Origin of the sequence: Methanolobus bombayensis, assembly GCF_017873415.1 — an archaeon.
GTDB classification, from domain to species: domain Archaea; phylum Halobacteriota; class Methanosarcinia; order Methanosarcinales; family Methanosarcinaceae; genus Methanolobus; species Methanolobus bombayensis.
This window is the reverse complement of the sequence record NZ_JAGGKD010000004.1, coordinates 57,672-115,342: the sequence shown is the minus strand read 5'-3', so window position 1 is coordinate 115,342 and position 57,671 is coordinate 57,672. Positions and strand designations below refer to the sequence as shown.

General features: G+C 41.5%; 52 protein-coding genes (2 of these 52 cut by a window edge). 11 read left to right on the top strand and 41 right to left on the bottom strand.

Translation table 11 applies throughout. The annotated features are described in order from the left end of the window. The 20 genes from artB to mbhE form a co-directional block, all read right to left on the bottom strand. Positions 1-473, bottom strand: the 5' portion of a protein-coding gene (gene artB / locus J2746_RS06185) for an archaeosortase B (RefSeq protein WP_209617844.1). 121 nt of this gene lie to the left of the window's left edge; 473 of the gene's 594 nt are visible here — the first part of the coding sequence; its start codon is at positions 471-473; its stop codon lies beyond the left edge, outside the window. 37 nt (positions 474-510) lie between these two features. Beyond that, a complete protein-coding gene (locus tag J2746_RS06180) occupies positions 511-2,049 on the bottom strand; it encodes a DUF7507 domain-containing protein (RefSeq protein ID WP_209617840.1) in 1,539 nt (512 codons plus the stop codon). A gap of 261 nt (positions 2,050-2,310) precedes the next feature. Further along, a complete protein-coding gene (locus J2746_RS06175; protein ID WP_209617837.1) occupies positions 2,311-8,997 on the bottom strand; it encodes a DUF11 domain-containing protein in 6,687 nt (2,228 codons plus the stop codon). A 199-nt stretch (positions 8,998-9,196) separates the two neighbouring features. After that, positions 9,197-9,817, bottom strand: a complete 621-nt coding sequence (locus J2746_RS06170) for a hypothetical protein (protein WP_245250018.1) — start codon at positions 9,815-9,817, stop codon at positions 9,197-9,199. A gap of 286 nt (positions 9,818-10,103) precedes the next feature. Then, positions 10,104-10,847 (bottom strand): hypothetical protein, encoded by a 744-nt coding sequence (locus J2746_RS06165; RefSeq protein ID WP_209617834.1) that lies wholly within the window; start codon positions 10,845-10,847, stop codon positions 10,104-10,106. A gap of 301 nt (positions 10,848-11,148) precedes the next feature. After that, the gene (gene sso10a / locus J2746_RS06160) at positions 11,149-11,373 is read right to left on the bottom strand and encodes an Sso10a family chromatin protein (RefSeq protein ID WP_209618356.1); all 225 of its coding nucleotides are present in this window, start codon (positions 11,371-11,373) and stop codon (positions 11,149-11,151) included. A 106-nt stretch (positions 11,374-11,479) separates the two neighbouring features. Beyond that, the gene (locus J2746_RS06155; RefSeq protein WP_209617832.1) at positions 11,480-12,160 is read right to left on the bottom strand and encodes a hypothetical protein; all 681 of its coding nucleotides are present in this window, start codon (positions 12,158-12,160) and stop codon (positions 11,480-11,482) included. 71 nt (positions 12,161-12,231) lie between these two features. Then, entirely contained in the window at positions 12,232-14,472 is a 2,241-nt protein-coding gene (locus tag J2746_RS06150) for a cohesin domain-containing protein (RefSeq protein ID WP_209617828.1), read from the bottom strand. Between the two features lie 23 nt (positions 14,473-14,495). Further along, complete coding sequence (locus tag J2746_RS06145) at positions 14,496-18,020, bottom strand: hypothetical protein (RefSeq protein ID WP_209617825.1); 3,525 nt, start codon at positions 18,018-18,020, stop codon at positions 14,496-14,498. A 329-nt stretch (positions 18,021-18,349) separates the two neighbouring features. Next, on the bottom strand, positions 18,350-18,760 hold the full coding sequence (locus J2746_RS06140) for a hypothetical protein (protein ID WP_209617823.1): 411 nt from the start codon (positions 18,758-18,760) through the stop codon (positions 18,350-18,352). Positions 18,761-18,785: 25 nt separating this feature from the next. After that, positions 18,786-20,321, bottom strand: a complete 1,536-nt coding sequence (locus J2746_RS06135) for a cohesin domain-containing protein (protein ID WP_209617820.1) — start codon at positions 20,319-20,321, stop codon at positions 18,786-18,788. Positions 20,322-21,214: 893 nt separating this feature from the next. Beyond that, positions 21,215-21,448 (bottom strand): hypothetical protein, encoded by a 234-nt coding sequence (locus tag J2746_RS06130; RefSeq protein WP_209617817.1) that lies wholly within the window; start codon positions 21,446-21,448, stop codon positions 21,215-21,217. 4 nt (positions 21,449-21,452) lie between these two features. Beyond that, positions 21,453-22,505 (bottom strand): L-threonylcarbamoyladenylate synthase, encoded by a 1,053-nt coding sequence (locus J2746_RS06125; protein WP_209617814.1) that lies wholly within the window; start codon positions 22,503-22,505, stop codon positions 21,453-21,455. 533 nt (positions 22,506-23,038) lie between these two features. After that, the gene (mnhG, locus tag J2746_RS06120) at positions 23,039-23,395 is read right to left on the bottom strand and encodes a monovalent cation/H(+) antiporter subunit G (RefSeq protein ID WP_209618354.1); all 357 of its coding nucleotides are present in this window, start codon (positions 23,393-23,395) and stop codon (positions 23,039-23,041) included. 11 nt (positions 23,396-23,406) lie between these two features. Beyond that, positions 23,407-23,667: a cation:proton antiporter gene (locus J2746_RS06115; RefSeq protein ID WP_209617810.1), complete on the bottom strand. Its 261-nt coding sequence runs from the start codon at positions 23,665-23,667 to the stop codon at positions 23,407-23,409. Further along, positions 23,664-24,158 (bottom strand): Na+/H+ antiporter subunit E, encoded by a 495-nt coding sequence (locus J2746_RS06110; protein ID WP_209617807.1) that lies wholly within the window; start codon positions 24,156-24,158, stop codon positions 23,664-23,666. The genes J2746_RS06115 and J2746_RS06110 overlap by 4 nt, the downstream gene beginning before the upstream one ends. Beyond that, positions 24,155-25,693 (bottom strand): NADH-quinone oxidoreductase subunit M, encoded by a 1,539-nt coding sequence (locus J2746_RS06105; protein ID WP_209617804.1) that lies wholly within the window; start codon positions 25,691-25,693, stop codon positions 24,155-24,157. The genes J2746_RS06110 and J2746_RS06105 overlap by 4 nt, the downstream gene beginning before the upstream one ends. Next, positions 25,690-26,118, bottom strand: coding sequence for an NADH-quinone oxidoreductase subunit K (locus tag J2746_RS06100; RefSeq protein WP_209617801.1), 429 nt, complete (start codon positions 26,116-26,118; stop codon positions 25,690-25,692). The genes J2746_RS06105 and J2746_RS06100 overlap by 4 nt, the downstream gene beginning before the upstream one ends. Beyond that, complete coding sequence (locus J2746_RS06095) at positions 26,115-26,531, bottom strand: monovalent cation/H+ antiporter subunit B (RefSeq protein ID WP_209617798.1); 417 nt, start codon at positions 26,529-26,531, stop codon at positions 26,115-26,117. Before J2746_RS06095 ends, J2746_RS06100 begins: the two co-directional genes overlap by 4 nt. Further along, on the bottom strand, positions 26,528-28,897 hold the full coding sequence (gene mbhE / locus J2746_RS06090) for a hydrogen gas-evolving membrane-bound hydrogenase subunit E (RefSeq protein ID WP_209617795.1): 2,370 nt from the start codon (positions 28,895-28,897) through the stop codon (positions 26,528-26,530). Before mbhE ends, J2746_RS06095 begins: the two co-directional genes overlap by 4 nt. Before the next feature lie 336 nt (positions 28,898-29,233). Between mbhE and J2746_RS06085 the strand changes: the two genes are divergently transcribed. Beyond that, positions 29,234-30,142, top strand: a complete 909-nt coding sequence (locus J2746_RS06085; protein ID WP_209617793.1) for a hypothetical protein — start codon at positions 29,234-29,236, stop codon at positions 30,140-30,142. Here the strand turns inward: J2746_RS06085 and J2746_RS06080 are convergent. Then, positions 30,139-30,312: a hypothetical protein gene (locus tag J2746_RS06080; protein ID WP_245250016.1), complete on the bottom strand. Its 174-nt coding sequence runs from the start codon at positions 30,310-30,312 to the stop codon at positions 30,139-30,141. The two genes, J2746_RS06085 and J2746_RS06080, sit on opposite strands and share 4 nt — an antisense overlap. Positions 30,313-30,442: 130 nt before the next feature. Between J2746_RS06080 and J2746_RS06075 the strand changes: the two genes are divergently transcribed. Continuing rightward, positions 30,443-31,099, top strand: coding sequence for an HAD family hydrolase (locus tag J2746_RS06075; protein WP_209617787.1), 657 nt, complete (start codon positions 30,443-30,445; stop codon positions 31,097-31,099). Between the two features lie 21 nt (positions 31,100-31,120). On the opposite strand, the gene J2746_RS06070 is transcribed toward J2746_RS06075, so the two are convergent. The 7 genes from J2746_RS06070 to J2746_RS06040 all read right to left on the bottom strand — a co-directional run bounded on the left by J2746_RS06070 (position 31,121) and on the right by J2746_RS06040 (position 38,425). Continuing rightward, a complete protein-coding gene (locus tag J2746_RS06070) occupies positions 31,121-33,031 on the bottom strand; it encodes a beta-CASP ribonuclease aCPSF1 (protein ID WP_209617785.1) in 1,911 nt (636 codons plus the stop codon). A 101-nt stretch (positions 33,032-33,132) separates the two neighbouring features. Next, positions 33,133-33,762 (bottom strand): archaeal proteasome endopeptidase complex subunit beta, encoded by a 630-nt coding sequence (gene psmB / locus J2746_RS06065; RefSeq protein ID WP_209617782.1) that lies wholly within the window; start codon positions 33,760-33,762, stop codon positions 33,133-33,135. Between the two features lie 117 nt (positions 33,763-33,879). Then, the gene (locus tag J2746_RS06060) at positions 33,880-34,386 is read right to left on the bottom strand and encodes an HDIG domain-containing metalloprotein (protein ID WP_209617779.1); all 507 of its coding nucleotides are present in this window, start codon (positions 34,384-34,386) and stop codon (positions 33,880-33,882) included. Then, the gene (locus J2746_RS06055; RefSeq protein WP_209617776.1) at positions 34,383-34,880 is read right to left on the bottom strand and encodes a transcription factor; all 498 of its coding nucleotides are present in this window, start codon (positions 34,878-34,880) and stop codon (positions 34,383-34,385) included. Before J2746_RS06055 ends, J2746_RS06060 begins: the two co-directional genes overlap by 4 nt. Before the next feature lie 108 nt (positions 34,881-34,988). Continuing rightward, positions 34,989-36,254 (bottom strand): ATP-grasp domain-containing protein, encoded by a 1,266-nt coding sequence (locus J2746_RS06050; RefSeq protein ID WP_245250015.1) that lies wholly within the window; start codon positions 36,252-36,254, stop codon positions 34,989-34,991. Next, complete coding sequence (locus tag J2746_RS06045; protein WP_245250014.1) at positions 36,208-37,272, bottom strand: 60S ribosomal export protein NMD3; 1,065 nt, start codon at positions 37,270-37,272, stop codon at positions 36,208-36,210. Before J2746_RS06045 ends, J2746_RS06050 begins: the two co-directional genes overlap by 47 nt. Before the next feature lie 91 nt (positions 37,273-37,363). Next, positions 37,364-38,425 carry a DUF362 domain-containing protein gene (locus J2746_RS06040; RefSeq protein WP_209617773.1) on the bottom strand — a complete coding sequence of 354 codons (1,062 nt, stop codon included), beginning with the start codon at positions 38,423-38,425 and terminating at the stop codon, positions 37,364-37,366. A 328-nt stretch (positions 38,426-38,753) separates the two neighbouring features. Between J2746_RS06040 and J2746_RS06035 the strand changes: the two genes are divergently transcribed. The 3 genes from J2746_RS06035 to J2746_RS06025 are packed head-to-tail and all read left to right on the top strand — an operon-like array spanning position 38,754 to position 39,284. Further along, entirely contained in the window at positions 38,754-38,915 is a 162-nt protein-coding gene (locus J2746_RS06035; protein ID WP_209617770.1) for a hypothetical protein, read from the top strand. 31 nt (positions 38,916-38,946) lie between these two features. Then, positions 38,947-39,114 carry a hypothetical protein gene (locus J2746_RS06030; protein WP_209617767.1) on the top strand — a complete coding sequence of 56 codons (168 nt, stop codon included), beginning with the start codon at positions 38,947-38,949 and terminating at the stop codon, positions 39,112-39,114. Beyond that, positions 39,105-39,284 (top strand): hypothetical protein, encoded by a 180-nt coding sequence (locus J2746_RS06025; protein ID WP_209617764.1) that lies wholly within the window; start codon positions 39,105-39,107, stop codon positions 39,282-39,284. The genes J2746_RS06030 and J2746_RS06025 overlap by 10 nt, the downstream gene beginning before the upstream one ends. Before the next feature lie 26 nt (positions 39,285-39,310). Here J2746_RS06025 and J2746_RS06020 read toward each other — a convergent pair whose 3' ends face one another. The 7 genes from J2746_RS06020 to cdhA all read right to left on the bottom strand — a co-directional run bounded on the left by J2746_RS06020 (position 39,311) and on the right by cdhA (position 47,708). Then, positions 39,311-39,658 (bottom strand): hypothetical protein, encoded by a 348-nt coding sequence (locus tag J2746_RS06020; protein WP_209617760.1) that lies wholly within the window; start codon positions 39,656-39,658, stop codon positions 39,311-39,313. 148 nt (positions 39,659-39,806) lie between these two features. Further along, on the bottom strand, positions 39,807-41,216 hold the full coding sequence (acsC, locus tag J2746_RS06015) for an acetyl-CoA decarbonylase/synthase complex subunit gamma (protein WP_209617757.1): 1,410 nt from the start codon (positions 41,214-41,216) through the stop codon (positions 39,807-39,809). 3 nt (positions 41,217-41,219) lie between these two features. Then, positions 41,220-42,545, bottom strand: a complete 1,326-nt coding sequence (cdhD, locus tag J2746_RS06010; protein WP_209617753.1) for a CO dehydrogenase/acetyl-CoA synthase subunit delta — start codon at positions 42,543-42,545, stop codon at positions 41,220-41,222. Between the two features lie 26 nt (positions 42,546-42,571). Continuing rightward, a complete protein-coding gene (locus J2746_RS06005; RefSeq protein WP_209617750.1) occupies positions 42,572-43,324 on the bottom strand; it encodes an ATP-binding protein in 753 nt (250 codons plus the stop codon). A gap of 12 nt (positions 43,325-43,336) precedes the next feature. Further along, positions 43,337-44,749 (bottom strand): CO dehydrogenase/CO-methylating acetyl-CoA synthase complex subunit beta, encoded by a 1,413-nt coding sequence (cdhC, locus tag J2746_RS06000; RefSeq protein ID WP_209617747.1) that lies wholly within the window; start codon positions 44,747-44,749, stop codon positions 43,337-43,339. A 34-nt stretch (positions 44,750-44,783) separates the two neighbouring features. Next, the gene (gene cdhB, locus J2746_RS05995) at positions 44,784-45,296 is read right to left on the bottom strand and encodes a CO dehydrogenase/acetyl-CoA synthase complex subunit epsilon (RefSeq protein ID WP_209617743.1); all 513 of its coding nucleotides are present in this window, start codon (positions 45,294-45,296) and stop codon (positions 44,784-44,786) included. Continuing rightward, positions 45,297-47,708, bottom strand: a complete 2,412-nt coding sequence (gene cdhA, locus J2746_RS05990) for a CO dehydrogenase/acetyl-CoA synthase complex subunit alpha (RefSeq protein WP_209617741.1) — start codon at positions 47,706-47,708, stop codon at positions 45,297-45,299. It lies immediately after the preceding gene. Between the two features lie 382 nt (positions 47,709-48,090). On the opposite strand from cdhA, the gene J2746_RS05985 reads away from it, so the two are divergent. From J2746_RS05985 to J2746_RS05975, 3 genes are all read left to right on the top strand, one after another. Continuing rightward, positions 48,091-48,954: a rhomboid family intramembrane serine protease gene (locus tag J2746_RS05985; RefSeq protein ID WP_342451807.1), complete on the top strand. Its 864-nt coding sequence runs from the start codon at positions 48,091-48,093 to the stop codon at positions 48,952-48,954. Continuing rightward, positions 48,951-49,373 (top strand): hypothetical protein, encoded by a 423-nt coding sequence (locus tag J2746_RS05980; protein ID WP_342451806.1) that lies wholly within the window; start codon positions 48,951-48,953, stop codon positions 49,371-49,373. Before J2746_RS05985 ends, J2746_RS05980 begins: the two co-directional genes overlap by 4 nt. A gap of 231 nt (positions 49,374-49,604) precedes the next feature. Next, a complete protein-coding gene (locus J2746_RS05975) occupies positions 49,605-50,192 on the top strand; it encodes a TIGR00288 family NYN domain-containing protein (RefSeq protein WP_245250013.1) in 588 nt (195 codons plus the stop codon). Here the strand turns inward: J2746_RS05975 and J2746_RS05970 are convergent. The 6 genes from J2746_RS05970 to J2746_RS05945 form a co-directional block, all read right to left on the bottom strand. Then, entirely contained in the window at positions 50,189-51,361 is a 1,173-nt protein-coding gene (locus tag J2746_RS05970) for a homocitrate synthase family protein (protein ID WP_209617735.1), read from the bottom strand. The two genes, J2746_RS05975 and J2746_RS05970, sit on opposite strands and share 4 nt — an antisense overlap. A 189-nt stretch (positions 51,362-51,550) precedes the next feature. Further along, positions 51,551-52,384 (bottom strand): NAD(+)/NADH kinase, encoded by an 834-nt coding sequence (locus tag J2746_RS05965; RefSeq protein WP_209617732.1) that lies wholly within the window; start codon positions 52,382-52,384, stop codon positions 51,551-51,553. Continuing rightward, positions 52,371-53,189, bottom strand: coding sequence for a bifunctional fructose-bisphosphatase/inositol-phosphate phosphatase (locus tag J2746_RS05960; RefSeq protein ID WP_209617729.1), 819 nt, complete (start codon positions 53,187-53,189; stop codon positions 52,371-52,373). The genes J2746_RS05965 and J2746_RS05960 overlap by 14 nt, the downstream gene beginning before the upstream one ends. 15 nt (positions 53,190-53,204) lie before the next feature. Beyond that, positions 53,205-54,212, bottom strand: coding sequence for a type II glyceraldehyde-3-phosphate dehydrogenase (locus tag J2746_RS05955; protein ID WP_209617726.1), 1,008 nt, complete (start codon positions 54,210-54,212; stop codon positions 53,205-53,207). Positions 54,213-54,316: 104 nt separating this feature from the next. Then, complete coding sequence (locus tag J2746_RS05950) at positions 54,317-54,502, bottom strand: CooT family nickel-binding protein (protein ID WP_209617723.1); 186 nt, start codon at positions 54,500-54,502, stop codon at positions 54,317-54,319. Between the two features lie 18 nt (positions 54,503-54,520). Continuing rightward, positions 54,521-55,396: a damage-control phosphatase ARMT1 family protein gene (locus tag J2746_RS05945; protein WP_209618339.1), complete on the bottom strand. Its 876-nt coding sequence runs from the start codon at positions 55,394-55,396 to the stop codon at positions 54,521-54,523. A gap of 129 nt (positions 55,397-55,525) precedes the next feature. Here J2746_RS05945 and J2746_RS05940 point away from each other — a divergent pair, with 129 nt between their 5' ends. The 3 genes from J2746_RS05940 to J2746_RS05930 form a co-directional block, all read left to right on the top strand. Further along, positions 55,526-56,083, top strand: a complete 558-nt coding sequence (locus J2746_RS05940; RefSeq protein WP_245250012.1) for a VIT1/CCC1 transporter family protein — start codon at positions 55,526-55,528, stop codon at positions 56,081-56,083. A gap of 206 nt (positions 56,084-56,289) precedes the next feature. After that, positions 56,290-56,925 (top strand): PEF-CTERM sorting domain-containing protein, encoded by a 636-nt coding sequence (locus J2746_RS05935; RefSeq protein ID WP_209617720.1) that lies wholly within the window; start codon positions 56,290-56,292, stop codon positions 56,923-56,925. Positions 56,926-57,043: 118 nt separating this feature from the next. Further along, positions 57,044-57,671, top strand: partial view of a calcium/sodium antiporter gene (locus J2746_RS05930; protein ID WP_209617717.1) — the 5' portion only. Its footprint extends 317 nt past the window's final position; only the first 628 of its 945 coding nucleotides appear in the window; it begins with the start codon at positions 57,044-57,046; its stop codon lies beyond the right edge, outside the window.

The window sequence follows — 57,671 nt, the reverse complement described above, 5'->3', positions numbered from 1 at the left end:
ATTCCAACAAAAGACAGGAATATCAATCTCATCATGTTCACACCAAACATTGCAGGTATTCCCAGCACCAAGCCCAGTACTTTCTTATTCAGCGTTGTGGGATAGGCAAGTATGCAGCCTGCATAAACCAGAAGTTCATACATTCCTGTGCATTCATCTATTATCATCACAGAAAATCCTTCCATGTAAACAGACTGACCATAAGAAGAACTTTCAACGCCTAAAAGCGACATTAGGGATGAAAGAGCATCAGCAGTCAGTAAGTTCAGAAAAGCAAATTTTTCCTGTAAGGTTATGTATACCAAAGTGAAAAGCGCTATATAGAACAAATAAGGTCCTATAAACCTGAGAACATTTTTGTTCTTTTTAAGAAAGTCCTTAAACTGACTCTTATTACCAACAGTAGCAGCTGTTTCCCTTTCAATAGACCTGGATTTTCTGGTACCTTTTGGTTTTCTGTTCTTTTTTACCATAACCTCTCCCAGCAATAAAAAAGAAAAGAAATTGGAATTAGTCACGACGTCTTAGTGTGACAACTCCAAGAGCTCCGAGTATACCTACCATGAACAATATACCTACAGGTGTCAGCACAGGTACAACCGGCTGACAGTGGAAGTGACTTGGATCCTCATCCGTTACAGTGGTTCCGGTCTCATCCTCTCCGGTTACATCGGCAATGTTCTCATACTGTGGAACACATTCCTCAAGCACATCGGTAACAACATAGGTCCATGTCTCACCAATATCCAGTACATCATCACCATTACCCTTGTCAGTGATTTTATCATTTCCAATGATACCGATCTTATCGTCCTCAACGACTACGTTGTACAATGCTACATTACCTGTGTTGGTTACGAAGTATTCCCAGGTTATAGTCTCGCCCACCTCTATCTGAGGACCGGCAGGATAATCTGCGTCCTGACCATTGGTGTGCTTCTCAATATCGATATCAGGTTCACATCTTACTATATAGTGACTTGGATCCTCATCCGTTACCGGGATTCCCAGCCAGTCTGCATTCACTGTAGCAAGGTTCTCATACTGGCCACATTCTGCCGTACCAGTAGCCTCATAGGTCCATACCTCGCCAACACCAAGTGTATCATCACCATTACCCTGATTAACAATATTGGTGATAGCACCAATCATATCATCAGTGACAACAACATTTTCCAGAGGTACATCTCCTGTGTTAGTGACAACGTAAGTCCATGTTACAGCATCCCCAAGACTTAGTTCAGGACCTGTAGGATTGTCTGCATCAAAACCATTGGTTGCCTTCTCGATGTCAATATCAGGATTTGGTATAGTAAAGAATATACGTGCCTGATCCTCACCAGGAATATCAAGGTTTCCTCCGGCGGTCACCTTGACCTCGAATCCCTCACCTGGAACAAGGTTAAATTGGTCTTTAAGGCCTGTTATTGCAATCTCATATACCGCATCTCCGGTCTGGCTTGCAGCTGCATTTACATTAGCCTCTGAGAAACCGGGGAAAGTTCCGCTAAGTGGGGAAACAGTCCATTCATTTCCTGAAATCAGTATAAGTACGCTCTTTGAACCCTGTGTGAGCACAATACTGAACTGCTCACCATTACCAACACCATTGATAGGCTTTCCTGTTACAGGGCCCACCGTATCACCGTTAGATGCCAGACTTGATATACTGCCGTCTCCATCAAGGTCACCGGGAAGACCATATACTGTGGACATACCATATAATACGTCAGATACCGGATCATAGCGTGCATACAAACCCTTTAGATCGTAACCGCTTTCTTCCGATCCTGCAGTAGCCATGTTTTCATTAAACAAAGTACCTGAATCTGTTATTGGATCTTCATCGTACCAATTTCCATTCTGGAATACGACCATTTTATCTCCAAAAGGACCAGCAGCACTATATCCAGAACCTTCTGCCTGTCCATAGGCCCAATTTTCGTCCCACTCCCCAGCTCCACGAGTTCCATCCACCGAAATTGCCATGGCACTAGGGACGGAGAATAAAACGATCAATATGCCGAACATTACATGTAATCTTTTCATATTTTCCGCTCCCATTGTTATAAAGAATATATTTCAATTTAAGAGTTAGTCAACACTATATATAGGGATGCAGCAAACAAAGATTAGTATCTATCCTACGTAAATACATTAAGAAGATAGACTAAGAAGAAAACCTTTTTTTAACGGCAAGATATAAAAATCCGAACTAACTGTCAGTGAAAATGAGAGGTAATATTAAATAAATTATAATCTTGGTTACGTGGAAAATAAGAATATGTTTTAAGAAAAAAAATGGAGGAATTACTCCCTCCTTCTAAGATAAATTGTTCCTATCAGTCCCAGAGCTGCAACGAATATTATCATGCCTACAGGACTCAGCAATGGAACCACAGGCTGGCAGTAATAATGGGCTACATCCTCATCTGTAACCTCACTACCCTCAAATTCTCCAGTGACAATTGCTGTGTTCTTGTGCTGTGGCAGACATTCTGTCACAGTGTTCTCAAGTTCATATGTCCAGACCTCTCCGGGATCAAGTATATCATCATTGTTGATGCTCTTTGAGATGATGCTCGATGCCGGAATAACGCCAAGCTTGTCATCATCAACAACAATATTCTCCAATGGGACATTACCTGTATTCTCAACTACAAAGGTCCAGGTGATACCGTCACCTACTGCCAGAAGAACTCCTGGTGCCTGGTCAGCATCGTTTCCATTGATATATTTCTCAATATCTATGTCGGGTCCGCAGTCAACATTGTAGTGGCTTGGATCACTGTCAGTTACAGGTATCGCTCCATAGTAGCCAACGACATCACCAATATTCGCATACTGACCACATTCTGCCGTTCCTGTTGCATCATAGGTCCATTCTTCACCAGGCAGCAACATGTCATCACCATTTCCTTTATCAACAATGTTAGTGATCGCACCAAGCTGGTCATCGTTAACTGTAACGTTTGTCAGCTGCACATTTCCTGTGTTGCGGACAACATACACCCAGGTGACATTATCTTCAAAGCCCAGTGTTGGTCCTGGAGCTACATCAGCATCAACACCATTTGTCGACTTCTCAATGTCAATGCGTGGTATGCAGACAACATTATAGTGACTTGGATCCTCATCGCTTACAGTGACGTCATTATAATCACCGGTCACTGTACCAATGTTTCCATAATCACCACATGAAGCACTGCCAGTCGCCTCATAGGTCCATATCTCTCCAACGGCAAGTATATTATCACCATCACCCTGATCGACAATGTTAGTGATCACACCAAGCTGGTTATCTGTTACACTGACATTGGTAAGATTCACGTTACCTGTATTGGCGACAACATAGGTCCACGTAACAACATCACCAGCATCCAGTTCAGGTCCGGGTGCTGTATCAGCATCCTCACCATTGGTCGCCTTCTCAATGTCAATGTCAGGACATTCACCGAAGTAGTGACTCAGGTCACTATCATTGACAGTTCCACCATCGTAATCTCCGGTAACATTACCCTCGTTTGCGTACTGACCACATTCAGCATCTCCTGTAGCCTCATAGGTCCATACTTCTCCGATAGCAAGAGTATCGTCACCATCACCCTGATCAACAATATTGCTGATAGATCCAAGCATATCATCACTCACCTGGATGTTAGTGAGATTGACATTACCTGTATTGGTGACAACATAGGTCCACGTAACAAGATCCCCTTCAGCAACTCCGGGTCCAGGTGCAGTATCAGCATCTTCTCCATTGGTTGCCTTCTCAATATCAATATCAGGACATTCACCGAAGTAGTGACTTGGGTCCTCATCAGTTACGGTAACATCATCATAGTCACCGGTAACATTACCAATGTTAGCATACTGGCCACATTCTGCGTCTCCTGTAGCTTCATAGGTCCAGGTCTCGGTAAGGTCAAGGATACCATCAACATTGGTATCACCGCTCTGATAGACAGGAACTGCATCCTGGTCATCAGTGACAACAACATTGCTAAGTGGGACATTACCTGTGTTAGTGACAACATAGGTCCACGTAACAAGATCCCCTTCAGCAACTCCGGGTCCTGGTGCTGTATCAGCATCTTCACCATTGGTTGCCTTCTCAATATCAATATCAGGACATTCACCGAAGTAGTGACTTGGGTCCTCATCAGTTACAGTGACTTCATTGTAATCACCGGTAACATTACCTTCATTTGTGTACTGACCACATTCAGCATCTCCTGTAGCCTCATAGGTCCAGATCTCACCAATTGAAAGGACAGCGTCACCATCACCCTGATCAACAATATTGCTGATGGATCCAAGCATATCGTCGGTTACCTGGATGTTAGTGAGATTGACATTACCTGTGTTAGTGACAACATAGGTCCACGTAACAAGATCCCCTTCAGCAACTCCAGGTCCGGGTGCAGTATCAGCATCTTCTCCATTGGTCGCCTTCTCAATATCAATGTCAGGACACTCACCGAAGTAGTGACTTGGATCAATGTCACTTACAGTGACTTCATTGTAATCTCCGGTAACATTACCTTCATTCTCGTACTGACCACATTCAGCATCTCCTGTAGCTTCATAGGTCCAGATCTCACCAATTGAAAGGACAGCGTCACCATCACCCTGATCAACGATATTGCTGATGGATCCAAGCATATCGTCGGTTACCTGGATGTTAGTGAGATTGACATTACCTGTATTGGTGACAACATAAGTCCAGGTTACAGTATCTCCTTCAGCAACTCCGGGTCCAGGTGCAGTATCAGCATCTTCACCATTGGTTGCCTTCTCAATATCAATATCAGGACATTCACCGAAGTAGTGACTTGGGTCCTCATCAGTTACGGTAACATCATCATAGTCACCGGTAACATTACCTTCATTCTCGTACTGACCACATTCAGCATCTCCTGTAGCTTCATAGGTCCAGATCTCGGTAAGGTCAAGGATACCATCAACATTGGTATCACCGCTCTGATAGACAGGAACTACACCCTGGTCATCACTGACAACAACATTGCTAAGTGGGACATTACCTGTGTTGGTGACAACATAGGTCCACGTAACAAGATCGCCTTCAGCAACCCCTGGTCCAGGTGCAGTATCAGCATCCTCGCCATTGGTTGCTTTCTCTATGTCGATGTCAGGACACTCACCGAAGTAGTGACTTGGGTCCTCATCAGTTACGGTAACATCATCATAGTCACCGGTAACATTACCAATGTTAGCATACTGGCCACATTCTGCGTCTCCTGTAGCTTCATAGGTCCAGGTCTCGGTAAGGTCAAGGATACCATCAACATTGGTATCACCGCTCTGATAGACAGGAACTGCATCCTGATCATCAGTGACAACAACATTGCTAAGTGGGACATTACCTGTGTTAGTGACAACATAGGTCCACGTAACAAGATCGCCTTCAGCAACCCCTGGTCCAGGTGCAGTATCAGCATCCTCACCATTGGTTGCCTTCTCTATGTCAATGTCAGGACATTCACCGAAGTAGTGACTTGGGTCCTCATCAGTTACGGTAACATCATCATAGTCACCGGTAACATTACCAATGTTAGCATACTGGCCACATTCTGCGTCTCCTGTAGCTTCATAGGTCCAGGTCTCGGTAAGGTCAAGGATACCATCAACATTGGTATCACCGCTCTGATAGACAGGAACTGCATCCTGGTCATCAGTGACAACAACATTGCTAAGTGGGACATTACCTGTATTGGTGACAACATAGGTCCAGGTTACAGTATCTCCTTCAGCAACTCCGGGTCCAGGTGCAGTATCAGCATCCTCACCATTGGTTGCTTTTTCAATGTCAATATCAGCACATTCACCGAAGTAGTGACTTGGGTCCTCATCAGTTACGGTAACATCATCATAGTCACCGGTAACATTACCAATGTTAGCATACTGGCCACATTCTGCATCTCCTGTAGCCTCATAGGTCCAGATCTCACCAATTGAAAGGACAGCGTCACCATCACCCTGATCAACGATATTGCTGATGGATCCAAGCATATCGTCGGTTACCTGGATGTTAGTGAGATTGACATTACCTGTGTTAGTGACAACATAAGTCCAGGTTACAGTATCTCCTTCAGCAACTCCAGGTCCGGGTGCTGTATCAGCATCTTCACCATTGGTTGCCTTCTCAATATCAATATCAGGACATTCACCGAAGTAGTGACTTGGATCAATGTCACTTACAGTGACTTCATTGTAATCTCCGGTAACATTACCTTCATTCTCGTACTGACCACATTCAGCATCTCCTGTAGCCTCATAGGTCCAGATCTCACCAATTGAAAGGACAGCGTCACCATCACCCTGATCAACAATATTGCTGATGGATCCAAGCATATCGTCGCTTACCTGGATGTTAGTGAGATTGACATTACCTGTATTGGTGACAACATAAGTCCAGGTTACAGTATCTCCTTCAGCAACTCCGGGTCCAGGTGCAGTATCAGCATCTTCACCATTGGTTGCCTTCTCAATATCAATATCAGGACATTCACCGAAGTAGTGACTTGGGTCCTCATCAGTTACAGTGACTTCATTGTAATCACCGGTAACATTACCTTCATTTGCGTACTGACCACATTCAGCATCTCCTGTAGCCTCATAGGTCCATACTTCTCCGACAGCAAGAGTATCGTCACCATCACCCTGATCAACAATATTGCTGATGGATCCAAGCATATCATCGCTAACCTGGATGTTAGTGAGATTGACATTACCTGTATTGGTGACAACATAAGTCCAGGTTACAGTATCTCCTTCAGCAACTCCGGGTCCAGGTGCAGTATCAGCATCTTCTCCATTGGTTGCTTTCTCTATGTCGATGTCAGGACACTCACCGAAGTAGTGACTTGGGTCCTCATCAGTTACGGTAACATCATCATAGTCACCGGTAACATTACCAATGTTAGCATACTGGCCACATGAAGCTGTACCTTCAACTTCATAGGTCCAGATCTCGGTAAGGTCAAGGATACCATCAACATTGGTATCACCGTTCTGATAGACAGGAACTACACCCTGGTCATCACTGACAACAACATTGCTAAGTGGGACATTACCTGTATTGGTGACAACATAGGTCCAGGTTACAGTATCTCCTTCAGCAACTCCGGGTCCAGGTGCAGTATCAGCATCTTCTCCATTGGTTGCTTTCTCTATGTCGATGTCAGGACACTCACCGAAGTAGTGACTTGGGTCTTCATCAGTTACGGTAACATCATCATAGTCACCGGTAACATTACCTTCATTCTCGTACTGACCACATTCAGCTTCGCCTGTTGCTTCATAGGTCCAGATCTCACCAATTGAAAGGACAGCGTCACCATCACCCTGATCAACAATATTGCTGATGGATCCTAGCATATCGTCGGTTACCTGGATGTTAGTGAGATTGACATTACCTGTGTTGGTGACAACATAAGTCCAGGTTACAGTATCCCCTTCAGCAACTCCGGGTCCAGGTGCAGTATCGGCATCTTCACCATTGGTTGCCTTCTCAATATCAATATCAGGACATTCACCGAAGTAGTGACTTGGATCAATGTCACTTACAGTGACTTCATTGTAATCTCCGGTAACATTACCTTCATTCTCGTACTGACCACATTCAGCATCTCCTGTAGCTTCATAGGTCCAGATCTCACCAATTGAAAGGACAGCGTCACCATCACCCTGATCAACAATATTGCTGATAGATCCAAGCATATCGTCGGTTACCTGGATGTTAGTGAGATTGACATTACCTGTGTTAGTGACAACATAGGTCCACGTAACAAGATCCCCTTCAGCAACTCCGGGTCCTGGTGCTGTATCAGCATCTTCTCCATTGGTCGCCTTCTCAATATCAATGTCAGGACACTCACCGAAGTAGTGACTTGGGTCTGTATCAAATACCGGAATGATATCAAAGAAACCTACTACTGTTGCATTGTTCTCATATTGACCGCATTCTGCGATTCCTTCTACTGCATAGATCCATGTCTCTTCAACAGCAAGTATATCATCCCCATCTCCATTACTGATCAGATTGGTAACGGCACCAAGTTTGTCATCAGTGACACTTATGTCCTGTAGTGGCACATTACCATTGTTTGTTACAACATAGGTCCATATCAGACTGTTGTTCTCTGGTATACCGGGGCCGGGAGCCGTGTCAGCATCTTCTCCATTGGTTGATTTCTCAATATCTATTGAAGGCTCCGGAATCTCAAAGAATACAGCTGCAATGTCCTCTCCTACAATGTCAAGATTTCCACCTGCACTTGCAGCAACACTGAAATTCTTACCTGGTGTCATGTCAAAATAACTGGAAAGATTATTTATTGATATCTCGTAAACACAATCACTGCAGTTTTCAGGCCCTCCGGCATTGCTATTAGCTGCAAAGATATCGTCCTCATTGAATCCCGTGATACCTGAAGTGCTTATTTCAAAGTCATTATCGGTAATTACGACCATTATCATTCTTTCTTCCTGGATCAAAATGATACTCCATTGTTCTCCAGGACCGATTCCGGTTATTGGTCTACCACTTACATTTCCAAGCACATCACCATTTGCCGTAAGTCCCACGATGTTTCCATCGCCGTCAAGATCTCCGGGCAGACCATATACTGTTGACATACCATACAGAGTATCATTGAGTATGTCATAATCGGCATATATGCCCTTTATATCATAACCACTTGGATAAGGTCCTTCTGTACTCAAGTTCTCATTGAAATTACTACCTGCATCTGCCGGAAGGTCCTCATCATACCAGCTTCCATTCTGGAATACTACCATTTTGTTCCCGAACGGGCCAGACGAATCATAATCACTGGCGTTAACCTGACCGAAATTCCAGTTCTCATCCCATTCTCCAGTACTTCTTACTCCATCGACTTCAATGGCCGCTACTGTTCCTGATAGCGAAATTATAATCAGTGCTATTACAAAAAGTATATTGTATTTTGTCATGTTTGCCCCACCCATTACATATAAAAGAGGTATTTCCAATCATGAATTATTTAGATTCATAGATATTTATTATAACAGCAAACATAAATCAGTAGGAATGTTATGTAACAAAGAATAGTATGAAAATTAAGTAGTATTTATCAGGAACATTTTACGATAATTATGATAAGAACCACTATTCTTAATAAAAAAAGCAATTTCAGCTTTGTTCTTTTTCCGGGTCGAATTCTCCGGACAATATCTTTTCGATTATACTAATCGATTCCTGACCTATCTTTGTTCTTTTACCTTTGTCAACCCTCTCCATATTATTGTAGTCAAAAATACTTTTGCATACACCGTGTTTTTCATCCAATGGATCATAGTCCTGAAGAAAAACTATACAACCTTCCATACCAATATCTTTCTGAACATACCTCAGTGCATATCCTACACCATAATGGCAACCTATGCCCGGGAGAAAATATTTGTAACCTTCACTTTTTTTCTTCTCCAGCCATGTAAAGAGGTTGGAATCACTGTCTATTATGAAGATTCTGTCCTTTGTAAAACCTCGATTTTTCAGAATCGTTACGATATCCCCCAGAGAACATGGGACATTGCATGTTTTATCATCCAGTTTCAGGCAATTTCTGTTCTTTCTCAGTTTCTCTTTGTCAGAAACAGGACAAATGTAATCACCATATGGTTTGGCACAATAAGGAATAAATGAAACACAACTATCAAGTTCATCATTAACTATCTTCTCCAAATCTACTGAAGAAGAGGAAATAGCTACATGAGAAGTTAACAAGCTTCTGTTAAACCTTTCAGAGCTCAATCTTCTCTCTATCAATATTTTGTTAACAGAGTATGGAATAAATGAGTATAACACCTCAAGTACTGCTATTTTCGTTGCTAACCCCCCTAAAACCTCACATTCATCAGGAACGAGAATATGTGTCCAAAATAACTATAGACATACAATGATTCTAAAAGCTTGGCGTTGCAACAAAATAATACACAATATCTCTTTTTTTCTGAAAATGAAAAAATATACAAATGAATCTACAAAATTGTAATATTTCCGTACCTAAAATATGAAAAATAAATAAAATACAGGATTTTCACGGACTGGATGGAATTTCTGTCAGACTTTGGGACTTATGAGCCAAATCATCCATGTTTTGATATTTTCCTTTTTGATATTTTCCTGAAAGGATCTGATCCATAAGAACGATGGTTTCTTGATGAATTTTTGTCCTTTTACCTTTATCAATACCTTCCATTCCAATGTAATCATTCATGCATTTGCAGACACCATTCTCTTTGTCTTCAGAACAGAAATCATCTACAAAAGCGATACAACCTTTATAGCCAAGTTTTTTCCCGACATAGTCTATTGCATAGGATACACCATATTTGCAGCCTGTTCCCGGCATAAAATACTCATATCCTTCCTCTCTTTTTTGTTTTAACCATGGGAATAGATTTGAATCTCGATCAATTATGAATATCTGATTCTTTGTAAAACCATGTTTAATGAGAACATCAACCATTTCACCAAGGGAACATGGTACATCACATCTTCCACCAGACACCTTGATACATTTCTGATTCTTTCTCTTATCAGTCTTATCAGATACCGGACACTCGTGTTCGCCCATAGGCTTTGCACAATAAGGTAAAAAGGCTACACATTTATCCACCTCTTCTTTCACAACTTTATTTAGATCAAAAGAAGGAGGATAAAGTGCCAGATGATTATCTGTTAAAAACTCATCCTGACTTTTAAATTTGCATTTCCAGCGCACAATTTTTTGATGAATTGAGTAAGGCAACAATCCATATATTAGTTCACGGGTCAACATGTTTTTCCTCCATTAACTTGTTGGGTTAATAATTCCTTGCAGTTGTTCGGAAACTAATTGAACCCAATTAGTCTGTTTTTTCAAGTCTATGGATAGTTTGGTCATTTGTATAAATATCATGACTTGAATATAGACATTTATGACCATAGAACTTGCTATATTATAAATAACATGTACATGCCAATAAAAAATTAAGACTGATACTGTACAAATAGTCTGCATTTTATGTACAAGTGTTTTTGGAAAATATGTCTGGGTCTTTAAATATTTTAACAAAATAATTTACAAACAATTGCTGAAATTAAAGACCCAATTCCTTTGCAATCTCCTGAAACTCTTTTCCTTTTTCAGTTGTAACATACAGGTTTCCTTTACGCTCGATCATACCTTTTTCTTCTAACATTTCAAGATACCTGTTAACCATGTCAAAGTTCAGGTTTGCACTGTAAACTATATGTGTTTTTTTTGCCCCCTCCAATGCCGCTTTTAATATTTCTACGCTAATGGCAGTTCTGCTTCTTCTAATATAACCACATCCATTAGTTACAGTCTTTCATTCCCGGCCGCAGGTATCATTACCTATATGAATAAAAGTTGGAAGAAGCTATTATCTTTCCAACATCAGATCCAAATTACTTCCTGGACCTGTATCCATAAGAAACAGCAGCAATTCCTATAAGAGCAAAGCCAACTATTGCAATAATACCACTAGTACTGGAAGCAGTTTCTGATTCTGGAATCTTTTCCTCTTCTACTTCAGCAGCATTTTCTTCTGTTGTGCTCTCAAGTATTGTTTCCTCTGTTTCGGCTGACACAGATTCCGATACACCACTGGTTTCCACTTCAGTAGTTTCAGTTGTCTCAGTAGAAGTACTAAAGCCTCCTCCGCCACCAGAAGTTACTTTTTCTTCATCTTCTTCTACAGGCGTTTCAACAGGCGTTTCCTGTACAGAGCTTGTTGCACTTATATCCAGGGATACTACTTCGCTATCGTCATAACTGTTAAAATCCAATGTTTTGGTTTCCACCCCGTTAACATAGACTGTTACCACATCATAATCTGAAGATACTCCCAGTCTGTTGGCACGTTCATCACCAATAAGACCTTCATTAGTAACAGTTGTCTGTCCCACAACATTGCCATCAACAACTAATGCAACCTCTGTACCTACAGGAGCTGGTTCCCCATCTATCATAAGGGTACCTTCCAGAACCGTAGGTGGTGCATTAGCTGCAGCAGGAACTACTAAGAATGCCAATGTTATTATCATAATCTGTAAGAATAATGCACTATATTTTTTACCACTTATCATACGTCCCACCTTCAATAAATCAAAATGCAGTGAGTAGATTCTCACTGCAAATTTCATGTTTCCTTAGCAACTTAGGCCAATACACACTCCTCGGTTACGAACACGAAGTATCCTTCGTACACGTCCATCATGAAGACATCTGTACCTACCTGGTTACCATTGATCACACCTTCAAATCCATTGAAGCCTACAAAGGCATACTCCTCTGCAGAACTTACCCATGGTCCTTTCACCTTGACATAGGAATCGTCAATGGTTGAGAGGGCAATCTCAGCAGGGAGGTCAACATTGGATGTGTGACCTATAGCGTTCCATCCTGGATGAAGAACCAGAGATGGTGGCGTTGATGGTACCATTGGTGTCAGATATTCCTCTACTATGACAAGTTCTTCACTCATGTTGTTGTGTACCCAGTATGCCTTCAAAGGTTCGAAGTCTGTTGGTACTACCATGGATCCGTTGTCGTCATAGAATACGCTGTCTACCTGTGTGTCGCTGAATTCCTGCAGCACATAGTCGATGCTTGAATTCTCAAGGGTCTCAGGGAACGAGATCAGGTTCCAACCTGGCATCAGAATGATTCCTTCAGGGTTGTAAACCTCTACACATACGATATAGAACGCAGTGTCCCTACCATCGTCAAGTATTGCCTTTATCAGATACTGTCCGTCAGGCACAGTAGTTGTGTCAAGAGCAGCTGTCCATCCGTCTGATCCATCATTGTCTGTGCCGAATACGGCCCAGGTTTCTCCAACATCATCGTCATCACAGTTACCGTTGATATCTGCGAATACTTCAAATGTTGCGGACATGATATCATCCTGGCTGGAGTTGTCTATAACTTCAACTATTTGTGTCTTTGAAACAACATCACCATCTGAATGGGAAATTATCTCTGGTACCGGGACTACATTTGGCAGTATTTCAACTGTACCATCTGTAACCACGACTCCGGCAATAGCTGCATTGGTCCCATCCTTGAGAACTACATTGTTCAGGTCAAGGTCGTAGATTCCTCCGGTTGCACCGGCCTTCACTTCGAACTCAATGGTTAACATTGTGCCAGCGATTGGTGCATAGGTTCCGCCCGTTGCAGCAACACCATATGTGATAGTGCCTGCTCCGTCGTCACCGCTGCCAGGTGCTACAAGAGCCCCTGCTCCAAGGAGGTTCTCATTGGTTATGCTGTTGACCATAAACATCGTTGGATCATAGTCAAGCTGAATGTTCACAGCACGCAGATCCTCAGCAGCGGAATCAACATCCACCTCTACCTGGAATGTGTCACCAATATCTACGGGGCCAGTTGCTGCCGGAGAGATCATTACCTCTGGCATTGCGACCGGACCGTTAGCTACCTGGACAGTACCATCAGTTACCACGACTCCGGCAATAGCTGCATTGGTTTCGTCCTTGAGAACTACAGTGTTCAGGTCAAGATCGTAGGTTCCATCTGCTGCCCCTGCCTTCACTTCAAACACAATGCTTAACATTGTGCCATCAGCTGGTGCGTAGGTTCCAGTGGTTGAGGCAACACCATAAGTAATGGTGCCTGCTCCGTCGTCACCACTTCCAGGGGCCTCAAGTGCTCCTGGAATGAGGTTTTCATTGGCTATGCTATTCACCATGAGCACTGCAGGGTCATAATCCAGCTGCAAGTTCACAGCACGCAGGTCTTCATCAGCGGAATCAACCTCTACCTCTATCAGGAATGTGTCACCAGGACCTACCGGGCCACTTGCTGCTGGAGAGATCATCACTTCAGGGTCATCAACTACTGGCGGTGCAATATCATCACCAACCTTCAATTCCCCATCTGTGATCGCAACTCCGGCAATAGCCGTATTGGTCTCGTCCTTGAGAACCACTGAATCCAGGTCAAGGTCATAGGTGCCGTTGGCAGCACCGGCCTTAACTTCGAAATCAATGGTCAACATTGTTCCGGCTACTGGTGTATAGTTACCATTACCAGCAGTGGATGCAATACCACATTCTATAGTGCCTGCTCCGTCGTCACCACAAGATATGGTGAGCGTGTCGGTTCCAAACAGTGCTTCATTGGTTACTCCATTAACCACAAGCACTGCGGGGTCATAGCCCAGCTGCAAGTTCACAGCACGCAGGTTCTCTGCATCTGAATTAACATCTACAGTAACCTGGAACGTATCACCTGCATCGTACTCGTTCATTTGCGGATCTACTGACACCGAAGGTGCAGCCGCTGCAAGTCCTACGCCTACCATGAAACATGCACAAAATATTAAAAGGATGGCAGCAGATCCTGCCATTCCCTTCCATGTTATTTTTGTCATGATTTCACCTCACTCATTCAGGCTTAAGACTGATAAACTCCTGCGAACTCTACGAAGTCATCGAAGTCTACGTCGTTGTCGTCATCGAAGTCGAAGATTGCATCGTAGTTTGCATCACCTTCTACAGAATTATATGCTTCTGCGAATTCTACGAAGTCGTCGAAGTTGACAATCTCATTACCGTCGTAGTCACCCTTCATTTCATCTGCTGGTGGTTCAACAACAGGTGCACCGCCATTCATGTACAGGCCTGTACCATCCGTTGGATCATATGTGAACATCATCCTTGGATAGACTGGTGGGATCTCGACGTTCTCACAAAGCACTGTGTTAGGTGCTGTGAATGAACTGGTCAGGAGATAGTCACCGCTTCCGCCTGCATTTGGTACATCCGGATAGACAAACTCCTTGTAGAAGTCTGGCATGGTGTAGATGTGCAGCCACTTCCAGGTCTCAGTTGTATCACATTCTCTTAGGAGTTCAAGCAGGTTGGTGTGGAACCTTGGCTCATAGTCCTTACCTGTGAAGTAGATCTCTGTTGGTGGTACATCGAACATACGTTCTGCAATTGTGTCATATGCCTCATTGATGTACATGTCGTGATACCAGAGCAGGTCATCGGTTTCACTGGAATCCCACCACTGTCCGTAGTAGCAGGTTGTGCTCTCATCCGGTACACTGTGTGGCACATCAATGTCGTCGATCATTATGTGATCCCTGTTGAATGGTGGGAGCACTGGTATGATCTCATTGTTGTCTACCATTTCCTTGGTAACAGACAGGTCGTTCAGCTTGACATCCTGGTGTTCTGGTATTGGGTTCCTGATGGTAATGTACTTGACACTATTCTCTTCAGGACCATATATCATTGGAACAGCATATTCTGCACCATCAACGAAGAATGATTCTCCTGTGTGGAGCAGACGTCCTACACGGATCAGTACCTTGTCACTCTGTACACTGGTACCAAGAATCTGCATTGCCCATGGCTCATAGAAGTCTGGCAGGTTCATGCTTACAGTGTGGCGTCCTGCGCTGAGTACACCCTGTTCGACATTGACTGAATGCAGTCCACCGATCTGTTCAGGACCTGGGTATGTTGGGTTCTGTTCATTGTTACCGTTGTAGAATACCTTTACAGCAACTCTGTCGATCTGACCCTCACCATCGTAGTAGATATCCTCGATCTCGACAATGTGGTCAAGGAACTGGATCCTCTCACCTACTCCAAGAGCGAACAGCTCTGAACCAAGTGCTACATCCTTTCTGTCGTCATCGTTGAAGTCATAGACTGCCATGAGGTAGGTCATGTCGTCAACACCATCATAGTTCATGTCGAAGCAGTCAAGACCGACCTGGTTAGCATCATTATCTGCAACAGGGAACCAGAAGTATGTCCAGAATGACTCTTCCTGCTTTGTGACATCCCATGGGTTGTCAGGGTTACCGGCTGGTGTTGCCATACCGTGTGTTGGCTGATAATGCTTGTCAATGAACATGTAGGTGTACTCGTTCACTACATCTTCCCAGATGTACTTGTTAGGCTCATCAAGCCATACACGACCTGTTGGTTCATCATATTCAGGTACGAACCACTGTCTGAAGAATACCTTCTCATGTGAGTCCTTGTTGTCCACTACTATTCCTGCCTTTATCTTAGCTGGATTGAGTGTTACAAAGTCCTTGAGAGGTGCTTCTGCGCTCAATGGATCAAATGGTGCTTCAGGATCTGTGTATGGGAATGCAGCATCCATGTTGCCTTCACCATAGACTCTGAGTCCGTTGGTTTCAGCGTCTATCTCGTTAACATAGATATCTTCTGCTCCTGTCTCCTGGTCATATGAGAACATAATTCTCTGTGGCCATTCGAAGTTGTTAGGATCACAGATGTAGTCTGCACACTTCATGGAGTTCTCTGCTACAAAGGAGCTTGTGAACAGGAAGTCACCTGTACCATCATCTACGTCAGGAAGTTCTGGATAGACGAAGTCTTTGTAGAATTCAGGCATTGTCCTTATGTGGAGCCACTTCCATCCTTCATCGTCTTCTATGTTACTGAGCTCTGCACCTTCATCGAGTATCTCGAGAAGGTCTGTGTGGAATCTTGGCTCATTTGTCTTGTCGACGAAGTAGATGAGTAATGGATCAACATTGTATATCTTACGTTCTTCTATGGTATCATAGTCTGAACCTATGCAATCATCCTCATACCATTCTCCGTCAGGTGCAGCCATGTTAAGGCTTGAACCTACATATCCTGTGTATTCACAGCAGGTTTCAGAGTGTGGAATGTTGATGTCATCTATCATTGTGTGTACCTTGTTGTATGGTGGCAGCAATGGGAGATATTCTTCATTGTCGACCATTTCCTTGGTTACTGACAGATCGTTCAGCTTGACATCCTGGTGTTCTGGTACTGGGTTCCTGATGGTAATGTACTTGACACTGTCATCTTCTGGACCGTAGATCATGGCAACATCATATTCTGCACCATCTACGAAGAAAGTCTCTCTGGTGTAGAGCTGACGTCCAACGGTAAGAAGAACCTTGTCGGAACTAACACTGGTAGCATCGATCTCGAGATACCATGGTTCATAGAACTGTGGATTGTTCATTGATACTGTGTGACGACCGGCGCTTAGTATACCCTGTTCAACATTGACTGAATGAAGGCCACCAATCTGTTCAGGACCTGGGTATGTTGGGTTCTGTTCATTGTTACCGTTGTAGTATATCTTTACAGCAACTCTGTCAACTTCACCATTTCCATCGAAATAGACTCCTTCTACTTCTACGATGTGGTCAAGGAACTGCACACTGTCACCGACATTTACTGCCATCATTTCAGAGCTGATCTTTATGTCCTTGTAACCATCATGGTTAAAGTCCCCAACCCGCTTAAGAACGACCATATCGTCTTCACCGTCATAATTCATATCATAACCGTCAAGACCGATCTGTTCATCGTCATTGTCTGCAACAGGGAACCAGAATGTTGTCCAGTAGGACCTTGTTGGGCTCTTTGCAGTTGCAGCTCTTGGCTGGTAGTGCTTGTCAACGAACATGTATGTATAATCTGTAACAACATCTTCCCAGACGTACTCGTTATGGTTTGGAACCCACTCGCACTCCCAATTTGATGGTGGATGTCTGAAGATCTCAGCATTTTCCTCACTAACTACTTCTACAGAATCGTTAATGATGCAGTTGAAATCATCAAGCCATACCATACCAGTTGGTTCAACGTACTCAGGTACAAACCACTGTCTGGCAAAGACCTTTTGCTTGGAATCGATATTGTTCACAACAATAGCCTCTTCCATTAAGGCCGGGTTAAATGTTACAAAATCTTTCTCTGGCGCTTCTACATTCATTGGATCGAACGGTGCTTCAGGATCCTCATAAGGGAACGCTGCAGAAAGATTTGCTTCACCGTACATCCGCAATGTACTTGCATTATCTTCAGCACTTGCAGTGGTTGCTATTGAAAAAATTGCAATCATAGCAATAGCAATCACTAAAAGCTTATGCTGGAACTTCACTTTCATTATTGATATCCTCCTTTCTTAAGCCGTACCGACTCTTCGAATCTTCGATATCAGAGAACAAGACTCCGTCTCCAATGGTTCAATGATATCCAAGTGAAGTTGCCTTGGATAATCCCACCGACAACCCCAAATGTTGATATGAGGTTAGATATTATAAACCGATAAGAAATAGATATTCAGAAGACTGTTTACAAAGATTGTTTCGTAATATTGTTTCGTAATATTGTTTCATAATATTATCACATTATGGTTAGTCTCAAAATGTATTAAATATTTAATACTTACAGTAAAAACAAAGCATGAACTTGCAGTTCAAAAATCAAAAATGCTTATTCTCCAGTTGGTTCCTGCAAGGGAGCAAGAACAATATCATAGGTAAAAATAAGCCATAAAAGGAATGGGAATGCTATTCTGCCAATAGCATACATATAGAGTAATTGGTCCTGGTAAGATATGAAAAGTATCTGCAAGAAGACAATTAATAAATTAAAGAAAATTGTCAATATAAGACCTATCAACAGAATCTTTGCGGTTTTCCCCTTTTCAAGTTTTGTAGCAAGTACAAGAGCTGCAAAAGGAATGAAGTTCAAAGGCAGATAGAACAAAAAGAAATTCTCAAAGTCCACTACAACAACTGAAGCGGCAAAATACCTTCCACCAAATGGCACCCATAAAAGGAATAAAATAGTAAGATAAAGAAAAAACCTTTTCAGAAAAGGTATCATTCTTATCGTGTTCATAAATTATTCCTTCTTTTGTTAAAATTCAATATTTGCGTTTCCCGGAAAAGACTGCAAAATATACCAAAGAAATTGATAGAATACTTATAAGGAAGCCAAAACCTGGTGCCTGCTGCGATTCACTTTCTGAGCTGACAGGATCATAATCTATAATTTCATCCTCTGTCGAGGCCAGCACATCTTCCGCAACATCCGGACTGGCGACCTTAAAGACCACAGGAACATTACTTAGTCCTACTTTAATAGCCTCCGTATTTACGATATCATAAACTTCAGCTATCAATGACTTTCTATCTATATCTGCTTCCTCATTGATCTTAACTTCGAAATAGCCGTAAGTTGAGAGACCTGTGCCCAACAGGGTGCCATTTTGCAAATATTCATCTATAGAATCGCTCATATTGAGAGATATTGAATATGAATCCTGATAGTACCATTGCCAGCATTCTTTTTCATTATTGATTATAGGAACCTCTCCGGCAATAGCTATTATTTCCGGGTCATACAGAGAACTTTCATTGTCCATCAGACTCTCAAGTTTTATATCATTCATTGTTTGAGCATCTTGAAGCAAGTATTGCAACCTTGTGCTTACTTCGGGAACAGTACCTTGACCGAACTCTGTCGGAACATTGCTGACATTCATTTCCCTTGCATTTTGACGGACTATTTCATAGACCTCATCGAACTCTGCTCCTTCGACCATCAATGGCTCATAAAATACGATCACAAGATAACCGCCTGAATTAGCACCTACAGATATGATCTTTCCTTTTGAGAATAAATATCCCTTATCGCCAAGTTCATTTTTCACGTTGTTCTCAAGTATTAAAAGATTGTTATCCCACTCTTCTTCATTTGGTACAATTCCTCTTGATACCAGCTTATGATAGTCATCCGGATGGGAACCGAAGATATACTCGTACGAAAATTGCTGTCCCGTCTCAATACCGCTTCCCATTGTACTTGTAGAAACCGAGGAACTGTCACTTGATTTGCTTTCTACAGGACTTCCGAAATCTATGACTTCCGGAGGGGACACTGCACCATCTGCAACCTCGCCGATAATTACGGAACTTCCTGTGGCAGTTCCTTGAATTTCATCATTATTCCTATCCTTAAGCTTGACATTCTCAAAATTGAGATGGTAAACATCATCCTCTATAGTATTTTTCACCTGAAATTCGATAGATATAAATGTTCCACTCCCTGGAGCATAAGAATTTTCATCTGTTAGTGTTGCAAATCCATAGATTATAGTTCCATCCCCATTATCTCCACTTTCCGGTTCAATAAGTGAACCATCCACAATAAGGTCCTCCTCTGTTATACTCAGTACTTCCAGTACCGCAGGATTATAATCTATCATAACACTTAGTGCCCTTAGCTCATCGATACCTGAATTTACATTAACATCAACGTTAAAGGTTTCACCCGGTGAAACCGTACTTGATTCCGGAGAAATTAACACTGATGCTGCTGCCGATGCATTTACTGTAGCCGCCACTAGAACCAATAGCGCCAGAGCTGAATACTTAAAATAATTATTGATACTCCTCATTACGTAACCCCCAGTTACAGTTTTTTTAGGCACCATGGCCTAGTTGTTCAGTAATTATTATTCGATTTTACCTTTGAGAATATATAAGTTCCGATTTAATTACAATAATTGAAAATATAATAATAATAATGGACAAAAATGAATGGTAGTGAGACATAACTAATCTTTAAGACTAGTTATATCTCAACTTTTGGGTGGTACGTTGGGGTACGTTGGTGGTATTTCTTAATAAGGCACGCTTTTAAGTCTATAAAAGACTGGAAACAACATAGTATCCAGATACTAGTTTTGTGTTTACAGGAAATAAATGGTGAAGAAACTATATTTTGTAATATTATTAAGTAGGAAAGCACAGTAATAACCCTATTTTAACAGTTTTCGCTCCCTTGATAGTAAGAATGCTTCTTTTTAAAAACAAATAAACTACTACTATTGCACTCATTTGTTTTAAGAATAAACTCGTATGTTCTTTATTTTCTGATCTAAACCAAAAACACTTCATTATTTCTGACGGTTAAAATTGAATTATAATTTGTCTTTGTGCGGAAATAAAACAAAACAAAAAAATACTAACAGAAAATAATCTTAGAAGAAAATTGAGATAAAAGAATCAGGTAGAAATCATATACCTGCCTTTTATCTCTTCTTCTCTTTGCTTGCTTGTTGGTGGTACTTGATAGTATAGTGGTACTAAGGATTATGTCCCCTAAAAGTTGGGGATGACGGAGACAAATTATGACCACCATATCTTCCATGGTTTTCAAATCTAATAAAGTTTAAAGAAACTATTATGAGGAAGAATGTTTAGTACATATTGTAAGTAAAAATTGCACATTTAAAGTAAAATAGAAATCGATTTCAAAACAAAAAAGTTGGTTTTTTTAAATCAAAACTTATTCTTGGGACTTTAAACGCCGTCTGGCAATTATTTCCGAAAACATAGTATATGCAAATATAATAACTCCCAGCCATACAAGAGAATCTCCTATGCTTTCTTTACCCAAATACGTTAAAGAGAGACCTATAATGAGAATAAGTATATTTACTTTAAGTAATCCCCTATTCCTTTTACGGATAGCAATATTCTTTTGCCTATTCTGAATTTGATTTCGCTTTTCGTTATTCATATGATCACCGGACCTTAATTATCATATCTGCGGCTTTTCGCACCCTGTTAAATACTGCCATACCTATTCCTGCAGAATTGAAAGAACCATCCACTATTATAGTATCAACATTCTTGGAATCAAGATTACGAAGGCCAAAAAATAGATATTTAGCAGCATGTTCCGGTTTTTCTCTTGGACCAATTGAGAATGAATTGAATCCTAGAAAAAAAGGGGCAGATTCTTCCGTTAGCATCAATCCGACTCTGGCATCTCTCATATTAAGGTCAGCAAGAAGTTCCTTTATCTTTCTGACAACTGCTGAATGTTCACCTTCCACAAGAATTACACCCGCCTGTGGGGAATAATGAGTATATTTCATTCCAGGGGAGCGTACAATTTCACTTTCCGGATGGACTTTATCATCATAAGCAATCCTAACTTCACCTATGTATTCCTCAAGTTCCTCTTTGATTATCTTTCCAGGTCTCAGGATTGCAGGTATATCAGATGTTAAATCAATAACAGTTGATTCAAGACCTATTATCACTTCCCCTGCATCAACAACAGCATCTATTTTACCGGAAAGATCCTCAATAACATGATCTGCTGATGTAGGACTTGGTTTTCCGGAAAGGTTTGCACTCGGTGCAGCAAGAGGAATTCCCGATCTTTTGATAAGCTCAATTGCAATCTTATTCTCTGGAATTCTAATTGCAACCGTGTCAAGTCCACCTGTGGTTACATCAGGAACTATTTCACTTCTTTCCATTATAATCGTAAGGGGACCAGGCCAGAACTCATCCATCAGAATTGATGCTTTTTCCGGAATTTCACGAACAAGTGACCTGCAGTCATCCCTGGAAGCAACATGGACTATAAGCGGATTATCGGCAGGTCTTCCTTTAGCTTCAAATATCTTCAGCACAGCTTTTTCATCCAGAGCATTAGCTCCGAGCCCATATACGGTCTCTGTGGGAAAAGCAACGGTTCCACCTTGTGACAGTATTTTTGATGCTTCATCCAGAGGTTCAGATTCAGTTTTTTCACTTATATAGAAGATCTTTGTTTGTTTCATCGTGTATCAGCAATTCTGTGGATAATTTAAAAAGCAATTCATAAATCATCTGTACAACAGAATGAATCCTATTGACCCAGAATGCTCATAAGTTTTTTGTTCAACTGTAGGATAATTAACTATAAAATGATAAAGACATTTATGCCACTCACATACAGATTTTATCCTTTTCAGGCATTAATTGATTTTGTATCTGATACAGAAGGGAATACTTATATATGATTATTTCATCTACACAGTTTGTGAGCGGGTCTGTTTTTAACCCCACTCCCACACTAACCCCCACTCCCCAACCCGCTCACAGATAATAATGGGAGTTTATTTTACACTGTTATAGCTTCCCTGAGATGATGCTTTTCGTATATACAGATGAAGGTTATTGTTGAAAGTTTGAAATCTAGATAGCATTTCGTATTTGATTATCAAACATAAACTCTTGAAACTTTTGAAAAAGAAGAAATGATCTAGAGTAAAATAAATGTAGAAAAGAGAAGCAGTGCAGAATTGATTCAACTGCTCCTTCATTATTGAATTTAGTCTTCTTCTGGTGGGGGGCAGGCTGCATTGCATGCCTTTCCATACTCATCGATCACTGATTCTCTGCAAAGACCAACACCGTGCCTGTGAGCTGCACGGCTTATCATGTGAGCTGCAACCGGAGATGTGATCAGGATGAAAAGTGCCACCGTAATTGCCTTTACGCCCATGGGGGAAAAGCCAACTTTGAGCAGGATACTAAGCATGACACTAAATGCACCAAGTGTCCCGATTTTCGTAGTCGTGTGCAGCCTGTTGTAAACATCAGGAAGTCTTGCAAGTCCGAGCATGGCAAGGAAAACGAAGAATAGTCCTAAAATCAGAACTGCGTTGCTCAGTATTTCAAGAGCCATTGATATGGTACTCAAAATACCACCCCTTCATCAAGATACTTTGCAATCGTGACTGTTCCGACAAAGGATATAATGGCCAGCACAAGTGCCACATCCATGAAGAAAACAGACTCCTGTACATATGAGTAGATACCGAGCATGACAACGATAACTGTTGTCATTGCATCAAGGGCTACGACCCTGTCAGGAATTGTCGGTCCCTTGATAACCCGGTATAAACAGGGTATAAAGGATATAACCATGAAGATAAGTGAATATTCGAGCAGATTCATTCGAATGCCTCCATTGTATATTTTTCCAGGTCCTCTCTTATGGACTGAGCTACTCCTTCCGGATCAGTTGCATCGATGGCATGCACATAAAGTATGGACTTGTCATCAGATACATCAATGGTCAGTGTACCGGGTGTGAGGGTAATGGTATTTGCAATGGCAGTTATACCAATGTCAGTCTTGGAATCAATTGGCACTGCAATGATACCCGGTTTAATATCTATCTTTGGTTGCAATACAATCTTTGCGACCATGATATTTGCCTTTATGATCTCCACTATAAGCACATAGAGGAATTTAATCTGAGCCGGTATCTTCTTTATTGCATTGCCGAAGGAGAACTCAAGGTCAAATGGGAAAAGGAACTTGAACGGCCTGATAATGAATGGCGCAATAATAAGCCCCAGTATGAAATTGTTAACACTTATAGTACCATGAACAAAACACCATACAAGAGCAAGTATAGCTGAGTAAGCAATGTATCTTTTCATCTTACAACCCTCACAAGTACAGCATCAATATACGGCTGCGGATCAAGTATCTGATGGGCAGTTGCATTTGCAAGTGCTATCAGTGGTTCTGCGTAAATTCCGAACGCAACGACCGTCAGTGCGAGCACAACTATTGGAAGTGACATCAGAAGAGATGTACCATGATTAGAGTATTCTCCGTATTTTTCAACATCCCTTTTTTCGCCCCAGAACATCAGTAACATTGCCCTGAACATGTAGAAGAGCGTGAATATTGCAAAGAAAAGTGCAATTCCTATTGCAAAATAATACTGTTCACCAATACCTGCATCAAAAAGACTGAACTTAGCAATGAAACCTCCAAGTGGTGGCATTCCTGCAATTGACATAGCACCCACAAGGAACATAAGTGACATCAGTGGTGAACTATCAACCATGCCACCCATCTTTCTCATATCCCTGGTTCCTGCGTGGTGAATAATTCCACCAGAAGTAAGGAAAAGCATTGATTTTGCAACTGCGTGGTTCACAAGATAGACAAGTGCCGCCGTTATTCCATAGATGCTTCCAAAGCTGATACCAAGGAAAACATAACCTATCTGGCTTACACTTGAGTAAGCAAGCAGCCGTTTTACATCGGTCTGTGCAACTGCTGAAATAGCTCCGACAACTATGGTTGCCAGTGCAAGATACATTATGACAGGCTTGAAAATGTCAAGAGTATCAATGAATATCAGGAAGAATACCCTGAGCATTCCGTATGCTCCTACCTTTATGAGAACACCACTAAGCATTGCACTTATTGGTGATGGTGCTGTGGGGTGCACATCCGGAAGCCAGTAATGAAGTGGAAATATTGCAGCCTTGTTGCCAAAAACCACAACGAACATCAAAGCAATGGCAAAAACATGCCATGGAAGTGTTCCTGCTGCACTCATTGCACTGAGCTTTACCGAAATATCCGCCATGTTCAGCGTTCCGGTTGTAGCATAAAGTGAAGCTACTGCAACGAGCATCACAAATGAACTTATCATGTTGAGTACGAGATATTTGAAAGTGGCTTCCATTTTATCAGAACTCTTGGTTACGCCTCCCTGCTCATTTGCTACTACAAGTCCGCATGATGAAAGCAGAAGTATCTCAAAGAAGACGAAAAGATTGAAGATATCGCCTGTGAGGAATGAACCGTTCAGTCCTGCCACCAGCAGACTGAAAAGCGGATAGTAGGATGCACTCAATGATTTCCTCTCGATGTAATCAAGTGAGTATATCAACGAAAGGAAAGATACAAATGATGTGAGCACAACCATTCCTGAACTTAAGAGGTCAGCTACCAGTATGATTCCGTATTTCCCCCATTCTCCTAATTCGTAAGCCTGAATCCCACCTGACCATACCTGTGAAAGTAGGATTATACTCAAAACTAACATTGCAAATGACACAGCAATGCTTATTGCCTTCTGCATCCCTGGCTGCTTCCTGAGAAGTATCATAAGTGCAGCCACAAGTATAGGAGTGGCTATCAGTATGATAGGGATATGAGTTGACAGGTTCATCCCCGGAGCCTCCTGAGTTCCCTGATGTCAGTTGTCCCATATTCCTCGTAAATGCGGTATGCAAGGATCAATATGAATGCTGTTATAGCCAGGCTGATCACAATGGCTGTCAGTACAAGAGCCTGTACAAGAGGATCAACAAAATCCACATGTTGGCCTGCTTCTGTCACAGGAGCCAGTATTCCCTGGTTAAGAGAATCTGTAAAGATAGCTCCTGTTGCTTCTGCAGCACCGTGTCCTCCATCATCGGTTATAATCGGCACTTTAGTTCCTGCAAAGGCCCCTGTTGAAACGATCAGAAGGTTAACTGCATGTGAAAGGACACTAAGTCCGATAATAACCCTGACAATATCGCGGCGAAGTATAAGGAAAGTACCGATACCGAAAAGAATTGCTATAGTAAGAGAGAGTAATGTATTGTTCATTCGTCATCACCTACGTTTTTGAAAATGGAAAGCAATCCTCCAATCACCACGAAATAAACTCCTATATCGAAAAGGCCGGCTGATACCAGCTCAATTTCTCCGAAGAATGGCAGGTGGACAAATTCCACAGCACTTCTGAAGAAGTTATGAGAGAAGGCAATTGCTGCGAAAGCTGTCAATGAAGCCAGCAATAGACCGAAAGCAAACCAATTACCCCAGTCAGGGTTAAAGAATGATTTTATGTGATAAAGACCGAATGCCACGTAGGTCAGTGCGATAACTGAAGCGAACATGACACCGCCAATGAATCCTCCTCCAGGATTATTGTGTCCCGCAAGTAAGAGGGAAATTGAGAAGAGGATGACCAAAGGTAAACATATCTTAGTTATTGTTTTTGTTATCAAAGTTGTCATTCGTCCTCACCTCTGCTGTGTATAAGATTATAAACACCAAGTGCTGCCAGACAGACCACAGAGATCTCACCGAGTGTATCATATCCTCTGAAATCCACAATAATTACATTCACAATATTGTGACCGCCTGCAAGTGAAAGACTGTTCTCTATGAAATAATAGGAGAGAGACTCAAATGGTGGAATTATTCCCTGTGTTGCATTTATCAGCATGATAAAGATCATTGCTGATACAGCCACAGATATCACAAGGTCCCTGGCAAGTGTAGTTGTTGGTATATGTTCCTTGAATTTCTGCGGAATCTTCACGATTGCCAGCAGGAAGATAATAGTTGAAAGGGTCTCTACCAATACCTGTGTGAGTGCCAGGTCAGGTGCCTGAAGATATATGAACAGCAGAGCAACCAGATATCCAAGACCTGAAAGTGATATGATGGCAGGAATGTATCTTGGAAGTAATGCCGCTCCAAGAGCTCCAACTATCATGAACAGGAATATCAGACCTTCATAAAGCGGAATGTCGAAATTGAGATTCTGTGGCACAAGAGTAGTTGCAAGCATTATTAAAGGAATTGCAAACATTGCAAGTGTCAAAAGCAGCAGGGCCAGAACATAGGTCTTTATCGGACCAGGTTGCATTCTGTTTGAGAACTGGGATGTGACACTCTTTGCGTTGTTCACTGCACCATCATAATAATAATTGACACTGATCCATGGGAACATTGCATTGAACCTGTTCTGCCACTCTGCAATCCTGCCATACTGTGTATATATAAGAATACCCAGGATAAATGTGGCTATGGTCATCATCAGTGGAGTTGTGAATCCATGCCAGAGCTTTACATGCAGGTGAGCTTCCTCAAGAAGAATTCCTGAAACTGTAGGCTCAATGAAATTGTGTACCGGAATTGAAGGTACAAGTCCGAATAGTATGATAAGACCTGCAAGGAAAATTGCCGGTGCAAGCATTACCATTGAAGGGTCATGAATGTGAACAGGCAAGCCCTTTGATGGCCTTTTACCAAGGAATATACCGTCTATGAGCTTAATGGAATAGGCGAATGTGAAGACACCACCAAGTACTGCAAGTACAGGTATTAGTATTGTATATGGTCCTCCAAGAAGATGACCCATCTCAACAGATGCCTCATAGAACATTTCCTTACTTAAGAAACCATTAAGAGGCGGAACTCCCGCCATTGATAAAGCTCCAATGGCAGCCACTATGAACGTAATAGGCATTTCTTTACGCAAACCACCCATTTTTGTGATATCCCTGGTAGCAGTTTCGTGTGCCACTATACCTGCCACAAGGAAGAGACATGCCTTGAATGTTGCGTGGTTAAGAAGATGGAATGTTGCAGCAGCCACACCAATTCCAGGTTCATGGTGAGTGGTGTAACCGTACATAGTCATAAGATAAGCAAGCTGGCTGATTGTTGAATATGCCAGAATTCCTTTGATGTCAGTCTGCCTGAATGCAAGGAAACCTGCAAGGAGCATTGTAAATATTCCTACTCCACTTACCAGAATGAACCAGGCTTCTGTACCCGAGAACATTGGATGGATCCTTGCTACGAGGTATATACCGGCCTTTACCATTGTGGCTGAGTGCAGGAACGCACTGACCGGGGTTGGTGCTTCCATTGCATTTGGAAGCCATATGTAAAACGGACCCTGCGCTGACTTTGAAGCAGCACCGATGAGTATGAGAATTAGTGCATAGATGAAAAGGTTATGATTTTGCAGGGCATCCCTTATGGATTCATTATGTAATATAGTTGGAATGTCAAATGTTCCGGTGACAGCGTTCAACACCAAGAATCCTGCAAGCATAAATAAACCACCTGAAGCGGTGATAAGCATTGATTTGGTTGCTCCATACACAGACATTGGTCTATTGCGCCAGTAACCGATAAGCATGAAAGAAGTTATGCTGGTAAGTTCCCAGAATATGAAAAGTTGAATAGTATTAGCAGAGAAAACCATACCGAGCATTGACCCCATGAAGAAAAGGAGTTGCTGGTAATACCTTGGAAGATCCTCTTTCTTTGACATGTATCCATTAGAGTATGACATGATAATTACACCAATGCCGGATACAATGAAACCGAACATGACACTCAGGCCATCGGCATAGAAAGACAGGTTAATCCCCATTGAAGGAAGCCATTCGATAGTTCCCTGAATAGTCTCCCCGTGTATTATCTCCGGTGCAACCTGAGCAATCAAAAGTAAACTCAGGAAGGCAACTGCGGAAGCGTACCATCCTACTTTTTCCTTTAGAAGTTTTTCAACGGCAGGCAATATACCGGCCAAAACAAATGGCAAAAAAACCGCTATAGTAATTGCTGTAAACGAATCCATGTCACCTTACATTCAGTTCCATATATATAATGTTTTTTAATGTGAATTATTATTTATGATGGATTATTTAGAAGAGAAGCAGCATTATAATTATAAAAAAAATGACGTAATTATTATGGCATAATATTTATATATAAGAAAATGATGAACAGGAATTCCTGTAAAAATAGCAGTATAATAGAGAAATATAATGCTTTTAATTATTCTTCATTCAATTATTCCTGTGATACCATGAAACAAAACTTATCTTCTTATTTCTCTTATATCAGTTCCTCATTAAGCATATTCAAATCTGCATATCCTATTTGTCTCGCACTAATAATCTGCACTATATTAATGATAATTCCTGTTGCAGCTCTTTCAATCAACAATGAGACTTCATCAGCTGAATCTATGATAACTGAACAGGGAAATGTTTCAGAGTATAATCATCTGATAGAATTGAGTCTTCTGAACACTGGATACGTTGTTGTTAGCGAATCCATGGTGTATCTGATCGAATCAACCAAAGGTCAGGACTCAAATCAAACTGAAATAAAACTCTGGATACCTGAAAATGCGGAAATAATGCAATTCCAGGTCACAGACATGGCAAATACTAATTCCGCTGTGCCTGTAAATTTTACAAGAGATACAAATTACCTGTATTTTTATTCCAATGAAAATGAAGTTTCCAGTGACATGCCACTTCTTTACGGCATAAGATATGTATTGCCAGATACAGGAGATGAAGTATTCCGAAAGATCATTTATGAAAAAGGAGAACTTGAGCAACCAATGTCCAGGCTTATCGTTACAGTCCACCATGATGAGAACACAGACATTAGTCTCTTTTCTGAGAATGGAGATTTACTTGCAGCGGATGATACTGTAGTGGAAGCAAATTACAGTTCATACACCTGGAATACACCTGAGTTCAATGAATTTACCATTAACCGTGAACAAAATGAACTGGTACAAAGTACTGAAACATCCGAAAATAACCTGATAATACCGATACTGGTTCTTATTGTGATTGTAGTAGCAGTTGGATACTATTACATGAGGAAAAAATCTCCTGCAAATTCAAAAGATATCAGTGAACTGGAAGACCTCTATGATGCAGAAATGGCAGTGCTTTCACAAATAAAGCAGGATAGAAAAAATAATAAACTCAGTCAGGAAGAGTTTGATAACCTTAAGAAAAAGCACAGTGAAAGTGCATCAAAGATAAAAATAGAGCTGGAGAAACTAAAAAGGACCTAATGGTCCTCATATACTTCTTCTTTTTCCGGCTCAAACTCTGTGACATCGGCTGTAAGCCATCCGATATCGTAACTCTGCCCGCAACTTGGGCATATCAGTCCAAGTCTTGCTTTTCCATCTTTTATTTCCTTGAAATATACGTGGAAACCACGCTGATATCCACAGTTCATACATTCCCGAAAATAGCTATTTTCTGAACCCATTATTAAAAATCAGAATGCTGAAATAAATCATTGTCGATATAAATGTTCAGATATTTCTTCCACAATGTTTATCAGAAAATATTCTCAAGAAAGACCTATGTTCAAAGGAATCATTTTTGACTCCGATGGAGTTCTGGTTAACTCAATGCCATTTCACGCAAAGGCATGGGTAGAAGTTTTTTCAGAATACGGCATTGAAGTTACCGAGGAAGACATCTATGAGATCGAAGGCTCAAACCACGTAGGAGTCATCAACATCTTTTTTGGCAGGGTAGGCAGAACACCGGAACCTGAAATATATGATGAGATACTTGAAAAGAAAAGAGCACATTTCCTTGAAAATAATGATGCTGAAGTTTTTGAAGGCATGTATGATTGCCTCAGTTCCCTGAAAGACAATTTTAAACTGGCAGTTGCATCAGGTGCCGACAGAACAATTGTTACATCACTCATGGATAAATTCTATTCGGGAATATTTGACGTTATCATCTCCGGGGAAGATGTTGAAAATGGAAAGCCTGATCCTGAACCATATGAAAAGGCTATTGAAAAGTTAGGAATTAATAAAAACGAGTGTCTGGTTGTTGAGAATGCACCACTGGGAGTTGAATCTGCTAAGAATGCCGGTGTGTTTTGCGTAGGAGTACCAACATACCTTAAACCAGAACAGCTTCAGGATGCAGATATTGTAGTTGAGAACCACGCAGAACTAATAGATTACCTGATGAGTCTTGACCAAAAAAAAGAACTATAAATAAAATTGAAAAATGTACGGTTATACCAACCGTACTGTTTCAAGATTTGTAAGCGCTTTTGTCTCAAGTCTGTTCTTTTTGTGAAGTGAACTTGCAAGATCAATGCATGAACGCTCATCGCCGTGTTCAGTATACACTCTTTCAGGGCGTGGTTTCATCCTCTTGATGTAATCCATAAGTTGTCTTCTGTCAGAGTGACCTGAGAAACCGTCAACAACCTCAACATTCATATTCATTTTAATTACCTGGGTGCCTTCCCTTGTAGAGAGTGGAATTTCCTTCCAGCCTTTCTGTATTCTCCTACCAAGGGTTCCGTCAGCCTGGTAACCTACAAACACAAGAGTGTTTTTCTCATTTTCTGCAAATGCCTTGAAGTATTCAATGACAGGACCCGCATTCATCATACCTGATGTAGAAAGAATCACGCATGGCTCTGGTTCCTCGATGATTTTCTGACGCAGTTCATTGGAATCAACCGGTTTGAAACATTCGGAAAGGAACGGATTCTGTCCTTTCTGGAAGATAAGTTTACGCAGATCATTATTAAGATATTCAGGATATGTTGCATGAATAGCAGTTGCTTCCCATATCATACCGTCAAGATAGACAGGAACCTCTGGTATTATTCCCTTGCGTATTGCATCCTCAAGAACAATCATTACTTCCTGGCTTCTTCCTACTGCAAAGGCAGGGATAAGAACTATTCCATCATTCTTCAGTGTTGAATTGACAATGTTCTGGAGGTTCTTTTCAGCTTCCTGTAGTGATGGTTGTGTTGCATTGGAATTTCCATATGTGGATTCCATGATAACACTCTCAACACGAGGGAACCTGTTAACCGCAGCATCGAAGAGTCTTGTTTTCTCATACTTGAAGTCACCTGTAACAACGACATTGTGCAAACCGTCACCAATATGGAAGTGTGAAACAGCTGAACCCAGAATGTGTCCTGCATTGTGGAATGTAAGTTTGATATCAGGAGCAATGTCAGTTACTTCCTCGTAATCAAGGACAATTGTATGTTTTAATCCTTCCCTGACATCAGCTGAACTGTATGGAGGTCTTTTGCCTTCCTTTGCAGCAACATCTATGTAGTCAAGCTGCAGCAGTGCCATAAGATCTCTGGTTGGAGGAGTACAGTAAATTGGCCCTTCAAATCCATACTTGTAAAGAAGCGGCACAAGACCCTGGTGATCAAGGTGAGCATGTGTAAGTACCACAGCATCTATCTGGTTGATCGGATATGCTTCCGGTACATAGAGATAAGGAGTCATGTTGTCGTCCGAACCTACATTGACACCACAATCTATCATTATGCGTGATTCAGGAGTGGAAATAATAAAGCAGCTTCTTCCTACTTCTTTTGCACCACCAAGAGAGGTTACTCTTACCCATTCATCTTTGGAAGTGCATCCTCTGTGAATCTTTCTGCCTACGGATTTAAGTATGTCTTTTCTTTCTTTGTGATTTGTACGCATGAACTCACGTATGTTCTGTACAGTACGTGATTTTATAGGTGGTGTCCTCACAACCTTTGGAGTCCATCCTATCTTTTTAGTGATCTCCCTGAGAGTCTCTCCATGTTTTCCAATTACAAGACCTGGTTTTTCAGCTTCTATTATAACTTCACCTACATCAGGGTCAAAGTGATAATTGGAAACACCTGATTCATCCGGAACTGTCTGTACTATTTTATTTATAGACTCTTCCGGTGGCATAAGCACCTTTGGATCAGGACGTACAACAATACGTGTCCTCAGTGCTTTTGCAAGGTTGCGGACAATATTACCATTGTCTGCAAATTTTTTAGGCTCTTCTGTATAAACAACTAACTGGGGGCCTTCAAACTCAACACTAGAAATAGTAGTACCGCGAGGTAGTTTTTCTTCTATTTTCTTCTTCAAATCAGATAGTACTTCTTCTACCGCCATTAAAACAGCCTTCCTGTAAAAAAGTAAAAAATAATATAGTTAAAAACTATATTGAAAACGTTATTTTAAGTAAGAAATTAAAGAATTATCAAATCAGTTGATTAGAAATTTTCCCTCATTTTCTTGACTTCTTCCATATCAAGCCTTGTGGCTTTATCTTCTGTAATAACTATCACATCAATATTCTCACCGGATGCAGAGTCCCTTTTCATTGCATTGTGAAGTGCTCTTACAGCCAGTTCAATACCTTCCTCAGTGGACATCTCTTCCCTGTATCTGTCCTCAAGTACACCGTATGCAAAAGGAGAACCAGAACCTGTAGATACAGCCTTTGTCTCTTCGATACTTCCACCAAGTGCATCAAGTGAGTAGATTGAAGGTCCATTCTTGTCATATCCACCGACAAGAAGCTGCACCATAAGAGGATAGTACCTCTGCCCACTGAGCATATTGGACAACAATGTTGTAAGTCCCTTAATGGTCATGGACTCCTTACGCCTCATTTTGTACAACTTAGACTCCACACTCATGACCCTCACGATCTGTTGTGCGTCTCCCACGGAACCTGCAATGGTCATAGCTACACGATCATCGATCTGATATACCTTCTTTGCAGTTTTGCTTGCAATGAAATTCCCCATTGTTGCACGCTGCTCGGTCGCAAGAACAACACCGTCTTTGCAAACTATCCCTACAGTGGTTGTACCTTTGTAATGTTTATCATTAACCATTAATTATACCTCATACAAAAATGAGAAAATAAATTGAAAAATGTACAATGCATGACATGCATCAGTTACCCATTAGCAATTTTTATATATATATTTATCCCTTGCAGAATTTATAAATCACAGAACACCCAGTTCATCTGCAAGATTTCTAACCCTATCAATACGTCCCCTGTCGGCTCCTTTCTTTTGCATTTTAAGGATACGTTTTTCCAATGATATCCTTTTAGTGCCAACTAAAAGGTTGTCAGCATGGGCAACTATTTTCTGTTCAATTGTTATCGGAATGTAATCATCATCAGGAAGATGCAATTCTTTTGCTTCTTCCCTTGTAACACCCGCTCCGATATGTCTTTTTATAATTTCCTGAATTTCATATCCAAGATCGTAAGACCTCGCTATTTCAACACCAAGGATAGCATGATCTATAGCATGACTTTCCGATCTGCCAAGATCGTGTAAAAGACCACCTATTTCAACGAGTTCAAGATCAACATCCTGACCTTCAGTCTTTAATTTGGATGCAATCTCAAGAGCAAGCTCTGAAACAGCAATGCAATGAGCTATAACTTTTTCACTACAGCCTGATTCTTTCAGGATATTCAGAGCATCCTCACGTGAGATCATTTTTCATTATCAAGAAATGCCAGACGCTTTTCAATCTTTTCGATGAATTCGGCATTATCCTCATACATCATATCCTCACCGCAATAAGGACAGAGGAACTCACATTCAGTAGCTTCGTTGAAATTGAGACGAATGCACCCTTCAGGACAGGCATAGAACACATTATCCTCTTCAAACTCAACCCTGGTCTTGAGATTTTTCACAAGTCTTTTCTTCTCTTTTAAAAGCTGAGGTTCTATATCAGTCATATCAAGTGTCCAGAGATATGTTAACCATCCACTGCTGGAATCACGTTCACGCCTGCATATTGCAAGCTTATTCTCGTTGAGTATAAAAAGGGTTCTTCGGACTATGTTCAACAGGATACCTGTGGCTTCTGCTATCTCTTCATCAGTAACCTCGCCCTCAGGCATGTTAACTATCATCTCTAATCCATCTTCACCCACCAGCCGAACGAGATAACCTCTGACAACCGGATCATTCAAATCTATCAAAAAATTTCACCTCATGATATGCATGTTTAATGCAATTTACTTAAATATTAATCTTTGCTTGCAAATTCTGCCCGGTACAAAACACCAAGTACCTGTTATAATCATTATTCAGGGTTCAAGTAAATTCAATGATTCACGTATAAATATGACGCTATCTTTCATCCTGCAGATAACTTCATCACGACTTTTTCCCGAACATAGTACTGAGATCACAGGTTCAAATGGACCGATAACCTGACCAGCAACCGGAATATCACATACGTTCATTTTAAAGAGCATGTCACGGACGGTTTCATTCATTATCATCTGCTTTTCAGAATATATTATACCTCTTCCAGAATAGCCATCTTCATTTACACTAACATTTGCATTCTCTTTTTCAACCAAATTTTCAATTGGTAGTTCAATATCTCCTTCAAAGGCTTTCATGTGAGCATCCAGAAGATTGATTCCTGTTGACATTTCAACCGTATCAAGGCTGCCCTGGAAACGTGCATTCATTTCAATAACAACAGGTCCATTTTCAGTAATAATAAAATCAACACCGTTGGAACCTATAAGCCCCATTTCAAGTATAAGCTCTTCGGAAATTTGCTTCATCTCAGAAGCATAAGGCGTATCAAAGGGAGTAATATTACCACAATATGCAAAAGGCATATTTGTAAACCAGGGTGTACCAATAAGCTGTTCATTAACAGCAATTGCAACAGCTTTTTCTTTTGTAGAAATAACTGAAACGCTTGCAGGAATACCATCTACGAATTCCTGTGCTATTATCTTGTTCTTGCCTGAAGGAAGACCTGTTTCTTTCAGCCTTTTTTTCAGAAACAAAAGGTCATCTTTACTTTCAATCTTCATATTAAAAATTCCACCACCTGAACAGGCAGGTTTTACCATTAATGGAAGTTCCAATTCATTGATACTAGAAAGGAGCACGGTTTTTGGATGAGTTATCCCTCTTTTTTCAAGAAAACAAGAAAACAGGTATTTATCAGAAACCTCTGTCATTTTATGGGATTCATTTCCCAGAATCCTGTATGGAAATTGTTCAAGACCTATTGTCTCAAAACCTGAACCAGGTATAATGGCATCGAAATCCACACCAAAATCTTCTATGATTTCTGAAATTATTTCCAGACTAATTTTTGTTGCATCAAAACCTTCACCAATATCCAGTTTTGCAAAAGCTCTTGCACATTGCTGCATGTCATGATCACAAAAAGCATCTACAGCATACATGTTGTATCCAGCCCGGGAGCCGGAACAAACAATATTGCGGGTGCTGAAACCAATTACAAGTATATTTTTCATATTCCTACAAACCGGGTCATGACAGATCAGCAACAGCAAGAAGACCTTTTTCTGTTTTGACAACAGGTATCTCGGTACCGGGTTCTGCAGAGAACATAACAGGCTTTTTGACAGTTACTGTCTCATAAGTATCCGGATCCAGGACCATGAGATCATCATTTTCCATTGCAACAAGCATTGTTTTTGGAAGATCTTTTCGCTTTGCAACAAGTCTTGCTCCCTTTATATCATCCGGAGTGGCTGTGAAGCGGGCTCCTGTTTCAACATCCATCCCAGTAACGTTTTTGGAGAACTTTCTTATCTCTATAATCCTTCCTTTGTAATCAATAATATCCTGTGGCATAAATTCCGGTAGCCTTAATGAAAAAGTTATACGATACATATCCTTTCCGTCTTTCATTCCCTGCAGCGATGCAGACTCTGAAAAACTACCACCAAGATGAGAAGTTATTTCCTTGCATATATGCCTTGCTGCATTTGAAGAACCAATATAAAGGTCAGTTCCTTCCTTAAGTTCCAGAGAACTGGAGATAAATGCAAGCCTGTCACCTTTGTTTAGTAACCTTTCAAGGACAGAACCTGCTATATTGATACATTCCTGTTTCTCTTCATCACCAGGAATTCTATTTGTAGCACGTATCTGTATGATAGCCTCGAAATATCCACCTGATATCCTGCTGCACATATCACATGATTCACGGACTATGCGAACCTCTGTTTCAAGTTCCTGGTGGAACGTTTCATCAAGTAAAATAGCATCAACTTCAATATGTACATTATACAGGTACGGAGTACGTGCCCTTGGTTCGATATATAATTCTATATCGTCTGCAAGCTCATGGACAAAAAGAGCATCTTCAGCAGTTCGTATAACTATTTCTTCAAGATCACCCTGCTCAACCCATTTGTTTTTTACATTGCGGGCCCCGCATGTAGAGCACATCTTTGCATGCAGAACCGGCGCTATTTCAGCAAGAACAAAGTTTTCCAGGAAACAATCCTTGCATTTGCCCTGAAAAAGCTTTGTTGTGGGCTTTCCACATTTGGGACATAAGGTATTGTTCATTGGCTCTGATACCATGGTTACTTAGATATTGTTTTCCCTCAAATATAATTCTGTTCTGTTGTGCAGGTATATTTCTGATACTGCAGATGAAAATATTAAATTCCTTTCATTTTCGCACCAGATCATATTTCATTCTTCCGGCACCGATCTTTTCAGCGAATTCAAGGTGGATCACAGGGTCTATTCCCCATACATTATTGACACAACCTCCACTATCATGCTGCATTCTGTCATTGATAAGATCAAGACTGGCTTTATCAATAGCAACAGGATCTTTAGATGCAGTTATTCCGACATCTCTGGCAAATGCAGGAGATGAAAAATTGAAACAGTCACAACCTGGAGTAAGGTCAAATATCCAGTTTATATATCCGATTTTTTCCGGAAGAAGTTTTACAGGGCCAAGAGCTGCTTCACCAAGTCGTTCCTGCATTTTAACAGGGGCATCTGCAGGAGGAACAATTGCACCAAAATTGCAACTGCCAAAGCATGAAAGTTCACCATGACAGAGATCACGAGCAACACGGGCTTTTCCATCTTCCACAGAAATTGCATCCCATGGACATGTTTTCACACATTTTCTGCAGCCTGTACATTTATCAATGTCAATTGATGGTATTGCAACCTCATGTACTGCAGTTTTACCTGCCTTGTCCAGACAGCCCATTCCAAGGTTCTTGACAGCACCACCAAAACCTGATGCAGGGTGTCCCTTACAATGAGATACCATTATCATTGAATCTGCTTTGGCAATGGCTGATGCCACTGTTATATTATCAATTACTTCCCCTCCAATATCTACTGATACAGAATCATCACCATTCAAGCCATCTGCACTTATGAAAGGTGCACCCATACTCCCTAAAGTGAAACCATTGGTTCCAGCCGTATAAAGTAAATCAACGCCATTGAAACGCTTTCCTTTGTAAAGCACAGTGGTATCTGTTATAAAAGGAATACCTCCTGCCTGTTTAATGAGGTCTACTATGGTCTTTATTATAACAGGACGGACATGGGTCGTATTTCCAAGTTCACCAGGATGTATCTTTACAGCAACAATATCACCTTCAGAAACAGGCGATATTTTGGGAAAAAGTGTTCTAATCTGATCGATTTGAGTCTGTTCAGGTCCTATATCTTCAGCGGGTTTGAAATAAACTTCACTCATAACAATTCTCCTGTATATGACTTACAGTTTCTGTATATATACATGATCCGACATGATAAACCACCATACAATTTATATATTAGATTTGATAATAATAAATATATTAAATATGTGTTGATATTTATCATATAATTAGTGTTACCACCAGATACTAAATAAAGACAAACAGTTCCTGAAAAACATAGTCAATAAACGTAAAATCAGTAAACAAGCAAGTTATAGATAAAAACAGATTCTATATAGAATATTCGTTTATATTTAGATTATTTGCATCTTTTATATATCTGTGCATGTTGTACTACAACTTAAGAAAAAAAGGAGGAAGAATATGAAAAAGTGTATCAAAATATATTCAAACAGTACATCATTTTCAAATAATAAACAAGAAGCTAATCTTGAGCTAGTAATCAATGGTCATTACAGAAGTAACCTGAACAAAGAAGACATAGAATTTGCACGATTCATGATTGGCGGAATCGAGGCCAAATAATATTGGAATCAACTTAAAGCGTGGGAGAAACATGAAACATGAAGACAATCTATGCTGTGAATTTTGCAGGGCAGAACTAAAAAGACAACTGATAGGATCAAATGTATTCTATTATTGTAAAGAATGCGGAAGAATAACTTCCGCAAAAGACATGGTAACAATCAGGATAAACGATAATGGGGCAAAAATATGTGTATGATAGAAGAAGTCGGTTATTCTGAGGATAACAAAGCAGTTTACTGTACAAATTGCATTATTTTTCAAAAAACAGGAAAATGTGAATTCCTGAAATATCTTGAGTCAGAAATAACTGCTGATCTCAATAATGAGTATTTTCAGGAAATTATGATAGATGATTGCAGTTTCTAAATTAAAAAGAATTGCAATCAATTTAATTATTCTACAAACCAGTCAATATAAGCAACCAATTCTTTTTTATCCCAGCCATCAAGCTTTTGAGGACTATCTTTCCGGCTTCCTCCAAAGACATCTGCTTTCTGTTTATCATCCAGGACATGAACTTTGTATTTTCCATCTTCGCTGTTGCGTATGAAATAACCGGGGCTCAGTGAGTCTGATTTTTTCCACATATTTATCTTGGAATAATCCCACAAACAGTTTGCCCATTCAGTCATCTTTTCAATGTGCTCATCAAGAACACCTGAAACATCACCTATGATGACACAATGCATCCCGTCTTTAGTCAGTTCAACACTGTTGTGAGTACGTACTATCAAGTCCATTTTATCCCAAGATAAAACGACATACAAATAGTATAATAAATTTATGTTCCAAAAGTATTTCCAAATGAAATCAAAATGCAAAAGTAACAGACAAAAAAAGTGAAGTAAAGATACTATGTCAAAGTCATAGCATCCTTAGTTAATAATTTTATTTATTCTGTGGTGGCCAGTTCTTTTCCATCCAGCCAGGTATCCTACCGGAATCTGCAGGACCCACAAGCACGTTAGCACCTGTTGCATCTTCCACATCACCCTGCAGACGTGCTGCAAGTCCCGGGATGACCACGGTGTTGTGTGATGTGTCCTTCTTAAGGTCAAAACCTGATTCCTCGATTCCCTTCTTGATCTTCTCAGCGGTAAGCTGTCCGCCGGCTACTGCTGCTTCAACACCGATACCGTCAGTATCGATTGCCCAGAGGTAACAGTCGATCTTGTTGGATGCAATATCACTCTCTACTGTGTAGTATGTAAGAGCGAAGTTGGTTGTGACAAGAACTGGTGAATCTGCGGTTGGCTCTCCTACCTTGTACATGCCCGGATCTACTGTAACTGGCTTTCTCGGGTCTGTGTAGATCGTGTCACGGATGTGCAGTTCAGGAAGCATTGCATAAGGCTCTGTGCTGTGGAGGATCATAATGTCACCGTACTTGATGGTGAATACTGAAGCAACCACTGTTTCCCAGTAAGATGCACTTACAGGATCATCATGTGCCATCCATGCTGTGAATGGAACTGCCATAATTGGGTAAGCGATGTCACGGTCACCGTCAATTCCAGCCCTGCGTACCTTGACAAAGTTTGTGAAGGTCTGTTTGAACTGCTTGCCGGTCGGGAAAGTTCCTGGATCGAGTACAAGTTTCTCGGTACCCATTTCTGCAAAGGTCTTTGCCAGTGTCTTGAGCATGTCAAGGTCATTTGGTGCAAAGAGTGTTACAGCTACATCGTACTCAAGTGCGAGTTCTCCGACTTCCTTCCAGTTGTCCTTATTTGCTGCGTAGAGCAATGGGTTCCTGTCCTTTGAGACCTCAAGACCAGCCTTCAGGACTGCTGGGTCGAATGAACAGAGTATGAGTGGAAGATCTGTTGTTTCCATGACCTTCTTTACAGCTGCTGCAAACTTTGCAGGGTCACCTGATGTGCAGCGCACTGCGATCATATCAACGGTGAGGAAGTTTCCTACATAGAACTTCTTGAAGTCCTGTATGTAATTTACTCTCTCAACAAGATCCTTCTCATCCATTGTGTCAGATACATCGTATGCGAACTGTGTCTGGTTGAAGAATGTAAGCTTGTGCCTGTAGAGTACATCGTCTCCACCAATCTTTGCTATCTTGTCACCGACACCGATCTCGACTTCCCTGATCTCAGGAGCAAGAAGTCCGTCAAGCTCTTCGTACTTTTTCCTGAACTTGTCTTCAAGGATAGGTGTACAATCTGTGAGCTTCTTTGACCTGTCGATAAGATGTGCTGCAAAAGCCATACATGTAGCTTCACCACATTCACCACAGTTGGTAGCTGGCAGGAATTTGTAAGCTTCGAGTGGACTGTTAATTTTCATTTATCACACCTCCGCTCCAATCCAGTTGGTAATGTCTATCTCTTCGGACTCGATTGAACCGTAGAGTGTCTGTGTAATTTCCTTGAGAACCTGTACGGATGTTGGGTGCATCATCATGAACATATCGTTACCTGCAAGTGAGAGTGCAAGACCTGTGACGATCTCCCAGATTGGTCCACGGTATTCCCTTGGTCCCCAGTCAGAATCCTGGTTAAGCGGGGAAGAGACCATCCATGCCTCACGGGCACCCCATGCATTGGTGGTACCGGATGACATTGGGAATGTCAGTTCGTCGTCGCCCATAAGACCAGCAAGTCTTATACGTTCCATGTTGGTGTAAGCGTAGTCAAGACCGTAACCCAGTGCTGCTGTGGTTGGGTCCATTACAATTCTTTCCCTTGGGACATTACACTGCTTCATAAGCTTCCTGTTAAGCTCCTTCTGAGCGTTGATCTCAAGCTGTGTCCAGGAAAGTACATTATGTCCGTAGTCCATGGCTGCCTTTGCGATCCTCTCATAGTCAAGGTTCAGACTTGCGGATGCGAGGAGTACTCTTTCACCTTCTGCAACTTCTGCTGCCTTCTCGAGTACTTCAGGGTCCTTCTCAGGGTTACCTGAACCACCGATAACGATTGGTACGTCAACTGCCTGAAGTACATCCTCGACAACCTTTGCTGCTTCCTTTGCAGGAGTGTCGTTGATGAGCGGGTCAGTTGAAATTAAGTGAATAGTTACCATATCTGCATTAAAGTCACGCACGACCTTCTTTGCCCACTCGGCAGGGTCGTTGATAACATCCTCATAGTTGCCCTTTACTGCCTTTGCCATACCGATTGGCATGTCAAAAACGTCCATTGTGACGTAGTTTCTGTGAGGCATTTCAGCATCGAAGTAATATGGAAGTGCGTTCTCTCCACCAATGGTCACGGTGCTCTTCCTTGAGCCACCGTCCCCTGATGTTGCACCAAGTGTTACTTCCTGGATCGGGTTCTTCCAGTTGTCTACCTTTGCAACCTCGAATTTGGAAGCAAGGAGTTCCTGTATCTTTGGGGAAGTTGGAAGCTGTCCTGCCTGTGGCATCTCTCCAAGTCCGAAAGCAGATGCGAACAATTGTTCAGCAGGGAATCCAAGCATTCTTCCGATGTTGGCCATGTGCAGGGATATCTGGGATATCTCATTTCCCAGTGCATAAGCGAGTGCAGGATTGAGTCCTCCACCACCTGTGATATTAAGCTCGATGTCACCTTCGACGGTCACACCTTCAAGCGACTCTACATCGAGGTCCTGCAAAATATCACCAAGCTGTGATAATTTCATTTTCTTTGTCATGTGCATTCCACCATATGATATATTTTTCACAAACCAAGTTTCTGAGAGATTCTTTCAACTTCCTGTACTGCAATGGAATCGTCAGGAAGATCAAATAAAGGTTCCCCGGCGAGATCTCTGTCTACTATCATCTCGTCCACAGGGATCATCCCTATTAATTCAAGACCGAGTTCTTCAGCAGTACTGGAGATCCTCTCACGGTTTGCATCTGTGACCTTGTTTGCAATAACGTAAATGTTGGAAACATCAGTTTCCAGCTCGTTAACAAGTTCCCTGATACGTTCAGCGGTCCTAAGACCTCTGCGTGATCCATCCGTAACAACTACAAGATCATCGACGTTCCTGAAGATCTTCCTGCTGAAATGTTCCAGACCGGCTTCAGCATCGATGATGAGTACATCATAGTTTGTCACGAGCTTGTTCATGATACCACGAAGCAGGTTGTTAACATAACAGTAACATCCTGAACCTTCTGGCCTTCCCATGACCAGCAGGTCATATCCTGGCATCTCTTCAAGAATCTCATAGAGTTTTCCTTCCAATATGGATTCCTTGTTAATGTCAGGAGGAAGGTTATCGCGTTCCTCATGCATGTACTCTTTGATGTCACCAATTGTCTTGGAGGTATCACATCCAAGAGTCTCCGGGAGATTTGTATCAGGGTCCGCATCAACGGCAAGGACAACTTTGTCACCCTTTGTAAGGTGGCGGATAAGAAGACTGGTCGTTGCCGTCTTCCCTGTTCCGCCTTTACCTGTCACTGCAATTATCTTAGCCACAAAAGACCTCTCTTAGTCCTGTTTCTTAATGATAACCTTATCAATGCTTACCTTAGCATTCTTAAGGACGATCTTTACGCCACCGGAACCACTGCCACCGGTCATTGGCATGGATGGCATGAAATTAGCTGGCATCTGCATCTGTGGTGCAGCAAATCCGGCCTGTGGAGCTGCTTCAGTTGCTTCTTCCTCTTCCGGTGCTTCCTCTTCTTCCTCTACCCATCTTTCAAGGATTGGATGCTCCTTGTCCTTGAGGAAGTTTCTGAGGCTGTCCACATCAGTTGCATCCTCTTCGGTTGCGACCTTGTCACGCATATCTTCAGGAATATCATTGAGAACCTTGTCCTTGAGCATCTTTGGCATCCAGACAACTCTGTCCCACCCACCATCGGCTTCGATGAACTTTGGTGAACGGAAGTAATTGACACCGATTCCAAGGAAACCTACTACCTGCTTACCTCCACCGGTCTGTCCTGCCATGGTTGAGAACTGGAGACCGTTTGGTGCTGTGCCTGCAAAGTCTCTGTCTACCCATCCTATACCGTCTACTTCAGGGATATAGAAACCTACCACTTCGAAACATCCGCAGGATGTGTGTGGATACTCGAAGAATGAGTGGAGCTTGATACGGTCATATTCACCGCTTGACAATCTTTCCGCAGCTTCGTTCACTCCGGTGTATTCTCCGGATTCTGCGTCAATTACATCTCCTTTTGGAATTGCAAACTGAGGACCTTCAGGGTCTACCTTTGCAGCTGCCCTTCCGTCAAACCAGTTGATAGCACCACAAAGTGAGATCCTGTCCGGAGTAACAACACATACATTTGTTGGAGCGAATGATGCACAGAGAGTACATCCGTAGAATGTGTCAACATCCTCATCGTGAAGGTCACGAGTCCTGTCGTCCCTTGCCTTGTAGACTGCTCTTGCGTTGTCAATTTCCTTGTCTATCTCAGCTTCATCTGTGATGTAGATAGCCTCGACAGCCTCTATGAATGGAAGTTCATTCTTAAAGAGCATCATGATTGCCTTTGCAACAGACTCGAAGGATGTCATACCCTTCTCAACTGCATCCTTGCTTACCCTCATCCAGACATCGTCTCTCTGGTTCAGGTGCATAAAACCCTGTATGTAGTTCTGGAATTCGTGATTCCTTCTTTCGACGATCGACTCAAGGTCAGCTTCTACAAGTTCTCCTGCGATCTTGTAGACCATTGCAAGTGGGTATCTGGAACCTTCTTCCATGTCTGAGATATCAGGACCGATAAGTGTGAACTTACCATCTTCAACCTCGCTCATGTCTGCTGCCCTTACAAGTTCGAATCCTTTGGATTTAGGACCTGCAAGTTCTGCATACATACCGTCTTTTCTAATCCTCTCTCCTTCAAACATAGGAGATATTTCAAAAGGGAATTCATCTGCCATGATTAGTTCTCCGTAATGTCACCTTAAAATAAAATCATAAATTGTCAATAAATTCATCAAGCGCTTCGAGGTACACTTCAGGCTTGAGGTTACCGAAAGATAATGTTGCATTCTGCATAAAGTTTCTTTCGATTGCTATTGTCTTCAGGTCAGTGAAGTTCTTGATACCGGCAAGCACCTGGTTAAGATAGTACTTTTTGTGACCGATGAAAAGAATTGTGTCATAAGGACCCTGTCCGTCAAGACCGCTCCAGTTCTTGTCACCAAGGAAATGTCCAAGTGAGTGGACATTTATGTATTTTGCACCGATATCCTTGTCAACAAGTGCGGTGATGGAATGTCCGGTAGCTGCTACCGGAACACCCTTCTTTGCTATAGCTATTGCCTTCTCTACAAGTTTCTCATCCTTTAATATCTCAGAACCGACCACCATGAGAGGTCTCTTTGCCTTGGTGATCATCTTTCCTGCCACATTTGGATTTACAGGTTTTGCTACCTTCCTTCCCCATGTTGCATAAATCTGGGTATTTTTAGTTGTGTCAACCATTTAGCATTCCCCCTTGCAGAGTCTCTTTACGTTTGTAGGCTGGGCTGAAACCTCAGATTTCATTGTTGGTCCTGAAAGAATCTTCTTGCGTTTCCAGTCTATTTCCCATCCATGGTCTGCCTCAAGGATCTTGAGGAGCTCTTCACGCTTTGCAAGTGGAAGGTCCGTCTCTGTCCTTACAAACTTATACCAGTCCTCTGGCATGTGACCAAGGTACTTCTGGCTGAGTTCCATATAGTGGGTCAGTTTGATCATCCTGCCCATGTTGTTGTCGGATGGACGGATACAGTTCTTTGCAAGCATTGGAAGCAACTCTTCAATGGATTCTGCTGTTGTAAGCAGGAACTCAGGTGCTGCAGGAATTGGCATTTCTGAACCATCTCTTGCATCAAACACCTTCCAGTCCTCTTCCTGGTAAGGCTTACCAATGAGTGCTCTTCTGTACTTTGAACCGTGCGGTCCTACAACGACAGGAATACCGAGCCTGTTACATCCTGATGCAATGGATGCCGCCTTCTGGGAGTATGCTCCCCATGCAACACCAACAGCACCTATACGGTTTGTGATGTAGTCAGCAATCTCTTCGTAGTTACCGGAAACGTTCCTCTGTGCAAATATCGCAGCTACCTTGATTGCTGTTCCTGTGATGTGTGAGTTGGAGACACATGAACCTACGTTAATGAGGTTACCGGCAAGGAACTTTGCAGGATACTTCTCATAGAGAGTCTCACCGTCTTCGTTCTTGTACATACCAAGGTCCATTGCGGAACATCCTGACATTACAACGATGTAATTCCTCTTGAGCATCTCATCAGCTACTTTATAGAGGTCCTTTGTCCCATCAGGATAGTTGGAACATCCTACCATTGCAACAATACCTGGTGTTGTTCCCAGTACAAGGTTTACACCTTCTTCACGGATCTCAGGGTCACTGATCTGACCTCTTCCTGCACGCATAAGGCCCTTCTCCTCACGGATGAGTTTCTGGGATGCCTTCTCTATCATATTAAGTACAGGGATATCCTTTGGACATGCCTGGTCACAGCGTCCACATGCGATACACTTGTCATGAAGATGTTCAAATTTGCTGAAGTCCTTGTCAACACCAGCCCTCATTGCTTCCATGATCGGAAGGTTGTCAGGACAGTCCATTTCACATGCGCCACACTGGACACACTTTGCGGAAAGCTCCTGGAGCTCTTCCTCGCTTGGAAGTGCCTTGATACCCATTTCCTCGCGTATCTTTGACATTTTAAGTGTAAGTTCAGGTGCAACTTCTCCGAGAACATCGAAGTCAAGAATTAGCGCTCCTGGTTCTTTGAAGGTTGAAAGGTCTTCAATAATATCTGCAGCACTGTCTTCTGACCTGTTGCGAAGACCATACATGATCTTTTCATTTGTTGTAATTACAGGAATTGAGAGTTTCTTAGCTTCGTCAAGAACATCTGCCCTGACACACTGCTCGTCAACAACGATAACATCAGGAACACCAGACCTTATCATCTTGAGCTCTTTTGCAAGTGTACCGATGACCTTAGCCTGTGGTTTCTGGCCCTGGTCTGTCTGGTAACGTGTCATGTCAATTGCAGTACAGCAAAGTCCTGCAAGTTCCATCTTGTCCTCAAGACCGTGGTCGTGTATGTAATCCATAATGTTAGTAACACCAGCTACGTTGTGACCGATAACAACAAGCACTGGCTTGCTTGAGTCAATGCAACCCATTCCGATCTCCACAAGAGGAGCTTCAGGGTCTGACTTTGGCATTCCAAGACAGGATATCTGTGCAAGGTCGGATACTTCCATACCTACGTGGTCAAGCATACCACCGTGAAGGATCTTTGACTCAAAGTCAATTGCTGCACCTTCCTGACCTGCGTGGATTGTCGCAAGCAATTGTGTGAGCTGCTCTTCAACATAGTCCATTACTTCTTCAAGGTCACCGAGTGTCTCTGGTTTGATACCTGTTACAGCCTGTGTGTTTGGTGCGATCAGGTTTGAAGGACCTACTTCTATTGGTTGGTCCTCACCGTAGAGATCAATAAGGTGGTGAAGAATATGACGTCCGTGTCCTGCATGTGCTGCAGCACCGGTGATTACCCTTAGAAGGGTTTCACGGGCCTGGTGTGCTTCCATGTTGATACCACATGCACCTTCCTTATTGCCTGAAAGGTCACACTTACCAAAAGTACAGTAACAACACTGATCACATACCGGTGTATAGACCGGTTGGTAACGTGACAAAAGCGTGTAGTCCCAATCCCTAAGACCTGAGATACCTGGTTTTGGAGTAGGACCTACTTCAACCCCTTCTTCCTTTGCTTTTTTCTCAATGGCGCCTACGATCTTGCCAATTGTAATCTGGACGTTCTCGAGATCATCGATAGAAAACTGCCCAGTTTCTAAGTCGCTCATGTTTGTTTTGTCCTCCTTTATAGATATAGAAGTGCTACGAAAAAACACTATATTATTACCAATTATTATTTACAACTAGATTAATGCTATTTTTTGAAACTGTTATGTGGGATGTTCTAATAACACTACCCTATATAAAAAAGTTTCCGAAATCTATCATGATTATTTGTGACCAATTTTTCAATGTTTCACATAAAGGGTTGCAGAAATCAATAAATACGTACATATGAGTAATAAATGACACAAATACACGATTTTAACATATAAGTGTTCCGACAACTGTCATGATTATTCTTGATAATATCAATGCCTTCTAAACATGTATTTTTCGGAAATCGTTTTATTTAATGCCAGTCTACCATAAAGGAGCATTAAAATCACGGTGAATCATTTGGACAAAAAATGCTGGATTTGCGGCAAAGAAGAAAACATTCCATTCAGATGTCGGTTTTGTGGAAAAACTTTTTGTTCCAGACACAGGCTTCCTGAGCAGCATGCATGTGAGGGCCTCGAGCAGGTCAAAAAGAACGGATCATATAGTGAGAATCCCGGTTACGGAGGCAGCGTTAATGATGATATCTTCAAAGATGCCTTGAAGAACACTGCCAGATATGCAGCCAAAAGTGCGGCGAAAGGTGTTGGAAGTAACATAAAATATTCAATGAAAAACAGCCCGGCAATGGCTATAATATATCTTTGCATCTTTTCATTCATCCTACAGATATTTGTTCCCGGATACATGCAGTTTTTCCAGCTGGTACCTGCTTTTGTGATTGCCCGGCCATGGACACTGGTAACTCATATGTTTATTCACTCAGGTTTCGCCCATCTGTTCTTCAATATGTTAGTACTGTTTTTCTTTGGTCCTGAGCTGGAAAGGAGAGCTGGAAAGAAAATCTTCTTGTATGTATATTTCACAGCAGGATTAGTAGCTGCCATAGCATACTCAATTACAAGCAGCAGTCCCTATACACCTGTTGTAGGAGCCAGCGGAGCAATAATGGGAGTATTTGCATCCCTTGCAATAATAGCACCTGACATCAGGGTATATGTTTACTTCATCCCAATGCAGATAACACATGCACTGATACTCTTTGCATTGTTCGATTTCGTACTCCTGGGATCAAATGACATGATAGCTCATACTGCACATCTCAGTGGTATTCTAGTAGGTCTACTAATGGGAAGCCGTATCAAAAGAGCACAGATACGCTATAACTATGACAACATGTATTATAGAAGGTGATTCAGCTGGCTGCAGCCCCACACCTTGCCAGGCTTTTCCCAAGACCTGAAGAAGGTGAAACTATACCTATACAATTTATCGATATGCAGGAAAAGTTTGCAGGCTGGTCACCTGAACTTAAAAGATCTGTCTATGTGAATGATTTTAAAGATACAGACGGTCTGAAACGTGTGAGAGAAATAACACTTCTCCGAGTTTACAATTGGTTACTTGATGGTGAAAGTCTTATAGAACTTTCAGATCTGGAAAAAGCCCGGTTCGAAAAAGTAATGGATACGTTTATAAAACATGGCGGTGAAATCCTTTTTACAAGGAAAAGAATTAGTGGGAGGTTTGTAAACTACTTTATGCTGGATAAAGAATCAAGAACAAGGGCAAGTGTCAAACAGCAATATCTGGCAGAGATCATGGATCATTAGAATTCTGTTCACTGCAATGAAAACGGATAACACACATTTGTGCATTTTATTATGTTTATATTTTACATATTACCGTAAAAATCATTTCAGTAATCATTATATTATATTAGCTGTTATCCTAATTAATAACAATTATAATATTTATATCCATAACAAGCATCAAACCAAACGAACAACAGTATTCTGATGGCGAGAATTATCCATAATTATTCATAATCATAGTGAGGCATCATGGCCAATGTTAAAACAGGACTTAATTCAATAGTCAAATACCTTAGCACAAAAAAAGAAACAGGAAGAAGAAGTATCGGACTTCTTGTAGATGGACCGAACGTTCTACGAAAAGAATTCAATGTAAATCTGGAAGAGATCCGGGATGTACTTAAGGAATACGGCAATGTAAAAATTGGGAGAGTATTTCTTAACCAGTACGCATCTGACAAGCTTGTAGAAGCCATTGAGAACAACGGCTTTGAACCTATTATATGTTCAAGCGATGTAGATGTCAGACTTGCCGTTGAAGGAATGGAACTTGTCTACAACCCTACAATTGATACCATGGCTCTTGTTACAAGGGATGCAGACTTTAAGCCACTGCTGAACAAAGCCAACGAACATGGAAAGGAAACTATAATATTTGGTGTTGAGCCTGGTTTTTCAACAGCCCTCAGAAACTCTGCTGACTATGTAATTGTTCTTGAAAATGATGAAATGAACTATTACGATGACAGTCATTTCGAAGAAGAGGGAAGAGTTGTACATGACAGCGACGCTATCAGCGATGCTAAAAGGAAAAAAGATGCATTGATAGATTATTAATGCTGTTTTGTTTCATTTATCATTGACTCGAGTTTTGCAGCGGAGATTCCGAGTTTCGTTTCAGTACAGTTCTTTATCCTGTCAAGAAGCACTGTGAACTGTTCGCTTGAAAGTTCATAGCCCATATTCCTTACAATACCTTTCAATGCCTTCATACCGGTATGTTTGCCTACAATAAGATGACGTTTTCCACCTACCATTTCCGGGGTGAAAAGCTCATAGGTACGTGGTTCCTCAAGAATAGCACAAACATGAATTCCGGATTCATGAGAGAAAGTATGTTCTCCCACAATTGCCTTGTTTACAGCAGGCTTAAGTCCTGAATATTCATTCACCATTTTTGAAAGCTCTGTAAGCTTTGTAGTATCATACCTTTCGATGCCATACTGAATTCTCAAGGCAACAAGAACTTCCTCAAGTGAAGCATTGCCTGCCCTTTCACCTATGGCATTAACTGTTGTATGAAGCTGCTTTGCACCTGCCTCTGCTGCTGCAAGAGTATTTGCAGTTGCCATGCCAAGGTCATTATGACAGTGTATGCATACAGGAGTATGAACTACCTTTTTAATCTCACTTACAAGATAGTAAGTACTGCTTGGGTTCAGTATCCCGATAGTATCGGCAATACTTACATAATCAACCTTATATTCCTCAGCTGCCTTAAAAGCATTCTTGAGTACTTCAACATCGGTCCTGCTTCCATCTTCCGCAGCAAACCTCACGCCAACGCCATGATCCTTTGCATACTGGACAGCCTCCATTGCACAGGAGAACATTTCTTCACAGCTCTTGTGGTATTTATACTTAAGATGAAGGTCAGACATTGCAATGAATATACTGATAAAATCGACATCACAGTCAACAGCTGTCTCCACATCACTTACCTTTGAGCGTGCAAGACAGCATGTTCTGGCATTGAGCCCCATATTGGCTATTTCCCTGACAATTTCCTTTTCGGAAACAGAAACCACAGGAAAACCAGCTTCAATAATCTCAACCCCTACAGAGTCAAGCTTTGTTGCAAGGGCAATCTTTTCATCCCTTGTAAAGACCACTCCAGGTGTCTGCTCACCGTCTCTGAGCGTCACATCACATATCTCAATATCAAGAGATGGCAAATTCAAATAATCCATAAGCTTGTTTCTTGAGTAATCTTTATTTTCTGACATGCTTCTGACTCCTTGCTTGCTGTGAATTTCCAGTTACATTATATAACTTTTAGGTTTTTTAAGATATTTCCCGTTATTTCCACAAATGTTCAAGAGCAATGTTTATATGAATATAGAAGGCAATTTTGTGCTGATTTTATGTATTTTTAGTGTAAATACAAGTACATGAAGAGTTGCGCAATTTTGCATTCATGAAAGTTTACTTTGAACTTTTTCATAGAATCCATTTATAGAACTGCTTACAAATCTCGCAGGATTTTCAGCTCTTGTAACTGTAACAATGTCATTTTCCTTCATATTATAGGAATGCTGACCATCTATTACAAGTGCAGCTTCTTTTTCAGGTATTGTCATTTCCACTTTGATATTGCTGTCACCGGGAACTATCCATGGCCTTGCAGAAAGTTTGAAAGGGGCTATAGGAACAATAATGGATGCATTGACCCTCGGGTCCACAATTGGACCCCCGGCACTCATTGAATATGCGGTTGAACCTGTTGGTGTTGCAACAACAATTCCGTCTGCCCTCATATCTTCTATTTCAGAATTATCAACCGTGATCCTGAAAGTCAATATTTTGGCAGGTCTTGCAGTAATAAGAACAATTTCATTTGTTGCATCCTGCAATCGTTTACCGTTCAGATGCACGCTCAGGCGTGAGCGTTCCGTATAACTAAAACCTTTAAGAACATCAGCAATGTCCTTTATAGCATCTTCAGGAGGAACATCCACAAGGAAACCAAGTGTACCCATATTTATGCCCAGAACCGGGAGAGGTTCGTCCATCTTGGAAATGTTACGAAGCACTGTACCATCACCACCAACTGATATGATGAGCTGTACGCCCGCCTCCTTCATCTGCTCAACTGGAAGACAATTCTGTTTAATACCAAGATGTTTCCCGGTCTTTGGTGAAAAGAAAATTTCCACTTTTGAATTAAACTCATCATAGATCTTCCTGACCATATCAAGGGCATCCTGCTGGTCAAATCGCGACACAATACCTATTTTACTTACTTTCATTTGCTACCCCTGCTGAAAGCTTTAAGATACTCTCATGCACAAGTCCGTTGGATGCTATCACGCAAACCCTGCTTAATAATTGGTCTTCTAGCTTTAAAGATTCACCGTTTCCATTGGTTACAATCCCACCAGCTTCCTCTAATATAAGTTTGCCAGCTGCAATATCAGTTATGCGCATTGTACCTCTGACATCAGCAAAAGCATCAATTTTTCCTGCTGCAACATAACACAGATCAAGTGCCACGCTCCCAAGAGATCTGGTCCTCCGGACATGCGTTGAAATATTTGCAGCAGCTTGCATATTGTTCCTGTATCCATAAACACTGACACAGAGCTTGCGTACATCTGTATTATCTGAAGGCCTTAATTCCTGTCCATTAAAATAAGCACCCTTACAGGCTTCTGCATAAAAGGTATCCCCATTGGCAAGGTTCTGTACATATCCGAATACTATGTCATTAAGATCGGCTGAAGTTATGGCAAGTGATAGGCTGTAAAAAGGAATGTTAACGGAAGCATTATATGTGCCATCTATAGGATCTATTATTAAAGTAAGATCCGGAGATTTTCCTATTATTTTCTCTCCAGCTTCCTCACTTATGATCCTGAAAGAGCTGTGCTCTTCGCTCAAGACCTTAAAAATAGCTTTTTCGGCAGCATCATCTATTAATTTGGTAGGGGTTCCGTCTGCCCCTGTATAAAGAATCCGGCCGGCATCAGAACTGCCGACCAGCTCTTTTATAGCCTCATGCACTGCCCCAGCTATTTTATCTCCAAGAACGAGAAAATTATCCGTTGAGTGCATAACACTTTTAGAAAATTAAAGACCCATTGCCTTGTTGGTCTTAGCTATGGACTTTGCACCATCTGTTTCAATTTCTGTCATGGCACGGATAGCGTCAATGTTCTCCGGAATTACATCGGATTCCTGATGAATGGCCTGGAAGAAGTAGAGTTCTCCTTCGTACATTGTAACGGAGTCTTCCCAGATACAGTTCTCCCACATATCGCCCCTTGGACGACCGATGTCCTTTCCAAGTTCCATGATCTCGGCTGTTGAGCTGATACCCTGGCTGATCATCCTAACACGTGGCTGCTTTGCGAACAATGCCTTGACATCCTCAGAACTGCATCCCTTTTCCATCTCAATGTTAAGGGTGTGCAGATGCATCAGTGTTGTTGGAAGCTTTACAGCTGTTGATGCTATTTTTATGTGAGGTAAGACTGACTTTACATCAGGACCGTGGTGTGAAGGAAGTGTTATGGGGTTTGGAACGATAGCATTGATAGGGCCTTTCTTGATGTCATTCGGATCAGCAGATCTTCTCATGAGAGTGACCCTTACATTCTTTACACCATATTCCTGGTCAAGTGGGTAAATTACCCTGCACAGACCTGTAGTATTACAGGAAACAACCCTCACAAAATCTCTTCCGAGAGCTTCAGAGTAGTTTGCCTCTGCATTAAACGAGCAACCCGCAAGCTCGTGGTCTTCGCCACCCTGCCAGATAGCCTTGACACCTGCTTTCTCATACAGTACCTTGTTCTTTTCTCCGATTCCACCGGGTGTACAGTCAACAACGACATCAGCTTTTGCAATCATATCGTCAACAGTACCTGCAGCAGGAATTCCTGCTTCCTTCATACTGTCAACTCTGTCAGCAAGGGTGTAAACATCGTATCCCTTGTCCTTTGCAACAAAAGCTTCGTAGTTTGGCCTTGTTTTTGCAACACCTATTATTTCCATATCATCCTGCACGGTAACAGCATCAGCAACACGTTTACCAATTGTACCATATCCATTTATTGCAACTTTTACTTTTGACATATCAGTTCCTTCCTATCTTTTCGTCCTTTAATTAGTACCTCATAATTGTGAGTGAAAAATTCAAAATCCACTTGAATATACAATGTCTTTTATGTATATTAAAATCATTTGTGAAGTATAGCTTCACCTGTTCCAAAATTGATCTCTTTTACAGACCCCTTTACGGTTTCGCTCTCTCCGAATATACCGTAAGTAGTGACCGAATCCCCATCAACAACAAGTCTTGTTACAGATTCCATAACTGTCTCACGACTATTACCGTCAACAAGGATTACCTTTAGTTCACACATATTTTCTCTCCCTAATGATCATTCAAATAAACGGGCTACTGAACAGCCCTTTGGTGCTCCTATATCCTCTCCCACAGGATCGCACTTTACTTTAAGTAAATATGCTATAGGCCTATAATTCTCTTCTGACAGGGTCTCGTAATTTGCCATTCCTTTGCTTATAATTAGTGAAGCATTATCCATTGCACTTTTAAGTTCCTGAGGTGCTTCTTCAAATCGCACACCAATGGCATTTGAGCCTGTTGTAAGAACACGGTCTACTTTGTCAGCAATACCATGCTCTTCGATCTCTTCCATTGTGACATCGTTCAGTATTGGTGCACCCCTTACAACAAGGGTAATTTTGCCACCCAGTTTTTCGATTGCCTCAAATACAAGAGTATCTATGAGAATTTCACCGCAATTATCAGCCAGATAGACCACATTGCTGAGTTTATCCAGCATCTGATCAGTGTCATCTATGTCAAGACCTCTCTGAAAATGCTCCTTGAAAGTCTCATCAAAAACGTCAATCGGAACTTCAAGACCCATTACACCATAATCAAAATAGTTACCTATAACGGCTGCAAGTACTGCACGCTTAAAAGTAGCAACATCATCCTTGTCATCATTGAACACATGGGAACGAATAACAGGCATAAAACGCTCTGCGGTCTTGCTGCTGAGTTCTTTCATGCTCTTATATGGATCGTTGTCGTTGAGTATCTCATAAGCTTTTCTGTGCATGGGAGTGGACAACTCTGCCGCAGGCATCCCGGGCTCATAAAGTGAATTAAGCACCTCAATTCCGCCTGAAATTGCTTTGTTTATGAGTTCTTCGTCATCAGTTGACAGTTCCGCTTCCTGGTGAACCCGGGAGAGCAGGCAATATGAACATCTTGGATGAACTTTCATGTGATCATTCCTGTAAGCTTGTCGGGTCTGTATTTTTATCATCTGCAATAAGCTTAACCTTGCTTAATACCCGAAAAAGAAAAAAGCTTTGTGTGTATAATTTAACCTGAATTAAAACCGAAGGTCAGTATGAACAGAATAAATATTCTCAATGGGAAACGCCTGAAATTGAAAGCCGAACATGGAAGATATATAATACTAGGTAGTATCGACGGGATACTTGCCGTCCTTGGTGTCGTAATCGGAACCTCCCATGTATCTGATAATCCCACTATAGTAATAAACGCTGCACTTGGTGGAGCTGTCGCTCTGGCACTTACCAATGGAATAGGTTCCTACCTTGCAGAAAGCGCGGTGGAATTCGGTAAACTTGCAGAGCTGGAAAAACCCCTGATGCGCAGCCTGAACAGTACGAAACTTGAACAGGAAACTAAGAAAAAGATCTGGAGTGACTCCTTTTTCCATGGCGGAGCTAGTTTTTGCGGATCACTTGTACCGATACTTCCTTTTATGTTACTGGATGAATACATGCTGGAAGTAGCAATCATTATGAGTATCACAGTGCTTTCGATACTTGGAGTATACTCCGGCAAACTTGCAAAACAGAGTATGATCAAACATTCTGTAAGAATGGTAGGATTGGGAATAATGATTGTAACAGCTGTTACAGTTCTTGGACTCGAGTGAAAATAATCAATACCAAGAAAATATTCTATGATAAATATTAGATTTATTTTGAATTATAATAGAATAATTTAGTAAAGTATATGAACAACATAGTTCAGTAACCACGTTTGCCAGTATAAATTAACAACTGGCTTCAGGTACAATTTAGAAGGTGGTTACTTATTAAACACGGAAAAAATTTGTTATTGGTAGTTAGTGCTATGATCATGTCCTGCATGCTGGTAAGCCCGGTATTGGGACAAACCTACGGAGGAGTGGAGTTCCCTTCCGGAGAATCTTCTTTTGCAGATGAAATAGTTGAATATCAGTTGAAAGGTGGTGCAGCAGACGGAAATATTAGTAAGATACTTGGAATTGCAGACAGGAAATCTGTAAGTCTTGGAGCTTATGGATATGTGGTTGTTAAATTTACGGACAATGCACTTAAATGCTCAGGTGATGAGCAGAATGATCTGGTAGTTTACGAGGTAGGGAATTCTGCTCAGGAACTTGTCGAGATCTTCATCAGCACAGATGGGAATGAGTGGATCAGAATAGGAACCGGAGGCAAGAAATGTTTCTTTGATATTGATACTGTTGAGGGAGTAGACTGCGAAGAAAAATACAGCTATGTTAAAATTGTAGACTACACAGGACTTAACACTGGCAGTTCATATGAAGGTGCGGATATGGATGCAATCGGAGCTATAACATCAACAAACCCTACATCAAATGAAGAAAAAAGTGGAGACAATAGCCGAATACCTTCAGATTATAACGAAGTCCCGGAATTTCCTACTATTGCCATGCCGATGCTTGCCATCATGGGACTCGCACTGATCTATGGGAAAAAGAGGCAATGAAAATAATAAAAACAATAGTTAAACAAACTATTGTTTTCTTTTTTTTAGACTATTTTATTGTCAATTTTATACTTTTTTCACTCATGTTTAAATCAGATGGAATTATATACTGACCTTCATGCTTGTAACGGTTGCATTATTGTTGGTAAGCCTTGTGATGATCACAAAAGGAGCAGACTGGTTTGTTGAATCTGCTGTAAGCATTTCAGAGAAAAGTGGTATCCCTAAAATAATCATAGGTGCCACCATTGTAAGTTTTGCAACCACAGCACCGGAATTTACTGTTTCTGCCATGGCAGCCTATCTTGACCACGTTGAAATGACAGTGGGAAATGCAGTTGGTTCGGCAATATGCAACATCGGACTTGTGCTTGGTACGGTCATTGCTATTAAAGCAATACCTGTTGAACTTCACGGATTTACACGTAAGGGTGGATTCATGCTGAGCTCTGCCCTGCTTCTGTTAGTTGTAGCGTATGATGGCGTAATTTCTTCATTTGACGGACTGCTACTGCTGATAATATTTGTAGGGTTTATGTATTATAATTTCAGGCTCCAGCGTGCTGTTTTTGACGGCAATGACGAACTCAGGGAAAAGGTGCCTGTCAGTCACTTAAAAAAAGATATTCTTCTTTTCATTGCCGGCGCACTCCTTGTTGTAATAGGTAGCCGCATCCTTGTCGATGCCGGTATAACAATTGCAGAGTGGCTTGAAATTCCTGAAATGATAATAGCCCTTACACTTG

Bases quoted from the DNA above. Each gene is read 5' to 3' on its own strand.
- J2746_RS06180 (WP_209617840.1), bottom strand. From the start codon at position 2,049: ATGAAAAGATTACATGTAATGTTCGGCATATTGATCGTTTTATTCTCC.
- J2746_RS06175 (WP_209617837.1), bottom strand. From the start codon at position 8,997: ATGACAAAATACAATATACTTTTTGTAATAGCACTGATTATAATTTCG.
- J2746_RS06165 (WP_209617834.1), bottom strand. From the start codon at position 10,847: ATGTTGACCCGTGAACTAATATATGGATTGTTGCCTTACTCAATTCAT.
- J2746_RS06155 (WP_209617832.1), bottom strand. From the start codon at position 12,160: ATGATAAGTGGTAAAAAATATAGTGCATTATTCTTACAGATTATGATA.
- J2746_RS06150 (WP_209617828.1), bottom strand. From the start codon at position 14,472: ATGACAAAAATAACATGGAAGGGAATGGCAGGATCTGCTGCCATCCTT.
- J2746_RS06145 (WP_209617825.1), bottom strand. From the start codon at position 18,020: ATGAAAGTGAAGTTCCAGCATAAGCTTTTAGTGATTGCTATTGCTATG.
- J2746_RS06140 (WP_209617823.1), bottom strand. From the start codon at position 18,760: ATGAACACGATAAGAATGATACCTTTTCTGAAAAGGTTTTTTCTTTAT.
- J2746_RS06135 (WP_209617820.1), bottom strand. From the start codon at position 20,321: ATGAGGAGTATCAATAATTATTTTAAGTATTCAGCTCTGGCGCTATTG.
- J2746_RS06130 (WP_209617817.1), bottom strand. From the start codon at position 21,448: ATGAATAACGAAAAGCGAAATCAAATTCAGAATAGGCAAAAGAATATT.
- J2746_RS06125 (WP_209617814.1), bottom strand. From the start codon at position 22,505: ATGAAACAAACAAAGATCTTCTATATAAGTGAAAAAACTGAATCTGAA.
- mnhG (WP_209618354.1), bottom strand. From the start codon at position 23,395: ATGGCTCTTGAAATACTGAGCAACGCAGTTCTGATTTTAGGACTATTC.
- J2746_RS06115 (WP_209617810.1), bottom strand. From the start codon at position 23,667: ATGAATCTGCTCGAATATTCACTTATCTTCATGGTTATATCCTTTATA.
- J2746_RS06110 (WP_209617807.1), bottom strand. From the start codon at position 24,158: ATGAAAAGATACATTGCTTACTCAGCTATACTTGCTCTTGTATGGTGT.
- J2746_RS06105 (WP_209617804.1), bottom strand. From the start codon at position 25,693: ATGAACCTGTCAACTCATATCCCTATCATACTGATAGCCACTCCTATA.
- J2746_RS06100 (WP_209617801.1), bottom strand. From the start codon at position 26,118: ATGAACAATACATTACTCTCTCTTACTATAGCAATTCTTTTCGGTATC.
- J2746_RS06095 (WP_209617798.1), bottom strand. From the start codon at position 26,531: ATGACAACTTTGATAACAAAAACAATAACTAAGATATGTTTACCTTTG.
- mbhE (WP_209617795.1), bottom strand. From the start codon at position 28,897: ATGGATTCGTTTACAGCAATTACTATAGCGGTTTTTTTGCCATTTGTT.
- J2746_RS06085 (WP_209617793.1), top strand. From the start codon at position 29,234: ATGATAATTCCTGTTGCAGCTCTTTCAATCAACAATGAGACTTCATCA.
- J2746_RS06080 (WP_245250016.1), bottom strand. From the start codon at position 30,312: ATGAACTGTGGATATCAGCGTGGTTTCCACGTATATTTCAAGGAAATA.
- J2746_RS06075 (WP_209617787.1), top strand. From the start codon at position 30,443: ATGTTCAAAGGAATCATTTTTGACTCCGATGGAGTTCTGGTTAACTCA.
- J2746_RS06070 (WP_209617785.1), bottom strand. From the start codon at position 33,031: ATGGCGGTAGAAGAAGTACTATCTGATTTGAAGAAGAAAATAGAAGAA.
- psmB (WP_209617782.1), bottom strand. From the start codon at position 33,762: ATGGTTAATGATAAACATTACAAAGGTACAACCACTGTAGGGATAGTT.
- J2746_RS06060 (WP_209617779.1), bottom strand. From the start codon at position 34,386: ATGATCTCACGTGAGGATGCTCTGAATATCCTGAAAGAATCAGGCTGT.
- J2746_RS06045 (WP_245250014.1), bottom strand. From the start codon at position 37,272: ATGGTATCAGAGCCAATGAACAATACCTTATGTCCCAAATGTGGAAAG.
- J2746_RS06040 (WP_209617773.1), bottom strand. From the start codon at position 38,425: ATGAGTGAAGTTTATTTCAAACCCGCTGAAGATATAGGACCTGAACAG.
- J2746_RS06035 (WP_209617770.1), top strand. From the start codon at position 38,754: ATGAAAAAGTGTATCAAAATATATTCAAACAGTACATCATTTTCAAAT.
- J2746_RS06030 (WP_209617767.1), top strand. From the start codon at position 38,947: ATGAAACATGAAGACAATCTATGCTGTGAATTTTGCAGGGCAGAACTA.
- J2746_RS06025 (WP_209617764.1), top strand. From the start codon at position 39,105: ATGTGTATGATAGAAGAAGTCGGTTATTCTGAGGATAACAAAGCAGTT.
- J2746_RS06020 (WP_209617760.1), bottom strand. From the start codon at position 39,658: ATGGACTTGATAGTACGTACTCACAACAGTGTTGAACTGACTAAAGAC.
- acsC (WP_209617757.1), bottom strand. From the start codon at position 41,216: ATGAAAATTAACAGTCCACTCGAAGCTTACAAATTCCTGCCAGCTACC.
- cdhD (WP_209617753.1), bottom strand. From the start codon at position 42,545: ATGACAAAGAAAATGAAATTATCACAGCTTGGTGATATTTTGCAGGAC.
- cdhC (WP_209617747.1), bottom strand. From the start codon at position 44,749: ATGGCAGATGAATTCCCTTTTGAAATATCTCCTATGTTTGAAGGAGAG.
- cdhB (WP_209617743.1), bottom strand. From the start codon at position 45,296: ATGGTTGACACAACTAAAAATACCCAGATTTATGCAACATGGGGAAGG.
- cdhA (WP_209617741.1), bottom strand. From the start codon at position 47,708: ATGAGCGACTTAGAAACTGGGCAGTTTTCTATCGATGATCTCGAGAAC.
- J2746_RS05975 (WP_245250013.1), top strand. From the start codon at position 49,605: ATGGCCAATGTTAAAACAGGACTTAATTCAATAGTCAAATACCTTAGC.
- J2746_RS05970 (WP_209617735.1), bottom strand. From the start codon at position 51,361: ATGTCAGAAAATAAAGATTACTCAAGAAACAAGCTTATGGATTATTTG.
- J2746_RS05965 (WP_209617732.1), bottom strand. From the start codon at position 52,384: ATGAAAGTAAGTAAAATAGGTATTGTGTCGCGATTTGACCAGCAGGAT.
- J2746_RS05960 (WP_209617729.1), bottom strand. From the start codon at position 53,189: ATGCACTCAACGGATAATTTTCTCGTTCTTGGAGATAAAATAGCTGGG.
- J2746_RS05955 (WP_209617726.1), bottom strand. From the start codon at position 54,212: ATGTCAAAAGTAAAAGTTGCAATAAATGGATATGGTACAATTGGTAAA.
- J2746_RS05950 (WP_209617723.1), bottom strand. From the start codon at position 54,502: ATGTGTGAACTAAAGGTAATCCTTGTTGACGGTAATAGTCGTGAGACA.
- J2746_RS05945 (WP_209618339.1), bottom strand. From the start codon at position 55,396: ATGAAAGTTCATCCAAGATGTTCATATTGCCTGCTCTCCCGGGTTCAC.
- J2746_RS05940 (WP_245250012.1), top strand. From the start codon at position 55,526: ATGAACAGAATAAATATTCTCAATGGGAAACGCCTGAAATTGAAAGCC.
- J2746_RS05935 (WP_209617720.1), top strand. From the start codon at position 56,290: ATGTCCTGCATGCTGGTAAGCCCGGTATTGGGACAAACCTACGGAGGA.